Below are 56,432 nucleotides of genomic sequence, written 5' to 3'. Positions count from 1 at the left end.
ACGTCACGCTCGCGTCCGGGCCCTACTCGCAAAAATCCTTCGGAGCGGTAAAGGAGCTGCGGGAGAAACTCGGCAAGATAAACGGGGTCGAGGCCTACGTCGGCGGCACGACCGCCCAGCAACTCGATACCCGGCAGGCAGCCGCGCGGGACAGCGAGGTGATCGTGCCGCTCGTCCTGCTCGTCGTGCTCGTAATACTCGGCCTCCTGCTGCGCTCGGTCGTCGCCCCCGTAATCCTCATAGCCACGGTGATCCTCTCGTTCGCCGCGGCGCTCGGGGTGAGCGTGGTCGTCTTCGAGTCCCTCTTCGGCTTTCCGGGGATAGACCCCTCGCTGCCGCTCCTGGCGTTCGTCTTCCTCGTCGCGCTCGGGGTGGACTACAACATCTTCCTCGTCGCCCGGGCGCGTGAGGAGGCCGGGCGACACGGCACCCGGGAGGGCATGCTCCGGGCGCTCGCCGTCACCGGCGGGGTCATCACCTCCGCCGGGATCGTGCTCGCCGCGACCTTCTCGGTGCTCGGGGTGCTCCCGCTCGTCGTGCTCACCGAGATCGGGTTCATCGTCGCCTTCGGGGTGCTGCTGGACACCCTGGTGGTACGCTCGGTCCTGGTACCGGCGATCGTGATGGACGCCGGGAAGAGGTTCTGGTGGCCCTCCAAACCTGAAAAGAGCGGGTAGGAGATTGGAACCTTCGTTGACAGCTTCCGGGGGGGATGTAACATGGGCGCCGGAAGAAAAGAGAGGGAAAGGGATACCATGCCAGAAGCGGACGGGGCGTACGAGATCCGGGGCGTAGCTGAGGCCAGGCTCTACCCGCCGAACGAAACCCTGAAGGCTCAGAGCCCCTTCAGGGACGCCGGGGAGGCCGGAGAGTTCATCGAGTGGGCGCGCAGGGACCCGGACGCGTACTGGGCTCGCATCGCCTCGGAGCTCGAGTGGTTCACGAGCTGGGACACCGTCAGGCAGGGTGAGCTCCCGGAGTTCCGCTACTTCGTCGGTGCGACCTCCAACGTGAGCCACAACTGCCTCGACCGTCACCTGAAGCTCGGCCGCAAGAACAAGGCGGCGCTCCTGTGGGAATCGGAGGACGGCCGGCGGGAGGTCTGGACCTACCAGCAGCTCCACGACGAGGTCAACCGGCTCGCGAACGCCCTGAAGGACCTCGGGGTCGGGCGGGGGGACGTCGTCGCGATCTACATGGGCAACATCCCGGAGGTCTTCGCGAGCGTCCACGCCTGCTACCGCATCGGGGCGCTCTACAACATCATCTTCGCCGGATTCTCCACCGACGCCGTGCGCCAGCGTCTGGAGGACTCGCGCCCGAAGGCCGTCATCGTCGCGGACGCCACCTCCCGGCGCGGGCGCGAGGTGCCGCTCAAGCGGACGCTGGACGAGGCGGCGGAGGGCGTCGACTCTATCGAGGCCGTCGTCGTCGTGCCGCGCGCGGGCGCGGAGGTGGCGCTCGTCTCCGGACGGGACCACCTCTACCCCGATCTTTTGCGCACCGCATCCCGCTGGTGCCCGCCGGAGCCCATCGAGGCGAACGAGCCCGGCTTCATCATCTACACCAGCGGCACCGAGTCCAGGCCCAAGGGTGTCGTACACTCCGGGCTCGGGTTCCTGGTAGGGACCTACGCCGACGTCAAGTGGTCCATGAACCCGCAGGAAGACGACGTCTACTGGTGTACGGCGGACGTCGGGTGGCTGACCTTCCCGATCTGGTCGCTCGTCGGCGGGCTCGCGCACGGGGTGACGATGGTCGTCTACGAGGGGGCGCTCAACCACCCGGACCCCGGCCGCATCTACGAGGTCGCCGAGCGCTACCGGGTGAGCAAGATCTTCACCGCCCCGACCGCCCTGCGCATGCTGCGCGGCGCCGGGGAGCGGTGGCTCGAGGGCCGCGACCTCTCAGCCCTCGACCTCGTCTCGCTCGTCGGCGAGCCGATAGACCCCGAGACCTGGCACTGGGTCCACCAGGTCGTCGGGCGGGGACACGTCTTCGTCAACAACACCTACGGGCAGACCGAGACAGGCACGGGCTGGACCTCGGCGCTCGTCGGGACAAGCGGTGCGAAGCCCGGCTCCTGCGGCCCGGCGCTCCCCGGCTATACCGCCGAGATCGTCGACGAGCGCGGGGAGCCGGTCCCGCCCGGCACCCAGGGCTACCTGACGATCACCAGACCATTCCCGTGCCTGGCCCGTACGGTGTGGGGTGACCACCAGCGCTACCTCAACACCTACTTCAAACGCTTCCCGGGACGCTACTTTTCGGCGGACGCCTGCGTGGTGGACGAGGACGGCCACTACTGGGTCACCGGGAGGGTCGACGACGTCATAAACGTCAGCGGTCACCGGCTCGGGACGATGGAGATAGAGGCCGCCCTGCTGAACCACCCCGACGTGGCCGAAGCCGCGGTCATCGGCGTCCCGGACCCGACGAAGGGGACGGTGCCGGTCGCCTTCGTGCTGCTGCGCGCGGGAGCCGAACCGAAGGAAGGCATCGAGGAGGAGCTCGAGCGACAGGTCGTCGATCACGTGGGGCCGATCGCGCGCCCGGCGGCCATCCACGTCGTGAGCGCGCTCCCGAAGACGAGGAGCGGCAAGATCATGCGCCGGCTCCTGCGCGAGCTCATCGTCGACGGCCGGGTACGCGGCGATACTACCGCACTCGAGGACCAGGAATCGGTGAGCGTCCTGGAGAAGGAACTCTCGCCGGGAGGTTCCTAGCGGTCGCGCCGGGCCGCATCCGTTCCCGGAGGCACGAGGACGTTGAGCGCGTTGCGCTCCACCCGGAAGATCTCGGGGGTTGAGGGACCTATCTCACCGTCGATGTTTATCCGCTGGACGGGGTAGGTCTCGAGGTGAACCTCCGTAGTCTTGAAGTGGCTGACCCCCTCCTCGCGGATGAAGTCCCCGCTCCTGAGGTACCTGGCTATTCCGATCAGGTTCCGGTGCCGCGTCATCTCGATGGCGTAGACGTCCAGGGTCTCGTCGTCTATTTCGGAGTCGGGGGCGACGACGAGCCCACCACCATAGAACCTCCCGTTGCCCACCGCCACCTGAAGGAGCCGCTCCAGCTCGACGGGTTCGTGGTCCCCGCCGGGGAAGGTGAGCCGGGCGGAGAACGGCTCGTGGCGCAGGAACGCCCGTATCGCGGCGATCGGGTAGGCCAGGGCCCCGGTCCGCTTCTTGAGCTGCGGAGAGAGCGCCCTCGTCACCTCGACTCCCATCCCGACCGAGGCGACGTTGACGAAGTAGTCGTCACCGGCGACCCCGAGGTCCACATCGACCACCTCCCCGTGCACAATGACCCTGCAGGCATCCTCCATGTCGGCAGGAATCTCAAGGGTGCGGGCGAAGTCGTTCGCGGTCCCGAGAGGCAGCAGCCCGAGCACGGTCTCCCTGCCGGCCAGAAAGTCCACGACCGAGCTGACCGTACCGTCGCCGCCGCCCAGGATGAGCAGCTCGCACCCCTCCTCGACCAGCTCGCGCACCGTCTCGGGCAGACGAGCGGGGTCTTGCAGTGGGTGGGTCTTCTCCACCCTGAGGCCCATCTCCTCCAACACCTCCAGCGCCCTGAAGAAAGCCCGCTCGCCATCTCGCGAGCGGGTGTTCACGACCAGAGCAACCCTCTCCGGGTCGAATTCGTTACCCACCGGCTCCTCCAATGCAGGCCCCAGGTACGTCCGGCACCACGTGCCGGACGCCCTCCGGCGCCTCTCGCCCTTACTCTTCCTCGCGGGAGATCAGTTCGACCAGAGCGTCCACGGCCGCCTGCTCGTCCGCGCCTTCGGCTCGTATGGTGATCTGATGTCCTTTCTTCGCGGCGAGCGTCATGAGCGAGAGCGGGCTCTTGGCGTTGGCCTCCTTGCCGTCCTTTATGACTTTTATGTCGGAGACGAACTGCCGGGCGGTCCTGACGAACCGGGCCGCGGGTCTGGCGTGCAACCCCTCGGCCGGCCCCACGGTGGTCTGTCTCTCTACCACTCCGAAAGCTCCTCTCGCACGAAACTACCCTCCATCTATGCGAACGCGTGCGGATGAAGTCTAGCAGAGCGGCGGATCGGCGGTGTCCAGGCCGGGCGAGGGTCCCCCACCGATCCTGGGGGCCGCGGTGATCCTCCTCGCCGCCTCCAGGATCTCATCCTGCCCGAGGATCTCTGGCTCCCCAGCGAGCATGGCGCGATAGTACAGCCTGGAGGCTTCTTCCAGCAGGAAGAGGTTCGAGAGGGCATCCTCTGGATGCTCCCCCAGGACGACCGCCCCGCTGCTCCGCACCAGGCACGCCCGCCGCCCTTCAGAGAGCTCCCCCTCCACGCTGAGGGCGAACTGCTCCGTTCCGTAGGGAGCGCGCCGCGTGACCGGCACGTGACCGTCCTCCGAGAGGATCGTGAGCATGGGATGCAGCGGGGGGATCTCCCACCCGAGGCACGCCAGCACCGTGGCATACGGTGGCTGAGCGCAGACCACGGCTTCGACGGCGGGCAGCGCGAGATAGACGCGGGCGTGCACGAGTACCTCGGCGGGAGGTGCCAGGTCTCCCTCCAACACCTCGCCCCGGTAATCTGCGAGCAGGAGGCTCTCCTCCCGCCCGTCCCCATCCGGGGTGATCAGCATGGAGCTCGCCGAGACTCTGGCGCTGACGCTTCCGAAGGTGCCCGCCGTGAACCCCAACCCGTCCATCCTGTGGACGATCTCGAGCACCTCCCTCCTCAACTCCGCCTGCGACAAAGCGCTCCTTCCTATCCGAACTCCCGGCCCGGGATGCGGCCGCGCCGACTCTGGGCCGAAGTTGCAGCGTCTTTGCACGATAACATGTTGTGCTGTAGCTGGCAAATGGATCAGAGGTGGCGAGTCATCCCTTCAGACTGGGGCCGTCCGGTCTGCCGCTTCGTGCCTGATAGAGTCGAGCGGAGGCTGTGCTTCTGGTCTGGGGAGCTGGCAGTGGCTGGAGATCGGAGACGACCGAGTGATCGAGGGAGGAGGAGTCTGGGTGGTTCACCTCGACCAGATTGCCCGCAGGGTCGCGCAGGTAGAGCTGAACGGCGCCATCCGGCAGTTCGTAGACCTTCGAGTAGTAGCCTTCTTCCACCCGTACACCCAGCTCGCGCGACCTCTCGTAGACCTTCTCGAAGTCGTCCACGTCTATCCCGAAGTGATAGGCGCGAGGGGGCGGATCGTCGGTCTGGAAGAGGTGCAGCTGGAGATCGCCCAGCCGTAGCCAGCGCACCGGTAATGGGAAGTTGGGGGAGGGGATCTCCTCCATACCGAAGAGCTCCCGGTAGAACCGCGATGAAGCATCCAGGTCGCACGCTCCGACGCTCACGTGTGTAAGACCTCTCGCTCCCATCGTCCTCCTTTCCACACGTCCGGAGTTCCCTGATGCGCAGGGCAAAGAACGCGCAGCGATATCTCCTTCCATATCCATATAAGGCTACACTAACGCCGTGGAAAGACACCAAGAAGGGAAAGAAGAGACAGGGGCGGAGAGTGGCTTCGTCAGGAACCGGTTGACGTGGGTCGTCTACGCCCTCGTGGGATACTTTGCCTACCTCGAAACCTCCCTCGGCCCCATCATGCCGTTCCTGAAAACCGAGCGCGGTTTCAGCTACACGGTGGCCAGCCTGCACTTCAGCGCCTTCGCCTCTGGTGGGGTGCTGATCGGTCTGCTCGGTGAGCGTGCGATCGGGTGGTGGGGGCGCCGGGCAAGCCTCTGGGGCGGCGGAGCGGGGATGGCGGTCGGTGCCATCCTTCTGGCGTCGAGCCCCGCCACCGCGGGAACGATACTCGGGGCCCTCCTGATGGGGACTTCAGGGTCTCTGCTCCTGATCACGACCCAGGCCATACTTTCCGACAGTCACGGTCCCGTCAACGGGGCGGTCGCGCTTACCGAGTCGAACGCCGCGGCCAGTGCCTGCGCGATAGCCGCCTCGCTCTCGGTCGGGGTGTTCTCAGCCGCGGGACTCGGCTGGCGGGCGGCGTTCCTGCCCCCGCTCCTCGCCCTGGTCCTGCTCTCACCCGGCGTCCGGCTGAGGGCGCCGCGGGAACGGGGTGCGGTCCACCGCCGATCGGGGGAGCGCAGATCCCGCCTACCAATCCGTTTCTGGGCCTGTTGGGGGGTACTCTCCCTGGGCGTGGCCATCGAGTGGTGCATAACCTACTGGGGAGCAACGTTCCTGAAAGCCGGGCTCGGACTCTCCAGCGCGGGGGCGGCGGAGGCTCTGAGTGTATTCCCCGCGGCTATGCTAGCCGGAAGGCTCCTCGGAAGTGCTCTGGCGCGCTTCCTGCCGGTGGTGGCCCTGCTCATGATCACCCTGACGGTGGCGCTCGCGGGCTTTCCACTCTTCTGGCTCTCGGGGAGCAGGCCCGCCACACTAGCCGGTCTGGCCATAACCGGACTCGGAATGGGCAGCGTATATCCACTTTCGGTCTCGGCGGGCGTCTCCTCCGTCCCCGGTGAATCCGATCGGACGACCGCGCGTCTATCCCTGGGAGCCAGCGGAGCGATCCTGCTCGCCCCTTTCGCCCTCGGCGCCATCTCCGATCACACCGGCATATCAGCCGCCTACGGCATCGTACTCCCGATGCTGGTGACAGCCCTCTTCCTTATGTTGGCCTCCCTGAGGCTCAGTCGCGGAGGTTAGAGGGGGATTACGACATCACCCTGCCGGATCACGCCGCCCTCCAGGATGCGGGCACCGATGCCACCGCGGCTGCGCAAGGCGCGGGTCATGCCTGGTTCGGTGAGCTCCTGCACGTGGCGGCACGGTGGCCGTGTGCGGTCGTACTCGAGCAGCACCTCCCCCACCCGGAAGCGTCGACGACGGAGATCCAGGAGCCTGATACCGCGGGTCACGATGTTACGACGATGCTCGCCCCCCATGACGGAGATCTCAAACTCACGCTCTATCTCTTCCAGGGCCTCAGCCTCGATCAGGGTGACCTCGCAAACGCCGCCCGGGAAACGGCTCCAGTAGCCGTTTCCCTCGCAATAGCGGTCCCCGGCTAGCCCCCGGCCAGCCATCGCCCGGACCTCCGCCAGACGCCGCATCGGGGCGCTGCCGCGCGGGGCCACGTAGACAGCCTCTACGAACCCACCCATCACCCTACCCTACCGGCTCCACGCAGGCGGGGTCGTCGTTCGTCGGGCTGTTAACCAGCCGGCTCACCGGGTAGGCCTCGAGATTCGCACCCTCATACGGTGCCAGCAGCGGCAGAAGCACTTCGGGGTCGCGCACGGAAATATCGAGCCACAGGTCGTAGTCTTGCGGGTCCAGTATCACCGGCATGCGGTTATGGATCGGAGCGAGGAGATCGTTCGGGTCGGTGGTTATGATGGTGCAGGAACGGATCTCGCCCTCTCTGCCGCTCCAAGACTCCCACAGCCCGGCGAAGGCAAACGGGGAGCCGTCGCGCATCCTTATGTGGTAGGGCTGCCTGCCGTTGTTCTCTCTCTTCCACTCGTAGAAGCCATCCGCGAGGATGAGGCAACGGCGGCTCCTGAAAGCGCCGCGATAGGAGGGCTTCTCCGCAACGCTCTCCGCGCGGGCGTTGATCATACGGTTTCCTATCCCTGGATCATCGGCCCAGGAAGGAACGAGCCCCCACCGCAGCATCTCGAGCCGTCTCTGACCCTCCTGCAGCACCACTGCAGCCACCTTGCGGGACGGCGCTATGTTGTAGCTCGGTGATAGACCGGGCAGTGGACCGGAGAGGTCGAATCTTCTGACCAACGTCTCGACCGGCGTCTTGAGCGTGTATCTCCCACACATCCAAACATCACCTCGCCTGCGCCTCCATCTGCGCAGAGCTTACCAGAAGGCTGCGGGAAGACCGCGGTTGATCTCCCTTTCACCCCTTGAATGACTATCTCAACCCCACAGTCCTCCCTGGGAAACCAGCCACATCGAAGTAGCGGACGCGCCCCAGCCTCTGGTAACGGAGCACCGTCCTCTCGCCGTTCACAGCCGGGGAGGACCTCAGAACCCTCCTCACGACCCGGTACGGGGCGTGGGTCACACGCTCCCGGAAGGCCTCCTGCATCACCCGGCCGGTGAGGGATCCGTCCCCGCTCGGGAGATCGAGGCCGAGAATCCGGGCTGCGGTGGGGACGACATCAGCATTGGAGACGGGCAGGCGGTCCACATACCCCCGCCGAAAATCGGGCCCTATGGCTTCCATGTTGTTGTAGGTATCGGCTCGCCCGAAAGAGCCGTGCATACCCTGCCCCTGCTGCAGGGTGGTGTCCGCGATCTCCACCTGTCCCAGATAATCTGGCCGGCCGCCGGCGAGGAAGCTCCTGAAGTTGACCACGATCGAAGGCGTCGGGGTGAGTGCCGCCCCCTGGAGCCCTATCGCTCCGAGCGGCAGCGCACCGGGCACCCGCCCGAAGACCCGCTCGTTGACGAAGAGGCCGCTCACGTAGTCCTGCCGGCTCAGGAAGTCGACCATCCTGCGCAAAAGCAACCGGTCCCTGTACTGAACGTAGATCAGGTCAGAACCACCGTTCGCTGCGACCATGAACCGGGCGTCGACCCTACCTCCGACGGCGCGTCCGGTCCCCCCGATGAGCCCGTTCCCAAACTCGGGATGATCGCCGAGTGCGGGACGCACCCGACCGTAGGTTATGATCTTTCCTCCGAGGGCAGAGCTGGCCTGGTCCGGGTCGTAGAGAGGCATCCTGAACCTGTGCGCGAGGTCTATGGCGAGAAAGCCCGGAGGGAGAAAGCCTTTCCTCACGTCGGGATAGAGTAGCGAAGAAGCATAATCCTTCACCCGTCCGCCCCCGCGACCGACAACCGAGCGGCTTATCGTGGAGAAACCGTGGTCCGAGGTGACCATGACGTCCGTGCTCCGGGCGAGCCCCTGCTTACGGAGTGCGTCGAGGATCCGCTGCAAGTTATGGTCTGCGTCTCTGACGGCAGCCCTGGATGTCGGGCCGTTTATCCCGGGGCTGATCCGGTTGAGGCTGTCGCCTTGATTGTGCTGGGTACCATCGGGATCACGCGACCAGTAGACGATCACGAACGGCCTACCCCGCCGCTTGAAGAGAGGCAGGATCGCCCGGGTCGTCGCAGCCACGAAGTAGCGTTGCTGGGCGGTGTTGGGCACCTTCGTGCCGGGCGTGTCGTAGTCGCCCGGATCGCCGTTGGCCCCGCGTCCCGGAGCAGAGAGCGGAAGGCCCGCCCGCCTGAGTGCACGTCGGGCTGGGGAGGAAAGGGGCACGCCACCTTCATGCCCCGTGCTGTCGTCTACGACGATGGTCCGTGGAGGAGGCACCCTGCCATCCCTGCGATTGCCCTGGGTTACGTCCTGTATCAGCGTTGGTCCCAGCTTGCCGACCGCCGCCGTGCTGTAGCCGGCCCTCCGGGCAGCAGCGAGCAGTGTCTCTTCGTTCAGATAATTCCCCGAGTACCGCTGGTCCATGTCAGCGAGCACAGGGTCGCTCTCCAGGAAAGGAAACACGCTGTATCCGGCGCCCGGAACCGGAAAACCGGCGTAGATGGTGTTGCTGAAGTCCCCGGTGTCCCCCAGATAGTGTCCGGTGGCTATGACCGAGGCGTTGGCGGTGGTGAAGGTTGGAAAGAGAGAGTGGCTGTTCTCGAAATTGACGCCCTCATGACGTATCCTGTAGAGTATTGGGGCGTCTTTGGGATTGACAGACCCGTGGCGCAGGCCGTCGGCGACGAAGATCAAGACGTTTTTGGCCCTGTAGCCAGTGCCAGCCGGGCGCGCCCCGGCAAGCCCCCCGACGACGCATCCCCCCGCGACAACAGCGAAGATCACGCATAAAAGGCGCAGAGGAGCCCTGCGCCGGACCAGACCCATCATCCCGTGACACCCCCTGCCTGATCAGCCACCGGTCGTTCATTCTGCAACAAACCAGCGGGAGACGCAAGCAGGACTGCGCGGCCTGTCTACCGGATACGACGGGAGCCGACGAGGGCTTCCACGGTGCGACTCAGACGCCCGGCCTCGAGGTGTTCCTCCACTCTGATCCAGAGAAGATCGGGCTTACCGGCCCATCTAAGGGGGGTGTTCTCCCTTGAACGTGCGGCCGAAGTACTGCCCGAGCTTCCGACGAGCCTGTGTACGGCCAACCCGGCGGCGAGAGCAGCACCTGCAACGAGCATCCTCCCGGCCGGACCCGCACCCACACCCTTGATCGCCGGGAGGAAGCGTCTTTCGGACGCTGGGACGCTCCTCTGCTCCACGTCTCCACCCACCTGCAGCCTCTCCTGATTCGAGATCCCATTCATTACGTCGGGATTGTCGCACCCGGTGCGGTCATACGCTACCCGCGGGGCTTCGCCCGCTCGTACTGGGGAGGCCACGGGACGTCGGCGCCGAGTGCGCGGGCCGCGTGCAGGGGCCAGTAGGGGTCACGCAGAAGCTGACGGGCGAGCAGCACCGCGTCGGCCCTGCCGCCCGCGACGATCTCCTCGGCCTGCTCTGGCTCGGTTATCAGACCGACAGCCCCGGTCATCACGCCCGTCTCCCGACGCACCACCTCGGCAAATGGCACCTGGTAACCGGGCCGAACCTCGATCTTCGCGTTCGGCACGACACCCCCGGAGGAACAGTCCACGAGGTCAACCCCAATCTCCTTGAGCCTGCGGGAGAGTTTGACGGAATCCTCCAGGCTCCAGCCACCCTCGACCCAGTCTGTAGCCGAGATGCGCACGAAGAGCGGCAACTCATCCGGCCAGACCTCTCGCACTGCCTCAGCCACCTCGAGCGGCAGCCGGACCCTGTTCTCGAAAGACCCTCCGTACCCGTCCTCGCGACGGTTGGTGAGCGGGGAGAGGAACTGGTGCAGCAGGTAGCCGTGCGCCATGTGTAGCTCCACGACCCTGAAACCCGCCTGCAGGCTCCACCTGGCCGCGAGTGCGAATGACTCCACGATGCGCTCGATGTCCTCCCGCGTCATCTCCCGCGGCACCGGATAACCCTCCGCGAAGGGCAGAGGGCTCGGCGCCACGGGCTGCCATCCACCCTCCTCCTGTGGGATGGGGCATCCACCCCGCCATGGAGTCTCGGTTGAGGCCTTGCGCCCGGCGTGTCCGAGCTGTATCCCGGGAACAGCACCTTGCTCGGAGATGAAGCGGGTTATGCGGGAGAAGGAGCGCGCGTGCTCGTCGGACCACATCCCCGTATCCCACGGGCTTATACGACCCTCCGGGCTCACGGCCGTGGCCTCTGCGATCACCAGCGCCGCGCCCCCCACGGCCCGCGACCCCAGGTGCACGAGATGCCACTCTCCCGGCATCCCGTCCTCCGCCGAATACTGGCACATCGGGGAGACGAATATCCTGTTTACGAAGCGGACCCCTCTTATCTCGAGTGGTGAAAACAGACTGCTCAAAGCCTCGCTCCTTCTGTACGCCAAGTCCAACAAATATCCGGTGAAAATCCACCAGCGCGGAACGCCACGGCCCGCGCCGGAGGACATTTTATGCCGCAGGCAGGCACCCGGATGTGATCTTCTTTCCGAACCTGATCCCCGGGAGCCGGCTTGCAGTCGCTTCGCCGGTCGGGATAGAATTTTTTGCATGCATGGTAGAAGGAGAGAGCGTCGCATCTTTACCGGGAGAAGGCGACACCGCAGGACAGCCCTCGGCCTGTTGTTGGTTCTGATCATCATCGCGGCCGCCGGGGTCGTCGCCTTCGGTCTGAACGCACCGGATCGCGGCGGGGCAGGATCTTCCCTGCAGGTGGCCCGCGGTAGTGGCGCAGACGCCAAAACCACCGGTAAGGACGCGAGCCGGTCTCACTCCAGCACCGTGCGGGAGGAGGGCGCCAGAGCCAACCCACCCGCCAAGACCTCTGGAACCCGGTTAAAAAAGACCGGAGAAAAAGTCGGAACAAACAAACAGGGAGCAAGCAAGAGATCCGGCAAAAACCACTCCCAGCATACCGACAGGAAAGAGGCCCGGACGCCACGGCGTTCCGCCTGTGGTCCCACGCCGCCCAAGCCCCCGAACGACGCCCTCTACCTGACAGTCCCGAAGCTGGGGATCTACGGGGACACCGTGACGAACAGCAACTCCGCGGCGGCACTGAACCAGGGAGCCATAAAGCTGCCCCCCACGGGGTTCCCCTGGCAACCGTGCGCCAACACCTACATAATCGGACACAGGCTCGGTTATGCCGGGACCCAGAGCTACTACCAGTTCTACAACCTTCCCTCCATGCAGCCGGGGGATGAGATCATCCTCACCGATTCCAACGGCACCCGCTACATCTACCGGGTGACGCGCGTCTTCGCCGTCGGCCCCTACGACACCCGCTATACCTACCCTGTCTCCGGAAAGAACCTGGTAACGCTGCAGACCTGCATCACCTCGCTCAACGACTGGTGGTCGATAGGCCCGGAGATGTACAATGACTCGCCGAACCTGGACCGCCTGCTGGTGCAGGGTGAGCGGGTGGCGATAGAACCGGGCTCCTCATGATCGAGTGACGCCATCAGGCGGCGCTGTCTTCCGCGTGGGTATCCTGGGACCTTACCGTCCGGATAAGCTGCGCCCGAACGATCAGACGCTCAGTATAGTTGGGGAGAGTACAGCTCTGCAGGGTGAGTATGCTCTTTCCCCTGACGGGCCGGGTGACCCAGGTCTCGGTGGGATAGACGGCGAACTTCCTGTAGACCCTGTAGATGTACCTGTTGCCGTTGGCATCGGTCACGTAGACTATGTCGCCCTTCTTCAGGTTGTTCAGGTCGTAGAAGGCGAGCAGGCTCCTTGTGCCCACGTAGCCGAGGCGGTGGCCAGCGATGTAGACGTTGGCCCCCTTCTGCCAGGGGAAGCCCGTCCCCTTTATGTGGATGGCCACGTGGTTGTTCAGGGCCTGTCCATTGGTGCTGCGCGCCGTGGGCACCACTGCGTCCCTCACCCGGCTCATCGCTGGGATCGTCAGGTGCAAGGTCTTGTCTTCAGGCACCCTGATGCCGGGAAGCGTGCCGCCGGATGGTCTGTCCTTCGGGCGCACCAGCGGTATGCTGAAGTGGCCCCCGCGGTGCTGTTCGACCACCCCTCCGGCGGTGACCTGCGTCCCGAAGAAATTGAAACCGAGCAATCCCACGCCGGCCAGGATCAGCACCACGCTCAAGGCCTGCAGTACTATTCTCTTGATGCTCATCGGGTACACCTCCATCTGTCCAGGTGCCAGGAAACCCTCCCTTCGAGGGTTGGGAGTTACAGCCTGAACACCTGGAGAGATGGCAGCGACGGCCCGCAGGCGGGGGAAGCTCTGAGGGTCGGGGGGCAAGCACGGACCGGCGCTCGCGCGGGGCAGGCGCACCTGATCACCCTCCCCAGCAGTAGGCTCAGCGCGGTGCAGAAGGAGAGCGAGAGCAGCGTCGCGAGCAACCCAAGGTTCTGCAGCAGCCCCTGTTCGCCAGGCTCCTCCCCCCGAACCACACCGAGCCTGGCGTGGTCCTGAACGTGCGCCGAGGCCTGCTGGCCTGAGGCCTGGTAGATCCCGTCCCCGGGGCGAACCACCTGTGGGAAGACACCAAACAGGCAGCTCAGTCCGGCGATCAGGATAAACAGCAGCCCGGCCCCGGTGAGCCTCGGCGAGGGCATCTTAAGACTCACCGCCTCCCGGAAATGTCACGAGAGCCGCCATCACATCAAAAGTTTACCTCACCAGCCGCTCACGCCGGCGCCTTTTTACAGAGCGGACGGGTTCACGACCCCGAAAGCCCACAGCAAAGCTATGAGTATTGGCTGGTGGATCAGGTAGATAAAAAGGGTGTGCCGCCCGACAAAGGCGAGCGGGCGCATCGGACGCGGCGCCTGCCCGAGAGGCTTCACGTCTCGCCGCCGCAGGTAGAACGTGTTGCCGACGAAAAGCCCGAGCAACACCACCCCGAACCACGGCAGCAGCGCCCTGTAATCTGCCATGTACACCCCGGCGGGGAAGACCCCGAAGGGGGCGAGCAGAAACCCCCAGACCCCCGGCAGTACGAAAGAGTTCTGGTCGGCCTGTATGAAGGCTCCAGCCGCGACCACCGAGAGCCCGAAGAACAGGTTCGTCCAGCGCCGCCGCAGAAAGGGATAGGCCAAGATGATAGAGACCCCGAGCATGTGCAGGATGCCGAAGATGACGACCCCTGCTTTCAGCACCCAGAAGACCACCGTTATGCCCATGCCGTAGCCGAAGATCCTCAGGCCCCGCCGCAGATACTTCGGGAAGAGGTTCGCCTCCGGTCCCACCTTCATGCGCGCCCTCTGGTGGCTCAAGGCGAGCGAGAGCCCGGCCAGAAACACGAACATGAAGGCGCTCGTATCTGCGAAGTTGCCCCAGAACATGCCCACCGCGTTCACGGGATAGCCGGCGAGGAAGTCCAGATCGTAGACGAAATGGTAGGTGGCGACCAGGACCATGGCGATCCCCCGCACCACGTCGACATCCCAGAACCTACCCCCTACCTTCCCGGCGAAGGCCGCGCTCTCGGACCCCGGTCTGCTCTCCTCCAATCCCATCACCGAGATATTGCCACAACCAGGCCGACGGGACAGGCGTCTCACGGGGAAGATTACGATGCCTCCCGGAAACGTTCCCGAAGCACGGCGTACCGGACCATCCCCCCGAACTCCTCGCGCAGCTCCATCCCGAGCCGCTCCATCATCCCCCTCCAGGCACGCCGGCGCGCACCGGTGTGGCTCCAGATCTCCTCGAGCCCGAGCTCTTCGAAGCCGTATCGCAGCACCTCCCGGCAGGCCTCGGGGGCGAGGCCCATGCACCAGTACTCCTTCGAGAGCGCGTAAGAGAGCAGGATACGCCCGCCGTCCGCCGGTTCGAGCCCGCAGTGCCCGATGAGCGCGCCGTCCTCGCGGTGGACCATCGCGAGCTGCCCGAGACCGCGAGGATAGAGACCCAGCCACCTCTCGAGGGCCGCCGCCACGCCGTCGCGATCAACGCCCCCCGCCCAACCGAAACCGCGGGTCGTCTCCTCGGCATCGAGGCGCGCGAGCGTATCCAGCTCCTGCGGCGAGAACTCCCTGAGAACGAGCCTCGGCGTAACGAGCTCCACGAGCACCTCACCTCCTCCGCGCGGGCGCGATCTCGACGACCAGCCGCCCGAGCTTCGGCATCGCCTCCCGGACGGCCTCCCGCAACCGCCGCTCCACCTCGCGCGCCTCTTCCAGCGTCATCGCCGGCGGCAGCAACACGCACACCTCCGAATGGACCCGATGCCCGACCCAGCGGGCCCGGACACTCTCCACACCCTCGACGCCGGGCACCCTCCCGCAGACCCGGCCTATCGTCTCGGGGATCTCCGGCTCTATGGCGTCCATCATCCGGCGCCACATCGAGAGCGCCGAATCCCTGACGATGAACAGGATGGCGATGGTGATGAGGATGCCCACGATGGGATCCACGACCGGGTACCCGAGCCAGACTCCCCCGGCCCCGACGAGCACCGCGAGCGAGGTGAACCCGTCCACGCGGGCGTGCTGCCCGTCGGCGACCATCGCGGCGCTCCCGATCTTCTTCCCCACCCCGATGCGAAACTGCGCCACTAACTCGTTGCCGAGAAAGCCGATCACGGCGGCGAGCGCGACCCACCCGACGTTCGAGACCTCGGAGCCGTGGATCAGACGCTCAATAGACTCGTAGGCGGCTACGCACGCGCTGAAGAAGATCACCGCGACGATCGCCACCCCCGCAAGATCCTCGGCCCTCCCGTAGCCGTAGGTGTGTGCACGGTCAGCCGCTTTCTTACCGAGCGCGAACGCGAGCCACAGCGGCAGCGAGGTGAGCGAATCCCCGAAGTTGTGGATGGTGTCGGCGAGCAGCGCGACCGAGCCCGAGAAGACGACCACCAAAAGCTGCAAGAGCGCGGTGAGCATGAGCCCCACCAGCGATATCTTGAGCGCCCTTATGCCCTCCTCACTCGCCTCGAGCGCCTCGTCCACGCCTTCGTGGCTCTCGTGCGCGTGCCCGAACGGAAGAAGATGCGAGAGCAGGTGCACGATGCCTCCGTGCTCGCGGCCGCTCAACGGCGCCTCCCCGGCTCGAACAGCCGCGCGTGGTCCACGTGATAGAGCGCCTCCCGGAGCAGTACCCCGAGGTGGTCGTCGGCGAGCGCGTAGAAGGCCCTCTTGCCCTCCCTGCGCCGCCGCACCAGCCCGAGGTCCCTGAGCACCCTGAGCTGATGGCTCGTCGCGGACCCGCTCATCCCGACCACCTTCGCCAGCTCTCCCGCCGTGAGCTCGCCGTGCTCCAGCAACGCGAAGAGCGCCCTCACCCGCGTCGGGCCGGAGAGCGCCCCCATCAGGCCCGCGATCCTCTCGTCCACCCGACCCATCTCCCCGCTCAAGACGTCCCGCGGCTCAAGCAGCCGCTCCCCCGGCGAAGCTTCCCTGAAGTGCGTCATGAGAATGATTCTCTCACATCTGAAGAATTCTTCAAATATGATACGGAGGCAGGGTTTCGACCCTGCCTCCACCCTGGACTAGTCGCCGGGCGGGAACTCGTAAGACGCGGGAGGCTTGCCCTTCATCTTGCCGATTACCAGCGCTATCTCCTCGTGTTCTTTGATCGGGACCTTGCGAGGATCCCCCTTGTAAAGTTTGCCGTCGACGTAGACGCGGAGCGGCTCTGAGCGGCTAACATCGAACGAGAGAACTTTGTTCCTGGAGAGCGGAGCACCCCAGATATCGAAGAAGTCGCCCAGGGTGTAGGTGCGCTGGACCGGGGATTCGACGTGGATTATGCCGCTGGAGTCGTGGGTGTGCAGCCAGTAGATGCACTTTCCGGGGATGCCTATCTGGGAGGGCACCCTGACCTTCCTGCCGTTGGCGAAGATGTCGAGGTGGGCGTGGATGTGGAAGAGGAGCTGCTCGCTGGTTGCGCACTTTATCCCGTCTATGGGCTGGCCTGTGCCCCCGTTGCTATTGAAGTTAGCCTGAGGCTCGTAGGGGTTGGGGCGTGAGAGCCAGGCCAGAGCGCCGACCATCGCCGCGACGACGATAACCACGACCACCGCTACCGTTCCGAGCCCGATCGATCTGGTTCCGTTCGGGTTCCTGCGTTTTACCGAAGCACGCTCACCCGTACCGCGGTTCCGGCCCCGGCTGTCGTTCCTGCTCAAGTTTTTCTCCTCTTGGGATCGTGGAACCACCTCGCACTCGCAGGCGACGCTCGCCTGCGGGTGTATTGCAATCGTCTCTCTTAGACAGTTGTGAGGAGGTTCCAGGGAGGGAGCGGATCTGGGGCGAGGTAAAACTCTGCGGGTGGCCTCTGATCTGCTGGCCGCCTCCCGCAGAATGCGGCGAAGGCGAAAGCCACGACGGAGGCGGCGAGGATCGCCGCAGCGCAGGAAGCCGGACAGGCGGCGGAAGACGCGTGTGGTGGCTGCTGGCATCCGTCCGGACCGCATCCTCCACCCGCCGACTGCGGGTGGAACGACACGAAGACGACCAGCAGGGCCGCCAGCACGACGGCGTATGTGCGGCGCAAAGTCAAACCTTATGGATTATCCCACGAACCACCTTGCTTCGCCGCCGCGCGCTTCTTCAAAAATTCTTCGAAAACAACAAAGCGCCGGTCGCACGAAACCACCCGAGACGTAACCCCTTGTGCACCAGATTTCGGTCATCGCGCTCGACGAGTGCGGCCATCCTCGCGGCGATCAGGCTCTTCCCCGGCGTAGCAGCCGCACTGCTCCCCACGCCAGGACTCCAGCCCCTCCCTCACCGCAACCCCCGCGATCACGAGCGCCGCCAGAGGATCGGCCCACCACCACCCAAACAGGGCGTTGGCTCCGAGCCCGATCAACAACGCGGCGGAGAGGTAGGCACAGAGCATGTTCTGGGTGCCCTCGCCCTTGACCGCCGCCGATCCGAGTTCCTCACCGACTCGAGCCTTCGCCCGGGCAAGCGGCGGCATGGTGAGCAGCGTAACGACGGACAACCCCATCCCTACCCAGCTCGTCGCCGGATGCTCCTGCAGCAAGAGCGTCCTTCCGGACTCGATCCCGACGTAAGCCGCGAGCAGGAAGTAGCTGAGCCCGATCATCCTCTGCGCCCGCCTCTCGGCACCCTCCGACGAGATCCTCCCGGAAGCGAACCTCCAGAGGATGACGATCCCGGCGGCCGCCTCGATCAGCGAATCGGCTCCAAAGCCGATCAGGGCTATGGATCCCGCCACGATCCCCGCCCCTATGGCCACGCCGGCCTCTATCCCGTGCCAGACGAGCCCCAGCCGGGCCAAAAGCCTGGCTCTCTTCACCAGACGCATCCGCTCCTCTACCCCCTGCAGGGGCCCTCGCCCCACCCGGACCGGCCGCCCGCTCACACCCCGATCTCCTCACCAAGCACAGCCGAGAGCAGCGAAGCCCCGCGCTCCGTGAGCGAGTACATGACCATCTTCCCCTCACGCCTGGAGCGTACCAACCCCAGCGAACGCAGCACCCGAAGGTGGTGCGAGACCAACCCCTGCCCGCGCCCCGCTATCCAGGACAGATCGCACACGCAGAGCTCCCCGGCCTCCCCGAGCGCCGCAGCCAGCGTGAGCCGCGTCGGGTCCGAGAGAGCCCTGGCCCTCCCGGCGGCCTCCTGCGCCCTCTTCTCCGTCAGTAGCTTCTCGCGAATCGCCTCCGCCCTCGGAGCATCCACGCAAAGCAGTTCGCACCTGTCATCATTCATATCTACATTCTAACAAATGTAGATATATCCGGGCAAGCGCCACGGGAGGCGGGCTCGAGGGATTCTTACACCCTGACCACCCGCATCATGCCGGCCTCCATGTGGTAGAGGTGGTGGCAGTGGAAGGCCCAGTCTCCGGGGTTGTCCGCGTACCAGTCGACGGCGAACCTCTGCATCGGGTCGACGATGGCGGTGTCCTTCAACGGTCCCCTTCCTGTACCGTTGTCCACCTGGAAGGAGTGTCCGTGCAGGTGCATCGGGTGGGGCATCATGGACATGTTCATGAACTCGAAGCGGATATGCTTGTTCCTTCCGGCCGTGATCGGGTCCGGTGTGGCGTTGGGTCCCGGATGGAAGGACTTCCCGTTGATCCTCCAGACGTAGCGCCGCTCGTTCCCGGAGAGGGTGACGGGTGTCACCTGATCCGGGCTCCCGGAAGGCAGGTCGACCCCAGAGGCTGCCCTGAGCATACCGTACAGGAGGAGCTTCTTTCCCAACTCGGGCGGCTTCTGGCCTGCCGGTGGAGCGGAGCCCGAGCTTCCCCGGTAGCGCAGGATCGCACGTCCCATCTTCTCCGTCCCCTCGGCCTGTGCCGCGAGCTGCCAGACACCCGGGTTGTTCGCCTCGACGATCACATCGTAACGCTCACCCGGTCCGATCCGCAGAGCGTCGACGTCTACCGGCTCGACCGGCTGCCCATCGGTGTGTGTCACGGTCATGCGATGACCGGCAAGGGCCACCCTGAAGATCGTCGCGCTCGCCGGGTTGATGAAGCGCAGCCGGAGTCGCTCCCCGCGCTTCACCATGAGCTCCTCGGGAGAATCCGGGGGTTTGCCGTTGATCAGGTAGTAGGGGTAGACGATATCCGGCGTCCACTGGCGGGGTTCGCTCCCGCCCCCCATCCCGGACATACCGCGCATGCCCCCACCCATGCCTCCCATACCTCCCATACCTCCCATGCCTCCCATACTGCCCATCCCGATCATCGCGCTCCCTCCGGACTTGAGGCGCTTCATCGCGTCCTCGGGAGTACCCCGCACCCCGTCGAGCCAGTCGTCGAGCATGAGCGTGTACTCGCGGTCGTAGGAGAGCGATTCCTTTTTGGGCTCGATGACGAGCGGACCGTAGAGGGCGCGGTCGAGCTGGAGCCCGACGTGGCTGTGGTAGAAGTAGGTGCCGGAGACGGGGACCGTGAACTCGTAGACGAACTCCCCCCCCGGCTTTATCGGCTTCTGGGTGACGTACGGGACACCGTCCATCCCGTTGGGGATGGGGAGCCCGTGCCAGTGTACCGTCGTACCCTCCGGCAGAGCGTTCTTCACCTTCACCCGAAGCCGCTCTCCCTCTTTTACCCGGATCTCGGGCCCCGGCAGGTTTCCCCCGTAGGTCCAGGTCTTCACCCGGCGCCCGCCGATCCTGACCTGTGCCGGCGAGACATCGAGCGCGTACTCTCTGGTGCCGGACGGAGCAGGGGTAGTGCGGGAGGTGCCGGCGCCCGCTCCGGAACCCGAAGATCTCCCGCAGGCACCCAGGACGAGGGCCCCCGTCCCCAACCCCGCAAGCCCGAAGAACTCCCGGCGGCTCAGCTTAGCCATCTTCACACACCACTCTTTCCTTCCAGTCCCCGTTCGTCATCAGACCCTCTTCCCGGACTTCTCCCTCAGCACCCTCAGCGAATCCCTGTACTCTTCAGTAGTGATCTCGCCGCGGGCGAAGCGCTCCTCCAGGATCTCTTCCGCTCTGTCCCTCCGCGGGTAATCCCCGTCACGCGAGACCGGGAAGGCCCTGGCCAAGGCCCATACTACGAGAGCTATGACGCCTATCAGGAGCAACGCCGGGACGATCATCCACACGAATCCGAACCCGCCCATCATGATTGTCGTACCTCCGTTTGTCGTTTTCGTCTCACGAAGAGAATGTAGTACGCGCAGATCAAGCACCGCTCGAGAAAAGATCAAGCCTGGATCAAGATTCTCTCCGGGGAGCCACGGGCAGGGTGAACTCGAAAGCCGCCCCCCTGCCAGGACCGGCGCTCTCGGCGTGTATCCTGCCGCCCATCGCTTCGACGAGCGTCCGGCAGATGGTGAGCCCCACCCCGACCCCGCCATTCTCGCGCGATCGGGAACCCTCCACCCGGTAGAACCGCTCGAAGAGGTGCGGCAGATGTTCGGGTGCTATGCCCTCCCCGGAATCGGTGACCCGGAAAGACACCTCGTCCTTCGCCCGACGCGCCGACAGGGAGACCTCGCCTCCGGACGGCGTGTACTTCAGCGCGTTGGAGAGCAGGTTGTCCAGGACCTGCACGACCCGGTCCCGGTCGGCGAGCACCGGCGGTAGATCCTCAGGGACGGAGACCTCCATCCTCACGCCCTTCTCCGCGAAGAGCGGCCCGAGGAGACCGGCGGCCTGCTCCACGACCTCCCTTGGCGAGACTTCCCGCAGGTGCAGGGGGATTCCGCCGGCCTCCGCCCGGGAGAGCTCCTGCATCTCGTCCACCAGACGGTGCAGACGGCCGGCCTCGGCGCGCACTAGAGACCAGGTCTCCTCCGAGGGTTCGACCACACCGTCGATCAGCCCGTCCATGTACCCCTCGATCACCGTCAGAGGAGTCCTCAGCTCGTGGGAAACGTCGGAGATGAGGTCGAGCCGGCGCTGTTCGGTGGCCTGGAGGGTCCGGGCCATCGCGTTGAGGCTCTCGGCGAGCTCACCGAGCTCGTCGTCGCCGCGCACGGGTACGCGTTCGTCGTAACGTCCGGCCGCTATGCGGCGTGTCGCCCGGCTCATCGCCCGCAGGGGACCGACGATCCTGCGCGCAACGAACATCCCCGTCACTGCGGCGACCGCTATCGCGGCGACCGCCGCGACGGCGAGCGAGTAGAGGAGCGTACGCGCGAAGGCCCTAAAGACGGAGTCCATCATCTGGCCCATGCTCATCATGTGTGAGGGACCCATCGGACCCTGCATGAGGTTGCCGAAGAGCAACGGCGCCACGACAGAGACCGCGACCAGGAAGGTCAGCGTCCCCACCAGGGCCACGACCAGGTGCGAGGCGAAGAGCCTGGGCAGCAGACCCCGGAACCCCATCCGGGAGGGACATCTCATCTCCTCATCCTGTAACCCACGCCGCGCACCGTCTCTATGTAACGCGGATGCGCAGCGTCCTCCCCCAGCTTCTTGCGCACGTTGGCGATGTGCACGTCCACCACGTGATCATCCCCGAAATACCCCTCGCCCCACACCCGTTCCAGAAGCTGCGCGCGGGAGAAGACCAGCCCGGGACGGGAGGCGAGCGCCGCCAAGAGATCGAACTCTATCGCGGTGAGTGCGATCTCCCTACCCCCAAGACGCACCTCGCGCCTGGAAGGGTCGATGCTGAGCTCACCGACGCGCAGAGGCTCCTCCTCCGGTCCCGTCCCGGAACGCGGCCTGCGCAGCATGGCCCTCACGCGGGCGACCAGCTCACCCGGAGAGAAAGGTTTGGGCAGGTAGTCGTCCGCTCCGGCCGAGAGACCGACGATACGGTCCGTCTCCTCGACGCGCGCAGTGAGCAGGATCACGTAGGCATCCGAGAAACGCCGCAGCCTGCGCAGCACCTCCAGGCCGTCCAGCTCCGGCAACATCCAGTCGAGGACGACGACATCGGGCCGGACTTCACCCGCGATATCCAGCCCGGCCCTGCCGTCGAAAGCCTCGTACACCTCGAAGCCTTCCCGCTCCAGGTAGGCCCGCAGGAGCCTCACCAGGCTCCTCTCGTCCTCCACCACCAGCACCCTGACGCCCATGGGCGGAGCCTCGCTCTACCCCCTGCCGACCGGACAGGCACGCTCGCCCTCGAGCCGGCGATAGAGGGCATAGAGCAACATCCCCACGGAGAAGAAACCGAGCAGCGGCTGGATCGGAGCGAAGTAGGTGAGCGCCCCGCTCGCCCCGAGGGCCAGCACGACGAGCTTGTTGCACACAGGACATCCTATGGCGAACACCGAGAAGATACCGCCGAGCAGTCCCCCTTCGGTGCCGGACCGTCCGGAGACGGGCGCGGGGTTCACGTAGGTCGCCAGCAGCAACCCCCCCAGCACCGCCCCGGCCACCCAGAACGTGTAGTCCCACCACGTGGCCGGTATCATCCGGTGGTAGATCGGGGTGCTTATCAGGCCGGTGGGAACACCGGAGACCACCAGCCAGACGAGACCCGCGAGCGCGGCGACGGCGTAGCGCCGCGCCTGCCAGTTCCTCAGATCCGAGAAGACCTCCATCCGACTCATCTCAACGACCCCGCTCGCTCACCCGTCGAGACCTCTGGTTCCACTGTCTTTGGTTTCCGCCTCCACGCAGCGATCATGAGGCTAACCACCAGGGCGAAGATGCTGGTTAGTTGAGCATTGTTCATCCCAAAAGCCACCTCTGGTACGTCGCGCACCACCGAAAAGATGACTACGCGGCTCAAAGCAAACGTCCCCAGCACAAAGGCGAACAGCAACCCAGGCCTCTTTGTCAAGAGGTCTTTCAAAAACCAGGCGGCGGCAAAGATCAAGAGGTCTATCCCCACCTCGTAAAGTGCTCCCGACTGCACCGCGATACCTGGAGTTGGTCTCTCCAAGCCTCCCACGGAGTAAACGACACCCCACGGTAGAGAAGTTGGTGGGCCATAATGTTCGCCGATTATTACGTCACCGATCCTGCCTATAGCCATCCCCAAAGCCCCGACCAGCGCCATCAAATCAGCAAACGACCAGAACGGCACCCTGTAACGGCGGGTGAGCCACAGGAATGCCAATGGGACGAGAGCAACCGTGCCGTAAAAGGCGAGCCCTCCCCGCCACACCTCCAGGATCCTCACCGGGTTGCGGAGGTATTCCATGGGGTTGCTCTGAGCCACGTAATAAAGCCTAGCCCCGACGATCCCGACCAGGAGTGCCACGATCGGAGCCCACTCCAGAAACGCCTCTGGATATCCTCTCCTTCTGGCTAGCCGCTCGAAGAGGAACCACCCGACAAGGAACCCGATGAGGATGGCTATGCTATGCCAGCTGATGCTGAGCGGCCCGAGCCGGAGTTCTGGAGGGAAAGGTATCTCTATCATCTACGGGCCTCCTGGCCTAAACCTTGCTGCGTGTTCACTACTACTCCCTGAGTCTATACCACCCGTCCCAGCAGGACCTGCGCCGCGATCCCGATGGCTGCGGTGGCGAAGAAGGCCACCCCCCAGACCGCGACGACCAGCGGCGGAGAAGCGGGGGCCTTCTTGGGCTCCCGGAACATGGGGACGACGACCCGCAGGTAGACCCCCAAAGAGAGCACGCTGTTGAGGATCGCCACCACCGCGAGCCACGTATACCCGGCGTCTATCGCCGCCCCGAACAGGAGGAACTTTCCGACGAACCCCGCGAGCGGCGGCACCCCGACGAGAGAGAACAAAAACACCACCATCGCCCCGGCCGCCCACGGCGAGGTCCTCCACAACCCGGTGAAGTCTCCGATGCGCCTCCCCGCCTGCAGGACCACGGCGAAGGCCCCGAGGTTCATCGCGGCGTAGGCGGCGGCGAATACGACGAGGGAGCGCGGGGCCAGTGCTCCCTGCCCCACGTCCACGATGCCGAGCAGGAAGTACCCGGCCTGCGCTATCGAGGAGTAGGCGAGAAGTCGCACGATCCTCTCCTGCACGAGCGCCGCCAGGTTGCCGTAGGTCATCGAGAAGGCGGCGAGGACCGCCACCACCAACTGCCAGGCGACGAGCCCCTCCGGCAGGTCGTGCACGACCTGGGCGAGAGCGAAGATCGCTCCGACCTTCGGCACTATCGACAGGAACGCCGCGATCGAGACCGGAGCGCCCTCGTAGGCATCGGGTGCCCAGAAGTGAAACGGGACGTAGGACGCCTTGTACCCGAGCCCCACCAGGACAGCGACCAGCCCGAACGCCGCCGCGAGCGGGTATCCCTTGAGTGAAGGGAGCTCGGAGAGCAAAGTCGAGCCTACAGCTCCATACCAGTAGGTGAGGCCGAAGATCATGACCGCCTCGGAGACCGATCCGAAGACGAAGTATTTCATCGCCGCCTCGGTCGCCCGGTCGTCCCTGGGGTAGGCCACCAGGGCGAAGGACCCCAGGCTGGAGAGCAGCACGCCCAGCACCAGGAACATCACATCCCCCGCTCCGGCGAGCATGATCGCCCCCAGCAACGTGAAGGCGAGCAGTGCGTAGACCGTACCCTCGCGGTCGGTGCCCCTGACCTCGCGGCGGGCGAGCACCGCGACGAAAGCCGTCGCGCTCGAGAGCACGATCACGGCCCACAGGCTCAGGGAGTCCACCCGGTAGGTCCCGGTAAAGACGCTCGTCTGCGTCCCCAGGAACGCCACGGCCAGACCCGCCGCCGAGAAGAGCCCGACCACCGTGTAGACGAGCGCCACCTTCGGCAGACGTAGCATCTCGAAGGCGAGCGCGCCCACCGCCGCCCAAAGCACCGCGAGCTGAGGCGCGAGCAGCGTGAGATCGTGCGCCATCCGGGCGAGCGACATCACAACCCCATCGCCTTCGTCGTATGGTGTACGACGCCGAGGATCAGGGCCGGGTAGACCCCGACCACGATGGTCAGAGCAAGGAGCGGCGCCGTCGCCAGGACCTCTCGCACCCCGAGATCCCTCATCCCCTGCAGCCACCCGTCGGGCCTGCCGAAGAAGGAGACCCGTATCGCGCGCAGGTACAGCCCGGCGGTCACGGCGATCCCCACCAGCGCGACCGCCGCCGCGACCGGGTACACCCGGAACGAGCCGAGAAAGATCTGGAACTCCGCCGGGAAGTGGGCGAGCCCCGGCAGCCCGAGCGAGGCGAAGGAGAAGAGGACGAAGAACCACCCCAGCGCCGGCGTGACCCGCAACAGCCCGCCGAAGGCGCCCATCTCGCGCGTGTGTGCCCGTTCTTGCAACGCACCGACCACTAAAAACAACGCGCCGGTCACGAGCCCGTGGCTCACCATCTGCAGCACGGCCCCGTCGAGCGCGAGCGTCCTCACCTGCGCGCTCGTTGCCGCAGCGGCCGCCGCGACGGCCAGGAAGACGTAGCCCATGTGGTTGACGCTCGTGTAGGCGACGAGCCGTTTGAGGTCCTTCTGGGCCAGGGCGGCGAAAGCCCCCCAGAGAGCGCTGACAACCGCGATCCCCGCCACGTAGGGGGCCGCGACCCGGAAGGCGTCGGGGGTCATCTGCAGGGCGAACCGGATCAGACCGTATGTCCCGATCTTCAGCAGGACACCCGCCAGTATGACGCTGCCCGCGGTCGGGGCCTCGGTGTGCGCCAGCGGCAGCCAGGTGTGCACCGGGAAGATGGGGCTTTTGATCGCGAACGTGACCAGCATGGCGAGAAAGGCGAACGCGGCCGCAAGCCCCGTCAGGGGCGGTGAGGCCACGAGCTTCTGCACGTCGAAGGTGTGCGGGCTGCTCCCGGCGTAGAGGACGAGGATCGCGAGCAGCAAGGGCAGGCTCCCGAGCAGGGTGTAGAGGAAGAACGTGATCGCGGCGCGCCGGCGCTCCTCGTAACCCCAGCCGTAGATGATGAAGTACATCGCGACCAGCGTGACCTCGAAGAAGACGTAGAAGAGGATCGTATCCAGAGCGACGAAGACCCCGATGCACGCCGTCTCCAGCAGCAAAAACAGCGCCACGTAGGAGCGGGCGTCCCTCTCGACCCCGACGGAGAAGACCAGGGCCAGGAAGAACAGCACCGCTGTCAACAGCACGAGCGGCAGGCTTATCCCGTCCACACCCACACGGTAGGCCACCCCTATCGAGGGCATCCAGGAGGCCTCCTCGACCTGGGAGAACCCCGCCCCCGAGACGCCGCGCACCCACATCAACCCCGACCCGGCCAGCGCAAGCCCGGAAGAGACGAGACCGATGGCGTGCGCGCCGCGCGGCGGGATCTTGCGCAGCACGACCAAGAGCGCCGCTCCCAGAAGCGGGACGAACAGGGTCACGGAGACGACCGGGAACACCAAAACCTCCTCCTACAGGCCTCTCATGGCTTCGACCGCGAGGAACACCAGCAACAGCGCCATCCCGCCCGCCGCGAGCGCGAGCTCCCTGTGCACCAGCCCGCTCTGCAGCGCGCGGACACGCTCACCGAGACCGCGGGCGCCACGTACGAGCGCGAAGATCACACCGTCGATCCCACGCTCGTCGGCGACCCGCACCGCTTCGGCGAGCGCGAGCGCCGGTTTCGCCACCAGCGCGTCCACTCCGCCCGCGAGGCGGAACCCGTTCTCTGCGGCCGCGCGCAGCGGGCCGAGCAAACGATCTGCGGTGAAGGTCCATCCCAGAAACAACCCGAGGAAGGCGGCGGCGGTACCGACGACCGTGGTCACCAGCTCGTCCGGTATCTCCTCCCCGATCAGCCCGGAGAGAGCTCCTTTCAGGAACCCCACGAAGACGGCCAGCACGGTGAGAGAGGCGAGCCCAGCCCACATCCACCGCATACCGGCGACGGGCTCCTCTCTCTTCTCGCCCCGCCACAGGAGCCTCAGAGCGCGTGCGACGTACGCTCCGGTCAGAAGAGCCCCGGCGAGCGCGAGCGGGAGGAGAACGAAGCCGTAGCCGGACTCGTAGGCGGCGGCGACGATAGCGTCCTTGGAGAAGTACCCGGCGAGCGGCGGGACGGCGGCGAGCGCGAGCCCGGCGACCGTGAAGGCGGTGAAGACGAGGGGTCGCTCGCGCCCGCTTCCTCCGAGATCGGAGAAGGATGTCGAGCCCCGGGCGCGCTGGAAGATGCCCGAGCCGGCGAACAGGGCGCTCTTCATCGCAGCATGGGCGGCGAGGTGAAAGAGCGCGGCCGCCGGGAAGCCCGCCCCGAGAGCGAGCAGCATGAACCCGTACTGGCTGGAGGTCGAGGCCGCCAAAAGGCGCTTGAGGTCGCGCTCGGCCACCGCGGTCACGCCGGTCGCCACGGCGGTCACGCCGCCGAGGAGCCCGACGACGAGGAGCACCCCGGGCGAAAGCAGCGGGAAGGTCCGGATCAGGAGTATCGCCCCCGCCGCCACCAGGGTGGCCGAGTGGAGGAAGGCGGTGACGGGGGTGGGCGCGACCATCGCGTCCTGCAGCCAGCCCTGGAGCGGGACCTGCGCCGACTTGCCCGCCGCGGCGAGCAGGAGCAAGATCCCCGCGGCGAAGGCGGCCGGACCACCGACACCGAAAGTCCCGGAGATCTCGCTCGTGCCGGAGCGCGAGATCAGGACGAAGACCGCCACGTAGAGCCCCAGGTCTGCGGTGCGGGTGTAGAGGAAGGCACGGGTGGCCGCAGACCCCGTCCTCCCTTTCTCGTGGGAGAATCCGATCAGGAGGTAGGAGGCCAGACCGATGAGCTCCCACGCCGCCAAAAGCAGGACCCAGTCGCCGGCCACGACGAGCGTCTGCATCATGGCGGCGAAGAAGGACATCTTGGCGAAGAAGCGCACCCTGCCGCGCGCTCCCTCCATGTAACCCACCGCGTAGACCATCACCAGCACGCTCACTACCGCGACGAGCACGGCGAGCACCGCCGTGAGCGGCTCGACCACGATCCTGAGCGGGAAACCCGGAAGCCCGGGCAGCGCCGCGGAGAAATTCGCTCCACCAGCCACCCGGACCAGCGTGACCGCGGCGGAGACCACCTCCACCCCGGCCCCGAGCAGGGCCAGTGCGGCCGGGGCACGTCGGAAGAGAAGGATCGCGACGAGCGCGGCGAGGGGGCCCAGGATGGTGAGGGCGGCTACCGTCATCCCTTGAGATCCTCCGCCTCCTCCATCTCCACCGACCCTCTGGAGCGGAAGCGGGCCGTGCCCACGCCGAAGCCCACCGCCATCTCGAGCGCCATCACGGTCATCACGATGAGGACGAACATCTGCCCGGAGTAGGCTGCGGGGTGCAAAAAGCGCCAGAAAGCCACCAGGTTGACCATCGCCGCCCCAAGCATCAGCTCGACGCCCATCATGATCATGACCAGGTTCGTCTGGGAGAGGGCGCCGTAGAGCCCGATCCCGAAGAGCACCGCCCCGGCGACCAGAGCGACCAGCAGCGTAGCCATCATCGCCTCCTCTCTATGGCTACCGCCGTCGCGGCGATCATCGCCGTCAGGATGGTGATCCCCGCGGTCTCGAAGACGAGCATCGAGCGTCCCAGGAGTTCCTCCCCGAGCGCGGCGACCTGAGCCTCCGGCATGGTGGACGGGCCGACCGTCCCCCACCCGCCGAGCAACGAGACGGCGACCGCGGCGGCCCCACCAAAGATGCCCGCGGCTATCGAGAGGCGCTTCTGGTGCGTCATGTCCATCCCGCCGAGTCCACCCGGGTCCATCATGTACATGACCATGAAGATCGCCATGATCGCCATCTCGGTCGCCATCATCATGATCTGCAGCACCCCCAAAAATTCGGTCTGCATCGCGAGGAACATCGCGCCGATGGCGGCCTGCGAGAACAGTAGCGCGAGCGCCGAGCGGACCATCGAGGAGGTGCGGAAGACCACCACGCCGAACCAGATCGCCGCGAGCCCGAAGAAACCGGTGAAGAAAGCCTGCGCCATCACATGCTCCTCAGGACCAGGGTTATGCCGACCCAGAATATGTTGACCAGCGCGAGCGGTATGCCGAGCTTCCAGCCCCACTCCATGACGTGCTCGCCGCGCAGCCTCGGGACGTACCGCCCGGCCGTGAGCATGGTTGCCGCCACCACGAGCGTCTTCAAGGAGGTCCACGCCCAGCCAGGCAGGAAAGGCCCGAGCCACCCGCCGAGGAAGAAGACCGTGACGGCGAGCGAGAGACTCACCACGAGCACCATGCGCGCCAGACGCACCACCGCGAGCCGCGGTCCTGCGTACTCGGCCTCGATCCCACCCGCCAGCTCGCCCGGCGCGGTGGGCAGGTCGAACGGCGGCAAGAAGCAGACCGCCATCGCCGCCAGGAAGAAAAGCACGAACCCGAGCGGCTGGGTGAGCGCGTTCCAGATCCCGGCCTGCGACTCGACGATGGTGGTCGTGACGAGTGAGCCGGCACGCATCGCCACCGCGGTTATGGGCATGACGATGAGCATGGAGTAGGCGACCAGCTGCCCGAGGAAGCGCCAGCCGGCGACCATCGCGTACGCCCCGTCCGGCCCCCAGCCGGCCATGACGAGCGCCACCATGACGTAAGCGAGCGCGGCGTTGACGGCCAGAGCGCCGGTGGCGAGGTCGGCGATGACGAGGTGCGGCCCGAGCGGGAGCACCGCCGCCGCCAGCACCGCCGAGACGAGGAGCAGAACGGGGGCGGTCTCGTAGAGGACGCGGTCCGGCTTGCGGGGTACGATCGACTCGCGTCCCAGGAGTGCAACGGCGGCCCAGAACGGGCCGGCGAACCTGAGGCGTCCGGTCGAAGTCCATCCCTCGAGCACGGCGACGAGGTACGCCCCGGCGAAGAGCATCACCAGCACGAGGAACACCGTCATCGCGTCATCCCCCACGGCGAGAGGTCGAGCGAGGCAACCCCGGCCAACGCGTCCGCGACCTCGTGCTCGAGGGCCACATCCTCTACGAGCTGCGCGTGCCGCCCGGAGGGAGTCTCGAGCTCCGCGGAGCGTACCATCCCGTCCTCGATCCGCACGCGGAGCCTCGCCGGACCGCGTGGGGTCTCCACCGTGGCGTCACCTTCTCCCGAGATGCCATCCTGCACCCCCAGATCGTCCGGCGCCGAGACGGAACCCACGGCCTGGACGATCTCCTGGCTCCGCTCCATCTCGTCGAGGTGCAACATCAGACGAGAGTATGCGTCGTTCCCCTCCTGCACGGCCGGCTCGAAGCCCAGATCCTGGTAAGCTTTCTCTTCCGAGCGGACATCGTAGGGAAGCCCTGCGGCGCGGGAGACCGGCCCCGGGTACTCTGCGGCCCGCGCCGTACGCAGACGTCCGACGCCCTCCAGCCTGCGCCGCAAGAGCGTGGCACCCCGCAGCCTCTGCAGGAGATCCGACAGGTCACCCCACAGCGTCTCTCCCTCACCGGTATCGTCGCGCAGCAGGGCGAGCTGCAGACCAGCGGCCCGCCGATGCAACCACTCGTACCCTATCAGGTACCCGAAGCTTGAGAGCCATCCCAGGTGGCTCACCACCCGCTCGTGCTCCAGCGCCCCGAGGTACGCGGTAGCCCGCGCGGGTTCCACCCCGGCCGCGTTCTCGACGGCCCTGAGGGCGAGCACCCGGTAGGCGACCGGGGAGAGCGGGTCGATCCGGCCCAGATGCTCCAACAGATCGTCCACCGGAACTCCCTGCAGACATCCCCCCCCTCTCCCTACCGCCGACCCGCTCTGAACGCAGGCCACCGTATCGCCGTCGAGCGTGAAGGTGAGTGCGAGCCCGCCGGGAAGCCCGGGGAAGAGCGGACCGAAAGGAACCTCCACCCACTCCATCCTGAGGCCGTCGCCGCTGGGCTGCAGGTCTCTGGTCATCTCGACCATCGACATGAACCCCATGTCTGTGTGGTCCATGTGCTCGTGGCCTCCGGAGCCGTGCTCTCCATGGTCCATCGAACCGTGGTGCAGTTCGCCGGCCTCTTCTTCCTCCTCCTCTCCGTCACTCTCTCCGGAGGAGACTTCGCGCGGCACCAGGTCCATACCACACTTGGGACAAGCGCCGGGCTCCTTCTGCACGACTTCGGGGTGCATGGGGCAGGTGTAGCGGGTCTCGGTCGCCGCCGCCTCCGGTGCGTAATCCTCCACCCCCGGGTCCCAGGCCCCCTCGGCGAACGCCCGGCGCAGCCTCGCCACCGCGGCCGAGAGCGATTCCTGATCCATGGGGGCCGAAACGTCCGGCCCGGGTAGCGGGGAGGCAGTATCGGAACCCAGGACGAGAACGGCCCTGGGCCGCATCATCTGGGCATAGATCACCGAGGCTGCGTCCCGCAGTCCTTCTGGCAGCCCGCCTACGACCACGAGCACGCTGGCGTGACGGGGGGATGGAACCACCCGAAGCCCAGCCGCCCCGAGATCGAGGCCGAAGGCACGCGCGACCTCGGGGCCGGGCACGACGAACGCCGCGAGCTCCTTCGACGAGGCGCGGGCGGCCAGCCGCCTGAGCCAGGACGTCTCCCCCTTGCGCGCCCCGGTGATCACCTGCGCTTCAGCGCCCCCTGGCTCCAGCCGTAGAGCAGCCCCAGGAACAGGATCGCGAGGAACACCCCCATGTCCAGCAGGGCCTCCAGCCCCACCTTCCTGTAGACGACGGCCCAGGGGTACATGAAGGCCATCTCCATGTCGAAGGCCAGGAAAAGCAGGGCGAGACCGTAATACCGGACGTGGTAGCGTACCCAGACCGGCTCGGAGGAGAGCCTTCCGGAAGAGGCGGGGACATCCTTGCCCTCCTCCCGCCGGGGCTTCCCGAAGGAGCGCCCGATCAGGTACACACACCCCACGAGCCCGGCCGTACCCGCGATCATCCCCAGGAGCAACGCGTACTGTTCGAGAGGGCTCATCATGAAGTCTCTTCAGGCTTCAGATCGTCCACGGCTCTCGTCTCCTTCCCGGTTTCGGATCGAAGGGTTCCGTACACTTACCCCCTACCCCTATCCACGAAACATCTCCCAGGCACTGAGCGGGGAGATCCGGAGCGTACAACCGAATCTCCCCGCCATTTTTGGGGATCAGGCGACCAGGGTGTAGCCGGCCTCCTCGATAGCGGCCCTCAGGTCGTCATCGGTCACCCGGCTTTCGTCGTAGCGCACCTCGACGGTGCCCTTCTCGAAGTCCGCGTCGGAGTGCTCGACGCCATCGAGCTTGTTCAGCTCGCCCTCGACGGCGGCCTTGCAGTGAGCGCAGCTCATTCCCTCCACGTTCAGGGTTCGCTCGACCATAGCGTCTTCTCCTTTCCCGTCGATCTCCTACACTCTCATGAACCGCTCTACGGCTTCGAGCAGCTCATCGACCTTCTCGTCCGCTTCCCGGCCTCCGCTCTCGATCGCCCTGCGCACGCAGTGGTCGGTGTGGTCCCTGAGCAACAACAGGGCCACCTTCTCCGAGGCGGAGATGAAGCTCGAGATCTGGGTGAGGACGTCGACGCAGTACTCGTCGTTCTCGACCATGCGCTGCACGCCCCGCACCTGTCCCTCGATCCTCTTCAGGCGGGCCAGGATCTTCTCCTTGTCCTGAGCCTTGATGTAGCCGTGGGCCTCCTGGCTCTTCGCGCTCTCCATCCGTCAGCCGATCTCCTCTCTGCGCAAGCGAAGCGCGTTGCTCACCACCGTCACAGAGGATAGCGCCATCGCCAGAGCCGCGAGGGCCGGGTTCAGGAACCCGTACTGACCGAGGAACGGGTGCAGCACCCCGGGCGTTCCTCCGCCGCTGAAGACCGGGTAGAGTACGCCGGCCGCCACCGGTATCAGGACGACGTTGTAGGCGAAGGCCCAGAAGAGGTTCTGTTTTATGTTGCGCACGGTGGCCCTGGAGAGACGGATCGCCCGCGCGACCCCGCGAACGTCGCCCGAGATCAGGGTGATGTCCCCGGCCTCCATCGCCACGTCGGTCCCCGTGCCGATGGCGATACCGAGGTCTGCCCGGGCGAGCGCCGGGGCGTCGTTTATGCCGTCCCCGACCATCGCGACGCGTCTGCCCTCCTTCTGGAGCTTCCGGATCTCCTCTTCCTTGCCCTCCGGCAGGACCTCGGCGAGGACGCGGTCCAAGCCGAGCTCCCGGCCGACGGCCTCTGCCGTGCAGCGGTTGTCGCCGGTGATCATGGCAACCTCGAGCCCCATCCGGTGCAGCTCTTCGATCGCCTCTTTGGATTCCTCGCGCACCACGTCGGCGACGGCGAGGATCCCTGCGGGGTTCCCGTCCACCGCGACGAGAACGGGCGTCTTCCCGTCGGCGGAGAGGTCGTCCAGCCGCGGCGCGAGCCCGTCCACGGGGACACCGGCCTCCTGCATGAGCCTGAGGTTGCCCACGAGCACCTCGTGACCGTCGACCCCGGCCCTGACACCGCGACCGGTCGGGGCCTCGAACGAGGTGGGGGACTCCGGCGAGATCCCTCTCTCCTCGGCCCCCCTCACTATCGCTTCTCCGAGCGGATGCTCGCTGTCGCGCTCCGCGGCGGCGGCGAGACGCAAAAGCTCTTCTTCCGTGAAGCCGTCGCCCGCGATCACGTCCGTCAGAACGGGCTCCCCCCGGGTGAGCGTGCCGGTCTTGTCGAAGACGACCGTGTCCACCCGGCGGGCGTTCTCCAGCACCTCGCCGCCTTTGATCAGTATCCCTCGCTCGGCCCCCCGGCCGGTGCCGACCATGATGGAGGTCGGGGTCGCAAGCCCCATCGCGCACGGGCAGGCGATGATCAGGACGGCGACCGCGTTGAGCAGCGCGTGGGTGAAGGCGGGCTGCGGACCGACGATGAGCCAGACGAAGAAGGTGAAGACCGCGACCAGTATCACGGCCGGCACGAACACGGCGCTGATCCTGTCGGCCAACCGCTGGATCGGGGCTTTGGAACCCTGCGCCTCCTCGACCATCCTCATGATCCTGGCGAGAGCGGTATCGCGCCCAACTTTCGTGGCCCGCATCCTGAAGGACCCGCTCTTGTTGATGGTCGCCCCGATCACCTCGTCCCCCTCCCGCTTGGTGACGGGCAGGGACTCACCGGTGATCATGGCCTCGTCCACCGCGGACTCCCCGGAGATCACGACGCCGTCGACCGGGATCTTCTCTCCGGGCCTCACCACCACGACGTCCCCGACAGCGACTTCTTCGACGGGCACGTCGACCTCTTCACCGTCGCGCACGAGGCGCGCCGTCTTCGCCTGCAGCCCGGCGAGCTTCTTTATCGCGTCGCTGGCCCGCCCCCTGGCCCGGGCTTCGAGCAACCTGCCGAGCAGGATGAGGGTGATGATCAGGGTGGAGGTGTCGAAATATACGTCCGCCCTGCCGGCGAAGAGCCCCGGTGCGAAGGTCGCCACCGCGCTGTAGAGGTAGGCGACGCTCGTCCCGAGCGCGACCAGCGTGTTCATGTCGGCCTGCAGGTGCCTGAGGGCCCCCCAGGCTCCCCGATAGAAGCGCCGCCCGAACCAGAACTGGACCGGCGTCGCCAGGATCAGCAGCCCAACGTTCCACAGCTGCCCGGGAACCGGCGGTCTGAAACCGAACATGTGTGGGATGCTCCCGAGCACTACGAGGAGCGTGAGTGCGGCCGCCCCGAGGAAATCCTTCTTCAATATGGACTGCTCTTTACGATCTTCCGGCTCGGCAGAGCCGCCATCCTCCGCATCGAAGACCACCTCGTAGCCGGCTCCCGTGACGGCCCGCTCGAAGTCTTCTCTCCCGGTTTCTCCGGGCAGATACTCCACCGTAGCCCTGCCGGTCGCCAGGTTGACGTTGGCCCCCAAAACCCCGGAAACTCCCTCCAACGCCCGCTCGACCCTGCGGACGCAGCTGGCACACGTCATCCCCCGGACCTCGAAGTCGACCCGCTCGACCGGCACCTCGTAGCCCGCCCCCTGCACGGCCTCGACCAGCGCCCGGGGATCAGGGGCCCCCTCCCCATACTCGACCCGGGCCGTGCCCGTTGCCAGGTTGACGCTCGTAGAATCAACCCCGGAGACCCCGGAGAGCGTCTTCTCGACCCTCCGGACACACGAGGCACAACTCATCCCCCTCACCGGAAGAACCAACATCTTCCGCTCTTTGGTCTCGCTCATAGAACTCCTTTCAGATCGGAGCCTCTACTCATATACTATACCCCCCCACCCTATATGTCGAACAAAAATCTCTAGGGTCGGGGGCAACGGAAGACGAAGTGGTAGGGGAAGCCCGCATCGAGGGTCTGGCAGGAGAATCCGGCCGAGGCGAGGAAGGCGCGGCCCTGCTCCGGCGAGAGGGCCTCGTCGGCGGGGGGGCCGGCGTCGCGCTCGACGTCGGCGTTCCAGTCGACGACGAGGAGGAAGCCGCTGGGGGTGAGCAGGCGTCGCATCTCGCGCAGAGCCTTCTCTTCGAGCTCGTGCAGGAGGTTGACGGCGAGGATGCGGTCGGCGGAGCCGTCAGGGAGGGGGACGGCATCGTCTGAGATGTGGTGCACCGAGACGTTGGGGAGGTGTTCGGCGGCGAGCCGCTCGCGGAGGCGTTCGATCATCTGGGGGTTCTCGTCTATGGCGTGGACGGTGCCGCGGGGGAGCCTGTGGGCCAGGGGGATGGTGAGCGTCCCCGTCCCGGCGCCGTAGTCCACGACGGTCTCGTCTCCGGCGAGGTCGAGCAGGTCGAGCACCCGGTCGTTGGGCAGGAAGCGCTGGCGCTCGGGCCGGTCGAGGTTGCCCGCCCGGGAGGGATCGAACTTGCGTGGGTGCCTGCGCTCCACGAGGGGAATATAGCAGAAAAGCGCTCCGGGCGTGCTAACATCACGGGATCGCACCACGAAGCAGGAGAGGAGAGGATGGATCCGGCGGAGGGTGCCGAAGAGATCATACTGGTCGACGAGAACGACGAGCCGCTCGGCCCGGAGAGCAAGCTGCGGGCGCACGAGGGCAGGGGGAGGCTGCACCGGGCCTTCTCGATCTTCATCTTCGACCGCGAAGGGAGGATGCTGCTGCAGCGCCGGGCGGCGGGGAAGTACCACTTCGCCGGGCTGTGGACCAACGCCTGCTGCGGACATCCCCGCTGGGGCGAGGGACTGGAGGAGGCCGCCCACAGGAGGCTGAAGGAAGAGTTCGGCTTCGACACCGGGCTCGAGGAGGCCTTCAGCTTCGTCTACCGGGCCTCAGACGAGGAGAGCGGGCTCACCGAGCACGAGTTCGACCACGTCTTCTACGGACGCTTCGACGGCGAGCCCGATCCGAACCCCGAGGAGATCGGCGCGTGGCGGTGGGAAGAGCCGCAGGCGGTGCTCGAGGACCTGAAGAAGAACCCCGCCTCTTACACGCCGTGGTTCAGGATCGTCGCCGGAAGGGTAGTAGAAGAGGGGCCGGCGGTCGGCCAGCCCCTCCGGGACGGGGATGCCTCCGTCCGCTAGCCCTTGTAGGTGAGGACGCGTCCCCAGGTGCTCTTCGTGCCCCACAGGCCACGCCTCAAGACCTCGAGCTGGACTATCTGGGAGTGGTCCACGAAGAGGTTGACCTCCGGGCCGTAGTTCTTGATGTACCACTCGAAGACCTCGGGGTCGGCCGCCTCGAACATCACCTTCTCGAGCCCCAAAGTGTTTATGACCTCGGCGGGGACGTCGGTGCGCCAGGTCTTCACGCTCTCGGTGATGCCCTCGGACTCTATCATGATCAGGTAAGCCCCCGCGTCGATGAAGCGCTTCGCCTGGGCGATCATCCAGCCCGGGTCCTGGGTACCCTCGGCCTCGAGCTCCTCGGCGGTCGTGGTACCGCCGGCGCCGAACTGGATTCCGACCTCCGGCTTGGCCTTCAGGCCCGCCTTCTGTACCTTGTCCACCACCCGCAGCCAGTCGTCGGTCGGGATGGTGATGAAGCCCCCCGAAATCTCGATGATGTCGAAGCCGACGTCCTTGCAGGTCTGGATGTACTTCTCGACCGCATCGTATCCCTGGGTGAGGACGGTCTCCATGAACCCGCCGGTCGAGACCATCACGTCGTGCTCGTGGGCGGTCTCTATGATCTCCCGGAGAGCCTGCTCGGGCATCAGGGTGAACGCCCCACCGGCGAACTTCACCGAGTCTATGTACTGGCCCATCGTCTCGAAGACGTCGGAGAGGTAGCGCTTGCCCATCGCCGCGTAGTAGGGCCCCCGAATCTCGGTGATCCCGCGGGTGCGAGGCTTCTCCTCGCGCTCGTTCATCCGCAGGAAGCCAAAAGCGCTCCCCTTGGCCGAAGCAACGGTCTCGCTCATCGTTTCGTCCTCCTTCCTTACAGTTTTCCCGTGCGGGCGAGGAGCCTCGCGAGCTCCCCGACCTCGATATCCTCCAGGCGCCGTACGACCTCGGAGATCTCCTCCCTGAGCCTCGAGTCCGCGTGCGGCTCCGCGAGGCGCTCGAATTTCTCCTGCGCCCGCTCCCAGGAGATCGGCCGGGTGAAGAACCCCTCGTAGTCGGACTTCTCCTTCTCGAGGACCTTCCCACCCCGGAGGCGCACCCTGAGCCGTGCGGGCATCTCCCCGGGGAAGCGGGCGCTCAGGTCGTCCGCCGGCCGCACCTCGACCCTCTTAAGGAGATCCTGTACGTCCTTCGCGACGATGCGCTCGGGCCGGTACTGGGCCGGGTAGACCTCGCCGTCGAGGAGGGCGACCGCGAGGAGGTAGGGCAGGCTGTGGTCGGCCTCCTCCTTGGTGCGGACGGTCTTCTTCTCTCCCTCCTCCCCCCCACCGATGATGTTGTAGGCGACGTCGAAGGTCTCGAGCTCGACCGACTCGACGTCCCCGGCGTCTATGCCGTGCTCCTCCCTGAGCTCCAGGATGCCCTCCAGGGCGGACTGGGAGTGGATCTCGGCGTTGTACTTCTTGACGATCGTGCGGCGTACGAGCTCGAGGTCCTGATCCGCCCACCCGGCGTCGAAGCGACCGGCGATCGCGTCCATGAACCCCTTGTTGCCCTCGAAGACCTCCGGCGGCCCGGTGATCCCGCGCGCGGCGAGGAAGGCCGCGTGCGCGGCCATGAACCCGGTGTTCGGGTAGGCGAGGCCCTTCCAGTTGGAGAGCGCCCCGGTGCGGGTCACGCGCAGGGCGTTGTTCGCGGTGCCGCTTATGGCTACGGCGTTGGCTATCCTCTTTGCGTCGAGGCCGAGCGCCTTCGCCACGCCCGCCGCGGCGGCGTAGGCCCCCTGGGTGGTGTGGTCGAAGCCCCTGGCCCGCACGGGCGCGACCTCCGAGAGGCGGCACTGCACCTGGTAGGCGACCGCGAGCGCGACCAGGAGGTCCCTCCCCGTCCTCCCGGCGTACTCGGCGGCGGAGAGCACCGCGCCGAGGTTGTCAGACGGGTGGCAGGTCTCGCCGGGGGCGAGAAACGAGTCGTTGTAGTCCAGGTAGCGGACGAGCGCCCCGTTGTAGAAGGCGGCCCGGTCGGGGGCGGTCCTGCCACCCCCTATCATGGTCGCGAGCGGGTTGCCGCCGAACTCCTCTATCTCCGCGCGGATCTTCCTCACCGGCTCGCCGTCGAGGGCGCCTATCGCGCACCCCAGAGCATCAAGGATGCGTACCTTGAGCTCCCTTACCGCCTCCTGCGAGAGATCCTCGTAGGAGGCCCCCTCGACGAACCGGGCGAGCTCCTCCACCTGGGTCATGCCCGGACCTCCACAGGACGCGGCTGGTAGCTCCCGGGAACGGCCCGCATGCTGATCGCGAGCCGGTTCCAGCCGTTTATCGCGACGACGGCCATCGTGAGAGCGACGAGCTCCTCCTCGTCGAAGTGCTCCCGCACCCGCCGGTAGACTTCATCCGGGACGTGTCCCTCGGAGACCTTCGTCACCGCCTCGGTCCACTCGAGCGCCGCCCGCTCCCTCCCGGTGTAGAAGGGCGTCTCGCGCCAGGCATCCAGGGCGTAGAGCCGCTGCTCGCTCTCTCCGGCGGCCCGGGCGTCCTTGTTATGCATGTCTATGCAGTAGGCGCAGCCGTTGATCTGCGAGGCTCTCAGCCTCACCAGCTCGAGCAGAGAGTCCTCGATTCCGCTCCCGCGCACGCAGCTCTCCAGACCACCCATGGCCTCCACGGCCCCCGGTGCAACCCTGGTGTAGTCTATCCTCATCTGCACACACCACCTCCTTCTTCACTCTACCGCCGCCGCGGCTTCCTCGAAGAGCTTTCTGGTCTCTTCAAGACATCTCTCGACGCAGCAGGGAAGAGGCCACACCCCCACCACCCGGTGGTCCTCCAGCGGGAAGGCCTCTCCAACTCCTTCATCCGTCCTTCATACTCGGACACCAGCTCCCGTGCAGGCGCACGGCCGCGATGTAGCACCACGGGCAGTAGTACTCCGCCCATTCCCAGAGCTCTACGCTGGCTTCTGTTTTCATCATCGAGGCCACCTCCTGCCTCCTGGCGAACCGCGGTTGCTGCTGCGGGAAAAACTTCTAGACAATTAATTACCCTCCCCCGGAGGGCTGAAAACTACGTGATCGTGAAACATTCGGAGACGAACAGGCCGACCTCGACAGCGAGCACCGCGATAACGGCACTGGCCGATAGAGACTATTGTGTGGTACACATCACGCAGAAAGGGGCCTGGGAGCAGGGAGGCCTGAAGATACACGGTAAAGGTGTGTAGAGGGGAGACGTGATACGAAAGGACGCACTCCCTCCACCCGATGCCGGAGACCCTCCTCGCCACCCGCAGAACTTCGACCAACAAGAACACGGCCAGAACCCAGACCCGCACGAGCACCGTAAAGTCCAGCGGCACGGAGGGTTTGAGCACCGCCGCGACCCGGTTACAGACATCGCCTCGTGCAGGATGCAGTTGGAGTTGTTCCAGCAGCCGATGCGACCCCACCCGCCGCCAGTTCCCGGCGTGGTATAGCGCCACGCCCACCACGCAGAGGAGAACCCCGAGCCAGCCGAGACCAGCGAGCAGCACACGTGGGCCTCCGTGGGGATCCGGCCTGTAAAAAGACGATCACGACGGATTGTGCCGCCACGGTGGAGAGCAGGATCGTCCAGTTCACGCGGGGTCTCGCTCTCATGCGGTCGCCGGGAAACCCGCAAATCTGGTTCATCACAGAGGTTCCTGCGCCCCGGCTCCCCACCAGAAAGCTCCCGTTAGCATCCGCAGCGCGTGGGGCATCACGCCGTCCCGGACGTAACCCGCCGCCATCAGGAAGATCACGAGCGCCATGGTCGAAGCCGGCGCCGCCGTCGGCAGCCGGGGGAGCAAGAGACCGCCAGGCTCCTTCAACCGTACTCCGCGCCTTGATGCGTTGGCACGCGCTACATCTCACTTACCACGCCGGAGACACCCCCGCAGGCAAAACCCGCAGCATAGAAGAGCCTCAGAGCGCGTTGACCGAGAGGATTACCACGATCACGCTGACCAGTATGTCGGCCACAGAGACGGCGAACGAGAGCCTCTGCAGCGAGCGCCGCCTCCCCGAGATCTCCGCGGCCTCCCGCCGGTCATCCGCCTTCTCCTCGGCCTCGGCCAGCTCGCGCAGACGCCGACCGAAATACGCCCCGTGGGAGACAACCAGGAAGAACAGGATGACGAGGAGCGCATACTCCGCGTACAGAAACCCTCCAAAGCCGCCGAAAATCCCATCCAGGACCGCGAAGAACAGCAAAAGCAGCAGATTCAACGTCCCGACCCTCGCGTAATACCCCCCGATTACCGAGCGCACGCCGATGCGCTCGGCATCAGGCCACTTCATCGCCTTGAGCGCCGGCGAGACGACCGTCGTGGTAAACACCACCCCACCGAGCCACACCCCGGCCAGCAGCACATGCACCGTGTGAGTCACCGCATCCAACATCAGCGCGACCTACCTCCCGAAATCTCGACACGTCCACCCATCACATACAATATTACCAAAAATGTAATAATAAACAAAGGGTTATGTGGTCGGGATCACTGTGGCTTGGTCGGGCTGTCGGAGGTCTGCAGGTTGGTGGGGTCGGAGATAAAGTCTGCGAGGGTCTGGGAGGCGAGGTAGCCCAGGATCGCCTCCTGTCCCTCCTCCCAGGCATCGTGCAGGGCGCAGGGCCTGCCTTCGCCGCAGGCCCGCTCCTCCATGATACAGCGGGTCATCTCGAAAGGGCCCTCGATGGCGTTCACGGCATCGGCCAGCGTGATCTCTTCCGGGGGGCGAGCCAGACGCGAGCCCCCCCGCCTCCCTTCCCTGCTGGTGACGATACCGCCGTGGGAGAGCTTCGCCAGGATTCTGGCGAGCAGGCGGCGGGGGATCCTCGCCTCCCTCGAGATGGTGTCCGCCGTGATCAGAGTACCCTCGTCGTGCCATGCGAGATATACGAGCGCCCGGAGTCCGTAGCGTCCCTCGCTCGATAGCTCGAGCCTCAAGAAACCTCCCTCCTGGCTTTTCCGGTGCGGAGCCTTTCCCACTCCACCGCCGGGGTCACCCTCTCACACTACTCTGACACACAGTGTAATGTTTGTCTGGCCTTCTGTCTCCCGATCAGCACTCCTACCTGGCGGGGCGTACCGCGGCGGTCTCCTCGTCCACCGGTAGCCGGGCCGGGGTCCCGCCGTGGGAGCTGGCGTGGAGGGTTCCCTTCTGGGCGATGGAGGCTCCGACTGGAACCAGGCGTTTGTACCCTACGGTGTACTGTGGGTAGATGGGATCGTAGCGCACGACGGTGCCGGGATAGGGAGCGTCGATCATACGCCCGTCGCCCGTGGCTATCCCGACATGGCCTATAGTGCCGTTGCCGTTGAAGTCACCGAAGACGAGATCCCCGGGGCCGGGGCTCGAGACCGCGGTTCCGTAGGAGTACTGCGCGGCGGCGGAGTGGGGCAGGTAGATGCCGAAGTGGGCGTAGACCTCCATCGTCAGCCCCGAGCAATCGACGCCCTGCCGCGAGGCCCCACCGTAGAGGTACGGCACTCCCAGCCAGGTCTTCGCCTCGGCCAGCACGTCCTGCCCGGTGACGGAGCCCCCGTCGGCGCCTGATCCATCGTCGGAGACGACCTTCACGGCGTCCGCGACGATGTATCCAGGAGATCCGGTCCAGCGCGAGAACAGGATGCTGTAGCGATCCCCCGCGTTCATCCTGAAGGTGCCGAGCAACACCCAGCGCCCGCCGTTTCTGGTCTCGTCCACCCGCACCCACTCCATACCCGAGGCGGTCTTTATCCCCACGGGGGCAGAAGGATTGTAGCCCGGGCTCGCGGGCCATCGAGCGTAGACCCTGTAGCTGCCGGAAGCCGGTATCCTGACCCTGAAGGCAGCGGCGTCGGAGACCGCCTTCGGGGTGGCGAACCGGTAGTTCGTCCCGTACTTCTGCGGGCTGTAGGAGCTCGTTCCCCATGAGCCTGACGCCTGGAACCGGTCAGGAGTCGCGTTGTCCACGACCTGAGAGTAAGAGGCGGCGAGGGCCACGCCCGAAAGGAGACAGAAAAAGAAGGCCGGGGTGACGGCGGCAGCCCAAAAACGTGCGAGACGTCCCATGTACTCCCCCCTCCAGGAAGATCACGCTTCTCTTCTTCAAGAAACCACGCCCATATTATCGGGTGGCGGACGGGGAAACTTAAACCCGCGGGCACACCCGCTCAGGGCTTCGTGTCCGCGATGAAATCCTCGCAGGTGAGCGGCTGGGGCATGGCGGCTTCCCCGCGGCACATCCCAACCTCGGCCATCGCGGCATCCTCGAGCAGACGCTCGGCGAGCCGGGCATATTCCGGACCGAAGTCCCTCACCTCGCGGGCGAGGGCTTCGAGCTCCTCCTGCACCGCCCCGAGGGCGACGATCCGCCTCAAGCTACGCGCCGGGATCTCTATCTCGCACCTCCGCCGATGGTCTTGGGCCGCCCCTCTCCGACTCTACATCCTCCGCTGGGGAAAGGTATCGCCCATCCAGAGGATGTTCGACGGACCCGAACCCCTTCACAACCCCTCTCGGCCTACCTGGGGGCCATCCTGATCGCGCCGTCGAGCCGGATGACCTCGCCGTTGAGCATCTGGTTCTCGATTATGTGCTTCGCCAGAGCCGCGTACTCCTCCGGTCTGCCGAGGCGCGCGGGGAACGGCACCTGCCGGCCGAGCGACTCGCGGGCATCTTCGGGGAGCGCCGCGAGCATCGGAGTGTCGAAGATGCCCGGCGCGATCGAGACGACGCGGATGCCGTAGCGGGCGAACTCGCGGGCTATGGGGAGCGTCATCGAGACCACCCCTCCCTTGGAGGCCGAGTAGGCGGCCTGCCCGATCTGTCCCTCGAAAGCTGCGACGGAGGCGGTGTTGACGATGACCCCGCGTTCCCCGTCCCGGGTGGGCTCGTTCTCGGCCATCACCGCCCCTGCGAGTCGGATGGCGTTGAAGGTGCCGATCAGGTTGACCTGTATCGTGCGGGTGAACAACCCCAGGCCGTGCACGCCCTTGCGGCTCACCACCCGTGCTGCGGGGCCTATCCCCGCACAGTTGATGAGCCCGCGCAGCGTCCCCATCCGCCGTGCCGCCTCGACGGCCGCCTTCACGCTCTTCTCGTCGGTGACGTCGGTGCGGACGAAGGTTGCCCGCCCACCGAACTCCGAGGCCATCTTTTCCCCGGCCTCCTCGTTTATCTCGGCGATCACCACGCCCGCCCCCTCACCGACCAGCATGCGCGCCGTGGCAGCCCCGAGCCCGGATCCCCCACCGGTAACGATGAACACACCATCTCTTGTCTGCATCTCTCCCCTCCGTAAGGGCAGCGCCACACATCTCCCGCACCCGCACGGCGACCCGCGCGGACCGCCGATATCATAGCGGTAAAGCCCGCGAGAATCCGGATGCGCCGCCGGGCCTGCTACAGGCTGCGCTGCCGGTCGAGCTGCTGCTCGATCGCGTCCGTCGCGATACCGTCGGGCTCGAGAGAGGCGAGCTCCGAGTAGGTCTTCTGGTCGGGGGCCGTCCAGAGGAACACCCCCACCCCGGCACCGCGCAGAACCCTCACGGTCTCCTCCGAAGCACCCCTGTACTCCAGCATCGCCGCATCCGCCCTGCTCTCCCGCACCACCCGGCTCACCTCACGGGCGACCTCCGCCGCAGACGTCCCTCTCTGCGCGAGCGAGATACCGGTCGCGACCCCCGGCGCCTCCTGCTTGAAACGGGTGATCACCCGGCGGTCCGTGGAGCTGACGAGCGTCCTCTCCAGAAGCCCGTACCGGCGCAGCATTTCGCAGGCCCGGTCCTCCCCCCCGCGCCTCTTCCAGTCGAGGTTGAGGATCATGTCCGAGCCGGCGACCACCCTGAGGAACTGCTCCATGTCCGGCAGGCTTTCGGCTCTCTCTCCTGTAGGCTCATCGTGCGAGACGACGAGCCTTCCGTCCCGGAGGGCCACGACGTCGAACTCCACCGCCCGCGCGCCTATCTCCGCGGTGCGCTCCACTGCCGAGAGAGAGTTCTCCGGTCGCCCTTCCCCGTGCGCCCCCCTGTGGGCAACAGCAACCGTCGAACCGAAGGGAAACTCCATCCGCACGGTACGTTCCTGCCCCCCACCAGGTCTCTGTTTAAACCTCTCCACAAGGCGGAGAGGATAGCACCAAAATCCCGTTTCAAAGCAGAAGATCGTTCGAAGTCTCACACCGAGACGTCCCCTTGGTCATTCCCCCAGGGCAACCTCCGCTACAGTCCGGCATCGCAAGGTGAGCTCCCTGATTTATGCACAATTACACACAAAATTTTCCGCTTCGAGCGAACACTTGAGCGTTGCTGAGGTTTGTGATAACGTTGACGACAACAATGTCGGGGAGAGGGGTCCGGGAATGGAAGGTTAAGGTTGTCGACCGTCTATCTACTTGCACGGTGGAGTGCGTGATCACGAACCATTTCGGCACTGGTCTCTGGCATCCGGAGCGGAGCATATAAAGCCAGCCGGGCAAGCAGGGAAAGGAGGATGGTCATTGGGTAAACGCGATCACCGTTTGACAGGTTTGGGATTGATGTTGTGCGTCGTGGCGGTGGTTGCCATCTCGGTGCTTATACCGGGCAGGACCTTGGCGAGGAACCAGGAGGGAGGGAAGACCCCCGACCTCGCGCGCTATGTCAACCCTTTCGTGGGAACCGCACCGGGAGCGACGGATTATGGCACTGGTGGAGGCGCCGGCAACAACTTCCCGGGGGCTGATGTTCCCTTCGGAATGGTGCAGTGGAGTCCGGACACCGTACAGGCCCAGCCCGGAGGGTACTACTACCCGGACGACAGGATCAAAGGCTTCAGCCTCACCCATCTCTCCGGCGCAGGCTGCTATACGTACGAGGACATACCGTTCATGCCCTATGTTGGCAAAGTGACCGAGTCCCCCGCCACGAACCCGGACCGCTACGTCGCCAGGTTCTCGCACGACCGGGAGGCTGCTTCCCCCGGCTACTACCGGGTCAGGCTGGACAACGGGGTGAAGACCGAGCTCACGGTCACCAAGCGTACGGGTATGGGGCGGTTCACCTATCCGAAGGGCAAGCCGGCCACCATGCTCATCAACGTCTCGGGGTCCGCAACGGGGGTCCGAGATGCGAGCGTCACCGTGGGCCGCGACACCGTCTCAGGGTGGGCGACGAGCGGCAACTTCTGCGGCGCCGGGGACACCTATCGGGTCCACTTCTGGGCCAAGTTCAGCGAGCCCTTCCGGAGCTTCGGCACCTGGCACAACGGTTCCGTAAAGCCGGGCGAGAGGACCGCCCGCGGCGGAAGCCCCGAGCAGCTCGCCATAAAGGCCTTCAACGCCCGTGCGACCAAGATGGGAACAAGAGGAGCGCGAAAAACACCTGCGAAAGGACACCCGAAGACCACCGTCTCCGGTCCAGGCTCGGGTGCGTACGTGACGTTCAGGAACGACGGCAGGCCGATCACCGTGAGGATCGGAGTCTCCTTTGTCAGCGTGAAGAATGCGAAAGGCAACGTAGCAGTGGAGAGCCACGGGAGCTTCGCGAAGATCCGGGACCACGCCCGAGAGGAGTGGAACAGCAGGCTCGCGGAGATAAGGATAAAGGGCGGCACCCCGGACGAGCGTACGAACTTCTACACCGCGCTCTACCACGCGTTTCTGCAGCCCAACGTCTTCTCCGACGCGAACGGCCAGTACGTCGGCTTCGACGGCCGGGTGCACAGTGTCAGGAAAGGTCACGCAGCCTACACTAACTTCTCCGGCTGGGACATCTACCGCTCGGAGACGCAGCTCCTCGCGCTGCTCGCCCCCAAGGAGGCTTCAGACATAGCCCAGACGATGGTCGACTTCGCCAGACAGGGGGGATCCTGGGACCGCTGGACGGTTGCCAACGACTACACCGGCGTGATGGTCGGAGACCCGTACCATTCTATAGTGGCGAGCACCTACGCCTTCGGCGCACGCGGCTTCGATGCCAGAGAGGCGCTCAGGTTCATGGTCAAGGGAGCGACGAAGCCGACGCAGGGCTACGTGGAGCGACCGGGCCTCGAGGACTATAAGAAGCTCGGCTACGTCCCTGTCGGGGCCCAGGACGTCTGGGGGCCGGCGGCGACCACGCTCGAATACACAACCGCCGACTTCGGTATCGCCCAGCTTGCGAAGTCCCTGGGCGACGAGGGCATCTACCACACCTTCATGCAACGGGCGCAGTACTGGGAGAACCTCTTCAACCCAGATAGCGGATACATCCAGCCTAGAAACCGCGACGGTTCTTTCGTTTCCCCCTTCGACCCGTCGAGCATGGACAACTACGTCGAGGGCAACGGGGCCCAGTACACCTGGATGGTCCCGTACAACCTGCACGGGCTGTTCAACGCGATGGGCGGCGACGAGAAGGTCGTCTCGCGGCTGGACGAGTTCTTCACCAAGCTCAACGCCGGCCCGCAGGAACCATACGCGTTTTTGGGCAACGAGCCCACCCTCGAGACCCCGTGGGAGTACGACTACGCAGGCGCGCCGTACAAGACGCAGCAGGTGGTCCGCGAGGCGGTGAACACCCTCTACAGACCCACCGCGGGCGGGTACGTCGGCAACGACGACCTGGGAGAGATGTCCTCGTGGTACGTGTGGGCGGCGATGGGGATGTACCCGGAGGTGCCGGGGCGCGCGGAACTGGTGCTCGCGAGCCCGCTGTTCCCCAGAATCGTCATCCACAGCCCAGGAGGACAGACGATCCGGATAAACGCCCCGCAGGCCTCCACTGACACCTACTACGTGAAGAGCCTGAAGGTCGACGGCAGGCCGAGCACGAAGCCATGGCTTCCCGCGTCGTTCGTCAGGAAGGGCGGGACGCTCGACTACACGCTCTCGACGACCCCCGACGAGTCCTGGGGCAGCGCCAGGGAGGACGCTCCGCCCTCCTTCAGGCAGGGTGAGGTTCCCTACCAGACCTACGCCAGCCCCTCACGGGTGGTCGTGGAGCCCGGCGGATCGACAACGGCGACGATAGGCGCGCAGAGCATAAGCGGGGGCTCGACCACAGTGAGCTGGAGCGCGAACCCTCCGTCCGGGCTCAGCACAGACCCTTCCTCGGGCAGCTTCATGGTTCCGGCCGGCAGCAAAGGCACGGTCCAGGTGAAAGTATCCGCCGCTTCTGACACCCCGGAGGGTTACTATCGGATACCGGTGACGCTCCAGAGGCAGGATGGCTCGAGGTTGCAGGATGTGGCCATCACGGTCGTGGTCGCGAAGCCGGGAAGCCTGCTCGCCCTCTTCAACAATACCGGTATCTCGAGCGACGACGACCCCTCGTCAGCCAACTACGACGGCGTCGGCTACAGCTACTCCGAGCAGGCGCTCGCCACGGCGGGCGTGAAGCCTGGGGGGACGGTGAGCGCAGGAGGTATGGAGTTCGTCTGGCCCAACGTCCCGGCCGGCGAGCCGGACAACATCGCCGCAGATGGCCAGACCATCAACCTCTCCGATGTCCCAGCGGGGGCCAGCGAACTGGCCTTCCTCGGCAGCGCGACCAATGGTCCTTCGCAGGGAGAGGTCAAGATCACATACACGGATGGCTCGACCCAGACGGCGACGCTGGGTTTCAGCGACTGGACGCTCAACGCCGGGAGCAGCAGCCCCTCGTTCGGAAACGTGGTGGCGGCGAAGATGCCCTACCGCAACTCCACCTCGGGAAACAGGGACCAGGTGACGACCTACGTCTTCGCCTCCCGGCCGATACCTCTCGAGCAGGGCAAGCAGCCGAAGAGCGTCACGCTTCCCTCCTCAGTGGATCAAGGGACACTGCATGTCTTCGCCGTCTCGGTGAAGTAGCGAGAGACAACCTATCCTCCGTCCGGGTCCGGTGGCGGTCGACAATGCGACCGCCACCGGACCCGGTCCGAGACGGGATCGCGAGCCTTGCTCTTGCGCTGATGATAAGCTTGTCGGCAGCCATGGAGAGAGAACCCTTCAGGAACCCGGGACGGGTGACGCTGCGCGACGTGGCGCAGGAGGCTGGGGTTTCGATCAAGACGGTCTCCCGCGTGATCAACGGCGAGCGCGAGGTCAATCCGGAGACGGCGGCGAGGGTGTCTGAGGTGGCGGCCAAGCTAGGTTATCGTCCAAACGAGCTTGCCCGCAGCCTCAAGGGTCGCCGCACACGTACGATTGGGCTCATGATCGCCGACATCTCCAACCCCTTCTACGCAGCGCTGGCGCGAGCGGTCGAGGAGGTAGCCCGTTCTCGCGGGTACACGATGATCCTGTGCGCCTCCTCAGAGGATCCGGAGATAGAGCGTGAGTACGTCGAGGTGCTCTCCGGGCGACGGGTTGACGGGCTTCTTTTCGTCCCGGCACCCGGCGACGGCAGCCACCTGCGCAGGGAGCAGGAGGCAGGCCTACCCATGGTCGCGATCGATCGCCCGGCAGAGGGCATCCGCACCGACACGGTGATGGTCCAGAACGCAGCCGGCACCAGGAAAGCCGTGGAGCACCTGATCTCCCACGGCCACCGGCATATAGCCTTCATTGGAGACGACAAACGCCTCCACACGACCCGCAAGCGGCTGCAAGGCTACCTTGAAGCCACGAGAGCCACAGGATTGCGGGAATGTTTTCGGCTAGGCTGCAGCACCACTTCTGCAGCAGAGGAAGCAATGCTCGAGCTGCTCGAAGCTCCCGACCATCCCACCGCCATCTTCGCGGGGAACAACCTGATCTCGACCGGTGTCCTCGAAGCCATCGCCCGTGCCGGACTACGCATCCCCTACGATATCGCCTTCGCCGGCTTCGATGATTTTCCCCTCGCCTCTGCCCTCCGGCCCCGCCTCACCCTGGTGCGACAGCCAGTCGACGAACTGGGACGTAAAGCCGCTGAGCTTCTCTTCGATCGGCTCGAGGGAGAGAAATCCTCTTCTCCAAGCCGGATCATCCTTCCCACCCGCCTCATCGTGCGTGAGTCCTGTGGCTGCGCACCTTCCTGATCCGAGCTTGACACGTACGTCAGGTTGGGATACCGTGTCCTTCGACAAGGTTGTCAGCATGGTGGAGAAAGGGAACGTGCGACGAGCGACGGAGGTGGGCCGTGACGGGTGGCAACCCAGAAAAAGATCCTGCAGGAATTGCTAAGGAACCAGTTCTCCAGGTTCGCAGGGTAAGCAAGTCTTTCGGTGCCGTACAGGCATTGAGGGATGTAGATTTCGAGGTCTATCCAGACGAAGTCGTAGCCCTATGCGGCGACAACGGGGCGGGAAAGTCCACGCTCATAAACATCATCACGGGGGTCTTTCCACCGGATTCTGGGGAGATCTTCTTCCAAGGCGAGCGAGTTGAGTTTTCCACGCCGCAGGACGCACGCGAGCGGGGCATAGAAACAGTTTATCAGGATCTTGCCGCCGCCCCGCATCTCGATGCGGTCGCAAATATGTTTCTAGGGCGTGAGAAGTACAGGAAAGGGATTTTGGGACGGCTCGGGTTCCTAGATCACAAGGCGATGAGAAAGGAAGCCGAGGAGCAACTGGAACGCCTCAAAATTCGGGTACAGGACATGCGAAAGCCGGTGAGCACCTTCTCCGGGGGGATGCGCAAGGGCGTGGTGGTGGCCCGGGCAGCGATGTGGGCGAGCAAGCTCATCGTGATGGACGAGCCCACGGCCGCACTAGGTGTCAACCAGGTGAGGGTGGTTCTGGACATAATCCGCAAAGTGAGGGACTCCGGGATACCGGTCATCTTCATCAGCCACAGCCTACCCGAGGTTTTCGAGGTAGCCGACCGCATTGTCGTATTGCGACTCGGGCAGGTGGCGGCCGAGCTAGACCCTGCCTCGTGCTCCATGGACGATGTGGTTGCGGCCATGACCGGTTCGGCTGGCGGTGGAAAGGTGGCCTGAGATGGTGAAGCTGAAAGCCAGGTTGACAAGTAAGGAGGTTGGAGAGCAGAGTCTGCGGCGTTTTGGCATCTCATCGGCGTTCATATTCCTGATTCTGCTCGCACTGATCGTCATCTTCTCCATCCTGGAGGGCGGAGCGTTCCTGAGCGGCAAGAACTTCATGAACATAGCCGTTGACGCCTCGGAGCTCCTGCTCATGGCCGTCGGGATGACGTTCGTCATCATAACCGCCGGCATAGATCTCTCGGTCGGTGCAACCCTCGTGCTCTCTAGCGTGGTCGCCGCCAACACCATGGTTGCGCTCTCCGGCACTCCGCAGCAGGTGCACCACCACATCTACCCGCACCAAAATGTCGCTATACCGGTGGGCATACTCGTCGGGCTCGCTGTCGGCGTGGTCTGTGGGCTCATAAACGGGCTCGTGATCACGCGCCTCAAGCTGACGCCGTTCATAGCAACGCTCGGCACGCTGGGACTCTTCCTGGGCACGGCCCAGATACTCTCTGGTGGGGTGAACGTTCCCTACGTACCACCGGCGATCCAGTCCCAGATCGGCACGCGCGATCTGTTCGGGGTGCTGCCGGTCCCGATCGCGGTCGCCATCGTCGTCGTCGTGATAGCCGCTCTCGCTCTGCGGCAGACCCGCTTCGGGCGCTACACGTACACCATCGGCTCCAGCACGGAGGCGGCACGCAAGGTGGGGATAAACGTCGAGCGTCACCTACTCAAGGTATACGTACTCTCCGGCTTCCTCTCCGGGCTCGCCGGGATAATAGACCTCGCCCGGTTCAATACCGCATCTCCGGGGACGCATACCCTTGACAATCTAAATGTAATCTCTGCCGTGGTTATAGGAGGAGCAAGCCTCTTCGGCGGGATCGGGAGCATCCTGGGCTCGGTGGTCGGCACCTTCATACCCGCGGTCCTGCAGAACGGATTCATCATAGAAGGTGTCCAGGCTTTCTGGCAGCAGGCCACCATTGGGGTGATCCTCATCCTCGCGGTCTACATAGACCAGAGACGTAAGAGTGCAGAAGAACGTTCATAAAGAGGGAGAAAGGAAAGCGATGGAACGCCAGAGCGGTAGGAGAGCCTTCAGTCGGCGGGAATTCCTCGGCGTGGCGGCCGCGGGCGGCTTCGGAGCGATGCTGCTCGGCGGTTGCGGAGGAGGGTCAAGCAGCGGAGCAACGAGCAGTACAGGTAGTGGACAGTCCAAAGCCAAAAAGAACTACAGGATCGTCCTCATCGTGGGCGTCCTCGGGGACGAGTTCTATACCACGATGGGCTGCGGAGCTTCAGCGGAGGCGAACAAACTTGGGGTGGATCTCAAGATACAGGGACCTAAGGACTTCGACCCCAGCGAGCAGACCCCTATCCTGAACGCCGCCATCCAGTCGAGTCCGGATGCCATACTCATCGCGCCGACGGACAAAACCGCCATGATCGCTCCGATACAGAGCGCGGTGAACCAGGGCATCCCCGTCATAGCCGTGGACACGACGATAAACAAGACGGACATTCTTCTGGCCCACATAGGTTCGGACAACTTCAAAGGTGGGCAGGTCGCAGGAGACGCTCTCGCGAAGGCAGTAAACAAGAAGGGTAAGGTCTTCGTGGTCAACGTCAAGCCGGGTATATCCACGACCGACGCTCGCCAGAAGGGTTTCGAAGCCGCCATAAAGAAGTACCCGAACATCCAATACCTCGGGGCCCAGTACGACAACGACGATCCCACCAAGGCAGCCTCCATAACCTCGGCCGTACTGCAGAAGAACCCCGATCTCGCGGGAATCTTCGGCACCAACATCTACGCCGGGGAGGGAGCAGCCACCGGCGTGCGTCAGGCAGGCAAGAAGGGGCAGGTGAAGGTCATAGAGTTTGACGCCTCCCCCACAGAGGTCAAGGACCTCAAGAAGGGAAGCGTGGATGGTCTGATCGCCCAGCATCCCGGGGATATAGGAAGGCTGGGCGTCAAGATGGCCGTAGAGTATCTCGACACCAAGAAGAAGCCGCAGAAAAAGAACGTCACGACCGGCTTCACCGTCGTCACCAGAGGCAACATGAACGACCCCAACGTGTCGAAATACCTCTACAAGGCCCAGTGCTAGAAGCGCTCCTGCAGGAGCACGAAGGCACTCCCTGTCAGCGAGGCCCAGAATCCGGCTAGCAGGTAGCCGCCGAGCACGTCAGAGGGGTAGTGAACCCCCAGGTAGATCCTGCTGAAGCCGATGATGAGGACCAGCAACAACCCGGCCGCCAGCACGAGCCACCTCCAGCCGCCGGAGAGTAGTCGGGCGAGCAGGAGCGCGAGCACCCCGTAGAAGGCCACGGCCATGTCGGCGTGCCCGCTGGGGAAGGAGAAGGAGTGCGGGATCGGATATCCGGGGAAGTGGAAGAGGTGCGGTCTGATCCTCTCCACGGTGTCCTTGACGATGGTGGTGAGAACCATGTCCCCGACGGTGCACACCGGCATGTAGAGGGCATGCCACCGCAGACCCCGCAGATAGAAGAGGACGACGCAGACCGCGAGCAACACCGTGACCACCGAGTAATACCCGAGCGTGGTCGCTGCGACCATGAGCCCCTCGATGGAGGGAGAGAATACCCCGTGCACCTCCATCATGACGGCGACGTCGAGAGAACGGGTCACACCGCGGGAGACGGCGTAGGCGAGTGCGGCGAACGCGGCGAGTAGAAGGAGGGCCGAGACCCCCAGGCAGGAGGCACCCCGCGCATCACGCCCTCCGCGGCTGGTATGCCGCGACCCACCTCTGCCGCCCGCTCCCTTCGGGTTCATCCTCTCAGGCTATCAGAGAGGAGTAAGAGGTGGATGAGAGTACGCTCAAGAAGACGGAACGAAGGGCGAGAAAGCGCTTCCATCGCCGGGAGTGCTCCCGACTTCTATGCTCCACCGTGGACCTCGGCCCGAACCCGGCCGCTCTCACGTGCCTCTCACACCTCCCGGATATCCTATTATTCCTTGCGGACACGTGTAAACGCCCGGCAAGAGCGCTGCGCGAGAGGAACCCGGACCCGCCCGATGACCCAAGGACACCACATACTTATACTCACCGCCGGGGCGGGAGGAGGGCACAAGGCCGCCGGCGAGGCCCTCTCCGGCGAGCTCGCCTCAGCTGGGCACCACGTCCTCGTCGAGGACGGCCTGAACCTCATGTCCGGGTGGATCGAACGGCTCGCCGTAAGCTCCTACCGGAAGGGCCTCACGAGCCGGGGCTCGACCGGTTGGCTCCCGACCTCGTGGGGGATGGCCTTCAAGGTCACCTCCAACCGGTACGGGTCGCGCATGATCCACCGTCTGACGAGCAGCCCGGCTTTCACGAAAGAGCTGCGGGCCCTTCTGCGCTCGTCCGCCCCCGACCTCGTGGTCTCGACCTACCCGCTCGTGAGCGCGGCCGTGGGGCGTCTGCGCCGCAGTGGGGAGCTTTCCTGCCCCGTCGCGGCGCTCATCACGGATTACGGGGCGCACCCTCTGTGGGTCGCCTCGGGCGTGGACCTCAACCTCGTCCCCTCGCTCATCTCGGCCGGTCTGGTCGAGCGGGCGGGAGGCAAGGCCCTGGCGGTACGCATCCCCACACGCGCGTCGCACGCCAGAGTGGACCGGCGAAAGGCGAGAAAAGACCTGGGCGTCCCGCAGGAAGGGGCGTCCGTCGCCCTGATCTCGGGTGGAGCCTGGGGAGCCGGGAACCTGGGGGAGACGACCCGCACAGTGCTTGGGTGCGGCTGGCATGCGATCGTGGCGACCGGCGGAAACGAGTCACTGATGAGACGCCTGCGGGATCTGCTGGGGGGCGAGGAACGCGTGCTCATCCTTGGCTGGCGCAAAGACATGGCGCGGGTGATGGCGGCCGCGGACTGTCTGATCCAGAACGCCGGCGGGATGACGGCCCTGGAGGCGATAGACCTCGGCGTGCCGCTCGTCTCCTTCGACCCCATAGCCGGCCACGGCGAGTACAACGCCAGGATCATGGAGGAGGCTGGGGTGGCGCTCTGGGCGCGCGACGCGAGGGCTCTCGAAGAGATACTCACCGCCGGACGTCCCCCCGCCCCGCGGCGCGAAGAGGGCCTGCCCTCCGCTGTCGAAGCCCTCGAAAACCTCCTGGTCCGCAGCCGATGATAGCCGGCATCGTGCTCATCGTCGCCTCGACGCTCGCCTACAACGCCTCCGTGATCCTGCTCGCCCTCGCCGCCCGCAGGAGCCGCGGGGGCGGTGCCTCGCTCGCGGTCTCCGCGGGCAAACGCTCCTCGGGCATCGCCGGGATAGCGCTGGACGTCGCGGGCTGGGTGTTCGAAGCCGCCTCTCTGACCTTCATCCCGCTGACGCTCGCCCGCATCGTGAGTGCGGCCGGGCTGGGATTCCTGCTGCTTCTCTCCAGCCTCGCCCTGAAAGAACCGCTCGGGAAGGCCAAGCTCGCAGGGGCGGTGCTCCTGGTCGCCGGGCTCTCGGCAGCCGGCGTCTTCCCTCCATCCTACGGTAGCGCCTCTCCCACACCCTGGGAGTGGGCCGCGCTCGTCGCGTCCGCCGGCGCCGTGACCGCAGTTCCTTACGCGCTGCGCGGCAGACGGGCTCCGGCGCGCCCGCTCCTGTTCGCGATATCCTCCGGCGTCTGTTACGCCCTCACCGGAATCCTCACCAAGGGCCTGATCGACCTCCTGCCCCAGAACGCAGGCCTGGGAGACCTCCTGCCCCCACATCTGATCGGCTCAGCCCTCCTCCTCGCCGGGCTCATAGCGGCGAGCGCCGCGGCGTTCGACGCCCAGCTCAGAACCCTGCGCGAGATGGAGGCTTCGATCGCCGCCCCGGTGATACTCGCCCTGCACACGGTGCTCCCCGTGGCCGTGGCTCCTGCGTTCTTCGGGGAGGCCTGGCCCTCGGGGACCATCCCTCAAACCATACTCGGAGCCGGGATCGTCCTCACCGTCGCCGGGGCGCTCACCATCTCCGCCGGTTCGCGCGGAGTGCGCTGAGAACGTCCGGTGCCGCCGTGAGCCACTCCACGGAAGGAGGATGCACGGCCCTCTCGAAGGTGCGCCCACGGATGATCGCCTCCAGCTCACCGGCCGACCGCGCCCAGAGGGCGACGCCGGCCCGCTCCATGGCGCGGGCGTTTATGGCGCCGTGGCCGGGTATGGGCCGGTAGAGGAGTACGGGGAGCCCAAGGGCGGCCGCCTCCAAACAGGTGACGCCCCCAGCGTTCTGGACGAGGAAGTCGGCCGCGGACATGAGTAGCGGCATCTCCTCCGTCCACCCGACGATCCGTACGTCGTCCCTCCCCGCGTACTCGTGCTGCAGGCGTCTCCTCAGCACCTCGTTGCGCCCGGTCACCGCCACGACGTGGCACGCCCGTGTCCCCGCGACGGTGCGCACGCAACCCGCGAGATCCCCTATCCCCCACGCTCCACCGACGACGAGCGCGACCGGAACCCGCAGCGGCAGGCCGAGCGTCCGCCGGGCCTCCTCCCGCGAGAGAGGTCGCCGGAAACCCTCCCGGAGCGGCATCCTCACCACGGTCGCCTTCCCCCCCGCCCGCTCGACCATCCCGGCCGAGACCTCCGAGGCTACGAGGTGGACGTCCAGCGCGGGCGAGACCCACATCGGGTGCACCCCGTAGTCGGTCACGAGTGCTGCGACCGGCACCGTGATCCTGCCACGCCGCCGCAGGTGCCCGAGCGCCGCCGTGACGAGCGGGTAGGTAGAGACGATGAGGTCGGGAGACGTAGTACGGACCACCTCGAGCAATCTACCCCCGAAGAGTGCCCCGACCGAGACCCTGACCAGGTCCGCGGTCCCCCGGAAGGAGATCGTCCACAGGAGCAGCGCCAGAGGACGCGGCAGGTGTCGCACCTGCCCCACGTACATCCCGCCGAGCCGTTCCGCCGGCACCGGGCTCATGATCTCGAGCCCGTCGCGCAGCTCCACCTCCCAGCCCGCCCGCCCGAGC

At 65.7% G+C, this 56,432-nt stretch carries 60 protein-coding genes (1 of these 60 running past the window's edge); 12 read left to right on the top strand and 48 right to left on the bottom strand.

The window, feature by feature from the left end:
* Both PJB24_RS11440 and acs read left to right on the top strand, forming a co-directional pair.
* Positions 1-677: the 3' portion of an MMPL family transporter gene (locus PJB24_RS11440; protein WP_273846088.1), read on the top strand. 1,426 nt of this gene lie to the left of the window's left edge; 677 of the gene's 2,103 nt are visible here — the last part of the coding sequence; the start codon falls outside the window, past its left edge; the stop codon is at positions 675-677.
* A gap of 78 nt (positions 678-755) precedes the next feature.
* Positions 756-2,726, top strand: a complete 1,971-nt coding sequence (acs, locus tag PJB24_RS11435; RefSeq protein ID WP_273845994.1) for an acetate--CoA ligase — start codon at positions 756-758, stop codon at positions 2,724-2,726.
* On the opposite strand, the gene PJB24_RS11430 is transcribed toward acs, so the two are convergent.
* From PJB24_RS11430 to PJB24_RS11415, 4 genes are all read right to left on the bottom strand, one after another.
* The gene (locus tag PJB24_RS11430; protein ID WP_273845992.1) at positions 2,723-3,655 is read right to left on the bottom strand and encodes a lipid kinase; all 933 of its coding nucleotides are present in this window, start codon (positions 3,653-3,655) and stop codon (positions 2,723-2,725) included. The two genes, acs and PJB24_RS11430, sit on opposite strands and share 4 nt — an antisense overlap.
* A gap of 70 nt (positions 3,656-3,725) precedes the next feature.
* Complete coding sequence (locus PJB24_RS11425; RefSeq protein WP_273845991.1) at positions 3,726-3,986, bottom strand: HPr family phosphocarrier protein; 261 nt, start codon at positions 3,984-3,986, stop codon at positions 3,726-3,728.
* Between the two features lie 60 nt (positions 3,987-4,046).
* Positions 4,047-4,730, bottom strand: coding sequence for a class II aldolase/adducin family protein (locus PJB24_RS11420; protein ID WP_273845988.1), 684 nt, complete (start codon positions 4,728-4,730; stop codon positions 4,047-4,049).
* Positions 4,731-4,854: 124 nt separating this feature from the next.
* Positions 4,855-5,325, bottom strand: coding sequence for a VOC family protein (locus PJB24_RS11415; RefSeq protein WP_273845986.1), 471 nt, complete (start codon positions 5,323-5,325; stop codon positions 4,855-4,857).
* 184 nt (positions 5,326-5,509) lie between these two features.
* On the opposite strand from PJB24_RS11415, the gene PJB24_RS11410 reads away from it, so the two are divergent.
* Positions 5,510-6,643 carry an MFS transporter gene (locus PJB24_RS11410; RefSeq protein ID WP_273845984.1) on the top strand — a complete coding sequence of 378 codons (1,134 nt, stop codon included), beginning with the start codon at positions 5,510-5,512 and terminating at the stop codon, positions 6,641-6,643.
* On the opposite strand, the gene PJB24_RS11405 is transcribed toward PJB24_RS11410, so the two are convergent.
* The 5 genes from PJB24_RS11405 to PJB24_RS11385 all read right to left on the bottom strand — a co-directional run bounded on the left by PJB24_RS11405 (position 6,640) and on the right by PJB24_RS11385 (position 11,364).
* Entirely contained in the window at positions 6,640-7,101 is a 462-nt protein-coding gene (locus tag PJB24_RS11405; RefSeq protein WP_273845982.1) for an MOSC domain-containing protein, read from the bottom strand. The genes PJB24_RS11410 and PJB24_RS11405 overlap by 4 nt on opposite strands.
* A 4-nt stretch (positions 7,102-7,105) precedes the next feature.
* Positions 7,106-7,771 (bottom strand): SOS response-associated peptidase, encoded by a 666-nt coding sequence (locus tag PJB24_RS11400; protein ID WP_273845980.1) that lies wholly within the window; start codon positions 7,769-7,771, stop codon positions 7,106-7,108.
* A 94-nt stretch (positions 7,772-7,865) separates the two neighbouring features.
* On the bottom strand, positions 7,866-9,830 hold the full coding sequence (locus PJB24_RS11395; protein WP_273845978.1) for an alkaline phosphatase family protein: 1,965 nt from the start codon (positions 9,828-9,830) through the stop codon (positions 7,866-7,868).
* 86 nt (positions 9,831-9,916) lie between these two features.
* Complete coding sequence (locus tag PJB24_RS11390; protein WP_273845976.1) at positions 9,917-10,225, bottom strand: hypothetical protein; 309 nt, start codon at positions 10,223-10,225, stop codon at positions 9,917-9,919.
* Between the two features lie 68 nt (positions 10,226-10,293).
* Positions 10,294-11,364 carry an NADH:flavin oxidoreductase/NADH oxidase gene (locus PJB24_RS11385; protein WP_273845974.1) on the bottom strand — a complete coding sequence of 357 codons (1,071 nt, stop codon included), beginning with the start codon at positions 11,362-11,364 and terminating at the stop codon, positions 10,294-10,296.
* Positions 11,365-11,551: 187 nt separating this feature from the next.
* On the opposite strand from PJB24_RS11385, the gene PJB24_RS11380 reads away from it, so the two are divergent.
* Positions 11,552-12,454 (top strand): class E sortase, encoded by a 903-nt coding sequence (locus PJB24_RS11380; protein WP_273845971.1) that lies wholly within the window; start codon positions 11,552-11,554, stop codon positions 12,452-12,454.
* A gap of 13 nt (positions 12,455-12,467) precedes the next feature.
* Here the strand turns inward: PJB24_RS11380 and PJB24_RS11375 are convergent, their stop codons facing one another.
* The 27 genes from PJB24_RS11375 to PJB24_RS11245 all read right to left on the bottom strand — a co-directional run bounded on the left by PJB24_RS11375 (position 12,468) and on the right by PJB24_RS11245 (position 35,970).
* Positions 12,468-13,139 (bottom strand): sortase, encoded by a 672-nt coding sequence (locus PJB24_RS11375; protein ID WP_273845968.1) that lies wholly within the window; start codon positions 13,137-13,139, stop codon positions 12,468-12,470.
* A 56-nt stretch (positions 13,140-13,195) separates the two neighbouring features.
* Positions 13,196-13,597 (bottom strand): hypothetical protein, encoded by a 402-nt coding sequence (locus tag PJB24_RS11370; RefSeq protein ID WP_273845965.1) that lies wholly within the window; start codon positions 13,595-13,597, stop codon positions 13,196-13,198.
* A 75-nt stretch (positions 13,598-13,672) separates the two neighbouring features.
* A complete protein-coding gene (locus PJB24_RS11365) occupies positions 13,673-14,482 on the bottom strand; it encodes a heparan-alpha-glucosaminide N-acetyltransferase (protein ID WP_273845964.1) in 810 nt (269 codons plus the stop codon).
* A 59-nt stretch (positions 14,483-14,541) separates the two neighbouring features.
* Positions 14,542-15,039, bottom strand: coding sequence for a GNAT family N-acetyltransferase (locus tag PJB24_RS11360; RefSeq protein WP_273845963.1), 498 nt, complete (start codon positions 15,037-15,039; stop codon positions 14,542-14,544).
* A gap of 7 nt (positions 15,040-15,046) precedes the next feature.
* The gene (locus PJB24_RS11355; RefSeq protein WP_273845960.1) at positions 15,047-16,009 is read right to left on the bottom strand and encodes a cation diffusion facilitator family transporter; all 963 of its coding nucleotides are present in this window, start codon (positions 16,007-16,009) and stop codon (positions 15,047-15,049) included.
* Positions 16,006-16,386 (bottom strand): ArsR/SmtB family transcription factor, encoded by a 381-nt coding sequence (locus PJB24_RS11350; protein ID WP_273845958.1) that lies wholly within the window; start codon positions 16,384-16,386, stop codon positions 16,006-16,008. The genes PJB24_RS11355 and PJB24_RS11350 overlap by 4 nt, the downstream gene beginning before the upstream one ends.
* A gap of 78 nt (positions 16,387-16,464) precedes the next feature.
* The gene (locus PJB24_RS11345; protein ID WP_273845955.1) at positions 16,465-17,103 is read right to left on the bottom strand and encodes a hypothetical protein; all 639 of its coding nucleotides are present in this window, start codon (positions 17,101-17,103) and stop codon (positions 16,465-16,467) included.
* 503 nt (positions 17,104-17,606) lie between these two features.
* Positions 17,607-18,308, bottom strand: a complete 702-nt coding sequence (locus tag PJB24_RS11340) for a cation diffusion facilitator family transporter (RefSeq protein WP_273845951.1) — start codon at positions 18,306-18,308, stop codon at positions 17,607-17,609.
* Positions 18,305-18,658 carry an ArsR/SmtB family transcription factor gene (locus PJB24_RS11335; protein WP_273845948.1) on the bottom strand — a complete coding sequence of 118 codons (354 nt, stop codon included), beginning with the start codon at positions 18,656-18,658 and terminating at the stop codon, positions 18,305-18,307. Before PJB24_RS11335 ends, PJB24_RS11340 begins: the two co-directional genes overlap by 4 nt.
* Before the next feature lie 65 nt (positions 18,659-18,723).
* Positions 18,724-20,253 (bottom strand): multicopper oxidase family protein, encoded by a 1,530-nt coding sequence (locus tag PJB24_RS11330; RefSeq protein ID WP_273845946.1) that lies wholly within the window; start codon positions 20,251-20,253, stop codon positions 18,724-18,726.
* A gap of 39 nt (positions 20,254-20,292) precedes the next feature.
* Positions 20,293-20,532 (bottom strand): SHOCT domain-containing protein, encoded by a 240-nt coding sequence (locus tag PJB24_RS11325; protein ID WP_273845943.1) that lies wholly within the window; start codon positions 20,530-20,532, stop codon positions 20,293-20,295.
* A gap of 91 nt (positions 20,533-20,623) precedes the next feature.
* A complete protein-coding gene (locus PJB24_RS11320; protein WP_273845940.1) occupies positions 20,624-21,760 on the bottom strand; it encodes a sensor histidine kinase in 1,137 nt (378 codons plus the stop codon).
* Positions 21,757-22,440 (bottom strand): response regulator transcription factor, encoded by a 684-nt coding sequence (locus PJB24_RS11315; protein WP_273845938.1) that lies wholly within the window; start codon positions 22,438-22,440, stop codon positions 21,757-21,759. The genes PJB24_RS11320 and PJB24_RS11315 overlap by 4 nt, the downstream gene beginning before the upstream one ends.
* Before the next feature lie 15 nt (positions 22,441-22,455).
* On the bottom strand, positions 22,456-22,911 hold the full coding sequence (locus PJB24_RS11310) for a hypothetical protein (RefSeq protein WP_273845936.1): 456 nt from the start codon (positions 22,909-22,911) through the stop codon (positions 22,456-22,458).
* A gap of 5 nt (positions 22,912-22,916) precedes the next feature.
* Positions 22,917-23,738 (bottom strand): prolipoprotein diacylglyceryl transferase, encoded by an 822-nt coding sequence (locus PJB24_RS11305; protein WP_273845934.1) that lies wholly within the window; start codon positions 23,736-23,738, stop codon positions 22,917-22,919.
* Between the two features lie 53 nt (positions 23,739-23,791).
* Entirely contained in the window at positions 23,792-25,168 is a 1,377-nt protein-coding gene (locus PJB24_RS11300) for an NADH-quinone oxidoreductase subunit N (RefSeq protein ID WP_273845932.1), read from the bottom strand.
* A complete protein-coding gene (locus PJB24_RS11295; RefSeq protein WP_273845930.1) occupies positions 25,168-26,640 on the bottom strand; it encodes a complex I subunit 4 family protein in 1,473 nt (490 codons plus the stop codon). Before PJB24_RS11295 ends, PJB24_RS11300 begins: the two co-directional genes overlap by 1 nt.
* A gap of 12 nt (positions 26,641-26,652) precedes the next feature.
* Positions 26,653-28,398: an NADH-quinone oxidoreductase subunit 5 family protein gene (locus tag PJB24_RS11290; RefSeq protein ID WP_273845928.1), complete on the bottom strand. Its 1,746-nt coding sequence runs from the start codon at positions 28,396-28,398 to the stop codon at positions 26,653-26,655.
* Positions 28,395-28,703 (bottom strand): NADH-quinone oxidoreductase subunit NuoK, encoded by a 309-nt coding sequence (nuoK, locus tag PJB24_RS11285; protein ID WP_273845926.1) that lies wholly within the window; start codon positions 28,701-28,703, stop codon positions 28,395-28,397. Before nuoK ends, PJB24_RS11290 begins: the two co-directional genes overlap by 4 nt.
* Positions 28,703-29,203, bottom strand: coding sequence for an NADH-quinone oxidoreductase subunit J family protein (locus PJB24_RS11280; protein ID WP_420541932.1), 501 nt, complete (start codon positions 29,201-29,203; stop codon positions 28,703-28,705). The genes nuoK and PJB24_RS11280 overlap by 1 nt, the downstream gene beginning before the upstream one ends.
* Positions 29,200-30,099, bottom strand: a complete 900-nt coding sequence (locus tag PJB24_RS11275; RefSeq protein ID WP_273845922.1) for a complex I subunit 1/NuoH family protein — start codon at positions 30,097-30,099, stop codon at positions 29,200-29,202. Before PJB24_RS11275 ends, PJB24_RS11280 begins: the two co-directional genes overlap by 4 nt.
* Positions 30,096-31,754, bottom strand: a complete 1,659-nt coding sequence (locus PJB24_RS11270; RefSeq protein ID WP_273845920.1) for an NADH-quinone oxidoreductase subunit D-related protein — start codon at positions 31,752-31,754, stop codon at positions 30,096-30,098. Before PJB24_RS11270 ends, PJB24_RS11275 begins: the two co-directional genes overlap by 4 nt.
* The gene (locus PJB24_RS11265) at positions 31,751-32,113 is read right to left on the bottom strand and encodes an NADH-quinone oxidoreductase subunit A (RefSeq protein ID WP_273845918.1); all 363 of its coding nucleotides are present in this window, start codon (positions 32,111-32,113) and stop codon (positions 31,751-31,753) included. Before PJB24_RS11265 ends, PJB24_RS11270 begins: the two co-directional genes overlap by 4 nt.
* A 168-nt stretch (positions 32,114-32,281) precedes the next feature.
* Positions 32,282-32,491: a copper ion binding protein gene (locus tag PJB24_RS11260; RefSeq protein ID WP_273845917.1), complete on the bottom strand. Its 210-nt coding sequence runs from the start codon at positions 32,489-32,491 to the stop codon at positions 32,282-32,284.
* Positions 32,492-32,518: 27 nt separating this feature from the next.
* Positions 32,519-32,830 carry a metal-sensitive transcriptional regulator gene (locus PJB24_RS11255; protein WP_273845916.1) on the bottom strand — a complete coding sequence of 104 codons (312 nt, stop codon included), beginning with the start codon at positions 32,828-32,830 and terminating at the stop codon, positions 32,519-32,521.
* A 3-nt stretch (positions 32,831-32,833) separates the two neighbouring features.
* Positions 32,834-35,317 (bottom strand): heavy metal translocating P-type ATPase, encoded by a 2,484-nt coding sequence (locus tag PJB24_RS11250; protein WP_273845915.1) that lies wholly within the window; start codon positions 35,315-35,317, stop codon positions 32,834-32,836.
* A 71-nt stretch (positions 35,318-35,388) separates the two neighbouring features.
* Entirely contained in the window at positions 35,389-35,970 is a 582-nt protein-coding gene (locus PJB24_RS11245; protein WP_273845913.1) for a class I SAM-dependent methyltransferase, read from the bottom strand.
* 75 nt (positions 35,971-36,045) lie between these two features.
* On the opposite strand from PJB24_RS11245, the gene idi reads away from it, so the two are divergent.
* Positions 36,046-36,621: an isopentenyl-diphosphate Delta-isomerase gene (gene idi, locus PJB24_RS11240; protein ID WP_273845912.1), complete on the top strand. Its 576-nt coding sequence runs from the start codon at positions 36,046-36,048 to the stop codon at positions 36,619-36,621.
* Here the strand turns inward: idi and PJB24_RS11235 are convergent.
* The 10 genes from PJB24_RS11235 to PJB24_RS11190 all read right to left on the bottom strand — a co-directional run bounded on the left by PJB24_RS11235 (position 36,618) and on the right by PJB24_RS11190 (position 44,674).
* On the bottom strand, positions 36,618-37,460 hold the full coding sequence (locus PJB24_RS11235; RefSeq protein WP_273845911.1) for a phosphosulfolactate synthase: 843 nt from the start codon (positions 37,458-37,460) through the stop codon (positions 36,618-36,620). The two genes, idi and PJB24_RS11235, sit on opposite strands and share 4 nt — an antisense overlap.
* A gap of 17 nt (positions 37,461-37,477) precedes the next feature.
* Complete coding sequence (locus PJB24_RS11230) at positions 37,478-38,845, bottom strand: MmgE/PrpD family protein (protein ID WP_273845910.1); 1,368 nt, start codon at positions 38,843-38,845, stop codon at positions 37,478-37,480.
* Positions 38,842-39,312 (bottom strand): carboxymuconolactone decarboxylase family protein, encoded by a 471-nt coding sequence (locus PJB24_RS11225; protein ID WP_420541931.1) that lies wholly within the window; start codon positions 39,310-39,312, stop codon positions 38,842-38,844. The genes PJB24_RS11230 and PJB24_RS11225 overlap by 4 nt, the downstream gene beginning before the upstream one ends.
* A gap of 960 nt (positions 39,313-40,272) precedes the next feature.
* Positions 40,273-40,452 carry a hypothetical protein gene (locus tag PJB24_RS11220; RefSeq protein ID WP_273845909.1) on the bottom strand — a complete coding sequence of 60 codons (180 nt, stop codon included), beginning with the start codon at positions 40,450-40,452 and terminating at the stop codon, positions 40,273-40,275.
* A 94-nt stretch (positions 40,453-40,546) separates the two neighbouring features.
* Positions 40,547-41,023, bottom strand: coding sequence for a DUF4149 domain-containing protein (locus tag PJB24_RS11215; RefSeq protein ID WP_273845905.1), 477 nt, complete (start codon positions 41,021-41,023; stop codon positions 40,547-40,549).
* A 95-nt stretch (positions 41,024-41,118) separates the two neighbouring features.
* On the bottom strand, positions 41,119-41,568 hold the full coding sequence (locus PJB24_RS11210; RefSeq protein ID WP_273845902.1) for an RrF2 family transcriptional regulator: 450 nt from the start codon (positions 41,566-41,568) through the stop codon (positions 41,119-41,121).
* 124 nt (positions 41,569-41,692) lie between these two features.
* Entirely contained in the window at positions 41,693-42,676 is a 984-nt protein-coding gene (locus PJB24_RS11205; RefSeq protein WP_273845899.1) for a golvesin C-terminal-like domain-containing protein, read from the bottom strand.
* Between the two features lie 101 nt (positions 42,677-42,777).
* Positions 42,778-42,984, bottom strand: coding sequence for a hypothetical protein (locus PJB24_RS11200; RefSeq protein ID WP_273845897.1), 207 nt, complete (start codon positions 42,982-42,984; stop codon positions 42,778-42,780).
* Between the two features lie 143 nt (positions 42,985-43,127).
* Entirely contained in the window at positions 43,128-43,892 is a 765-nt protein-coding gene (locus PJB24_RS11195) for a 3-hydroxyacyl-CoA dehydrogenase (RefSeq protein ID WP_273845893.1), read from the bottom strand.
* A 116-nt stretch (positions 43,893-44,008) separates the two neighbouring features.
* Positions 44,009-44,674 (bottom strand): glycerophosphodiester phosphodiesterase, encoded by a 666-nt coding sequence (locus PJB24_RS11190; protein WP_273845891.1) that lies wholly within the window; start codon positions 44,672-44,674, stop codon positions 44,009-44,011.
* Between the two features lie 523 nt (positions 44,675-45,197).
* On the opposite strand from PJB24_RS11190, the gene PJB24_RS11185 reads away from it, so the two are divergent.
* The 5 genes from PJB24_RS11185 to PJB24_RS11165 all read left to right on the top strand — a co-directional run bounded on the left by PJB24_RS11185 (position 45,198) and on the right by PJB24_RS11165 (position 52,580).
* Entirely contained in the window at positions 45,198-48,416 is a 3,219-nt protein-coding gene (locus PJB24_RS11185; protein WP_273845890.1) for a GH92 family glycosyl hydrolase, read from the top strand.
* 122 nt (positions 48,417-48,538) lie between these two features.
* Complete coding sequence (locus tag PJB24_RS11180; RefSeq protein ID WP_273845888.1) at positions 48,539-49,567, top strand: LacI family DNA-binding transcriptional regulator; 1,029 nt, start codon at positions 48,539-48,541, stop codon at positions 49,565-49,567.
* 101 nt (positions 49,568-49,668) lie between these two features.
* Positions 49,669-50,472: an ATP-binding cassette domain-containing protein gene (locus PJB24_RS11175; RefSeq protein WP_273845887.1), complete on the top strand. Its 804-nt coding sequence runs from the start codon at positions 49,669-49,671 to the stop codon at positions 50,470-50,472.
* Position 50,473: 1 nt separating this feature from the next.
* Positions 50,474-51,520, top strand: coding sequence for an ABC transporter permease (locus PJB24_RS11170; RefSeq protein WP_273845885.1), 1,047 nt, complete (start codon positions 50,474-50,476; stop codon positions 51,518-51,520).
* A gap of 19 nt (positions 51,521-51,539) precedes the next feature.
* Positions 51,540-52,580 carry an ABC transporter substrate-binding protein gene (locus PJB24_RS11165; protein WP_273845884.1) on the top strand — a complete coding sequence of 347 codons (1,041 nt, stop codon included), beginning with the start codon at positions 51,540-51,542 and terminating at the stop codon, positions 52,578-52,580.
* On the opposite strand, the gene PJB24_RS11160 is transcribed toward PJB24_RS11165, so the two are convergent.
* A complete protein-coding gene (locus PJB24_RS11160) occupies positions 52,577-53,269 on the bottom strand; it encodes a phosphatase PAP2 family protein (protein WP_273845883.1) in 693 nt (230 codons plus the stop codon). The two genes, PJB24_RS11165 and PJB24_RS11160, sit on opposite strands and share 4 nt — an antisense overlap.
* A 243-nt stretch (positions 53,270-53,512) precedes the next feature.
* Between PJB24_RS11160 and PJB24_RS11155 the strand changes: the two genes are divergently transcribed.
* Together PJB24_RS11155 and PJB24_RS11150 are read left to right on the top strand one after the other, a co-directional pair.
* Entirely contained in the window at positions 53,513-54,607 is a 1,095-nt protein-coding gene (locus tag PJB24_RS11155; protein WP_273845881.1) for an MGDG synthase family glycosyltransferase, read from the top strand.
* Entirely contained in the window at positions 54,604-55,458 is an 855-nt protein-coding gene (locus PJB24_RS11150; RefSeq protein WP_273845879.1) for a hypothetical protein, read from the top strand. Before PJB24_RS11155 ends, PJB24_RS11150 begins: the two co-directional genes overlap by 4 nt.
* On the opposite strand, the gene PJB24_RS11145 is transcribed toward PJB24_RS11150, so the two are convergent.
* Positions 55,424-56,432, bottom strand: a 1,009-nt coding sequence (locus PJB24_RS11145) for an MGDG synthase family glycosyltransferase (protein ID WP_273845878.1), incomplete at its 5' end; no start/stop codon positions are given. The genes PJB24_RS11150 and PJB24_RS11145 overlap by 35 nt on opposite strands.

This window comes from Rubrobacter calidifluminis (genome assembly GCF_028617075.1).
In the GTDB taxonomy this organism is placed as follows: domain Bacteria; phylum Actinomycetota; class Rubrobacteria; order Rubrobacterales; family Rubrobacteraceae; genus Rubrobacter_E; species Rubrobacter_E calidifluminis.
This window is presented reverse-complemented; position numbering and strand designations above follow the sequence as displayed.

Excerpts from the sequence above, each read along its gene's own strand:
- PJB24_RS11255 (WP_273845916.1), bottom strand. The coding sequence starts at position 32,830 with ATGGAGAGCGCGAAGAGCCAGGAGGCCCACGGCTACATCAAGGCTCAG.
- PJB24_RS11155 (WP_273845881.1), top strand. The coding sequence starts at position 53,513 with ATGACCCAAGGACACCACATACTTATACTCACCGCCGGGGCGGGAGGA.
- idi (WP_273845912.1), top strand. The coding sequence starts at position 36,046 with ATGGATCCGGCGGAGGGTGCCGAAGAGATCATACTGGTCGACGAGAAC.
- PJB24_RS11275 (WP_273845922.1), bottom strand. The coding sequence starts at position 30,099 with ATGACGGTGTTCCTCGTGCTGGTGATGCTCTTCGCCGGGGCGTACCTC.
- PJB24_RS11305 (WP_273845934.1), bottom strand. The coding sequence starts at position 23,738 with ATGATAGAGATACCTTTCCCTCCAGAACTCCGGCTCGGGCCGCTCAGC.
- PJB24_RS11330 (WP_273845946.1), bottom strand. The coding sequence starts at position 20,253 with ATGGCTAAGCTGAGCCGCCGGGAGTTCTTCGGGCTTGCGGGGTTGGGG.
- PJB24_RS11395 (WP_273845978.1), bottom strand. The coding sequence starts at position 9,830 with ATGATGGGTCTGGTCCGGCGCAGGGCTCCTCTGCGCCTTTTATGCGTG.
- PJB24_RS11170 (WP_273845885.1), top strand. The coding sequence starts at position 50,474 with ATGGTGAAGCTGAAAGCCAGGTTGACAAGTAAGGAGGTTGGAGAGCAG.
- acs (WP_273845994.1), top strand. The coding sequence starts at position 756 with ATGCCAGAAGCGGACGGGGCGTACGAGATCCGGGGCGTAGCTGAGGCC.
- PJB24_RS11235 (WP_273845911.1), bottom strand. The coding sequence starts at position 37,460 with ATGAGCGAGACCGTTGCTTCGGCCAAGGGGAGCGCTTTTGGCTTCCTG.
- PJB24_RS11265 (WP_273845918.1), bottom strand. The coding sequence starts at position 32,113 with ATGAGCCCTCTCGAACAGTACGCGTTGCTCCTGGGGATGATCGCGGGT.
- PJB24_RS11315 (WP_273845938.1), bottom strand. The coding sequence starts at position 22,440 with ATGGGCGTCAGGGTGCTGGTGGTGGAGGACGAGAGGAGCCTGGTGAGG.
- PJB24_RS11335 (WP_273845948.1), bottom strand. The coding sequence starts at position 18,658 with ATGAATGATGACAGGTGCGAACTGCTTTGCGTGGATGCTCCGAGGGCG.
- PJB24_RS11250 (WP_273845915.1), bottom strand. The coding sequence starts at position 35,317 with ATGAGCGAGACCAAAGAGCGGAAGATGTTGGTTCTTCCGGTGAGGGGG.
- PJB24_RS11195 (WP_273845893.1), bottom strand. The coding sequence starts at position 43,892 with ATGCAGACAAGAGATGGTGTGTTCATCGTTACCGGTGGGGGATCCGGG.
- PJB24_RS11325 (WP_273845943.1), bottom strand. The coding sequence starts at position 20,532 with ATGATGGGCGGGTTCGGATTCGTGTGGATGATCGTCCCGGCGTTGCTC.
- PJB24_RS11320 (WP_273845940.1), bottom strand. The coding sequence starts at position 21,760 with ATGAGATGTCCCTCCCGGATGGGGTTCCGGGGTCTGCTGCCCAGGCTC.
- PJB24_RS11230 (WP_273845910.1), bottom strand. The coding sequence starts at position 38,845 with ATGACCCAGGTGGAGGAGCTCGCCCGGTTCGTCGAGGGGGCCTCCTAC.
- PJB24_RS11300 (WP_273845932.1), bottom strand. The coding sequence starts at position 25,168 with ATGTCGCTCGCCCGGATGGCGCACGATCTCACGCTGCTCGCGCCTCAG.
- PJB24_RS11215 (WP_273845905.1), bottom strand. The coding sequence starts at position 41,023 with ATGTTGGATGCGGTGACTCACACGGTGCATGTGCTGCTGGCCGGGGTG.
- PJB24_RS11350 (WP_273845958.1), bottom strand. The coding sequence starts at position 16,386 with ATGACGCACTTCAGGGAAGCTTCGCCGGGGGAGCGGCTGCTTGAGCCG.
- PJB24_RS11405 (WP_273845982.1), bottom strand. The coding sequence starts at position 7,101 with ATGGGTGGGTTCGTAGAGGCTGTCTACGTGGCCCCGCGCGGCAGCGCC.
- PJB24_RS11310 (WP_273845936.1), bottom strand. The coding sequence starts at position 22,911 with ATGGAGGTCTTCTCGGATCTGAGGAACTGGCAGGCGCGGCGCTACGCC.
- PJB24_RS11400 (WP_273845980.1), bottom strand. The coding sequence starts at position 7,771 with ATGTGTGGGAGATACACGCTCAAGACGCCGGTCGAGACGTTGGTCAGA.
- PJB24_RS11375 (WP_273845968.1), bottom strand. The coding sequence starts at position 13,139 with ATGAGCATCAAGAGAATAGTACTGCAGGCCTTGAGCGTGGTGCTGATC.
- PJB24_RS11380 (WP_273845971.1), top strand. The coding sequence starts at position 11,552 with ATGCATGGTAGAAGGAGAGAGCGTCGCATCTTTACCGGGAGAAGGCGA.
- PJB24_RS11150 (WP_273845879.1), top strand. The coding sequence starts at position 54,604 with ATGATAGCCGGCATCGTGCTCATCGTCGCCTCGACGCTCGCCTACAAC.
- PJB24_RS11190 (WP_273845891.1), bottom strand. The coding sequence starts at position 44,674 with ATGGAGTTTCCCTTCGGTTCGACGGTTGCTGTTGCCCACAGGGGGGCG.
- PJB24_RS11160 (WP_273845883.1), bottom strand. The coding sequence starts at position 53,269 with ATGAACCCGAAGGGAGCGGGCGGCAGAGGTGGGTCGCGGCATACCAGC.
- nuoK (WP_273845926.1), bottom strand. The coding sequence starts at position 28,703 with ATGGCTACGCTGCTGGTCGCTCTGGTCGCCGGGGCGGTGCTCTTCGGG.
- PJB24_RS11180 (WP_273845888.1), top strand. The coding sequence starts at position 48,539 with ATGGAGAGAGAACCCTTCAGGAACCCGGGACGGGTGACGCTGCGCGAC.
- PJB24_RS11205 (WP_273845899.1), bottom strand. The coding sequence starts at position 42,676 with ATGGGACGTCTCGCACGTTTTTGGGCTGCCGCCGTCACCCCGGCCTTC.
- PJB24_RS11165 (WP_273845884.1), top strand. The coding sequence starts at position 51,540 with ATGGAACGCCAGAGCGGTAGGAGAGCCTTCAGTCGGCGGGAATTCCTC.
- PJB24_RS11290 (WP_273845928.1), bottom strand. The coding sequence starts at position 28,398 with ATGACGGTAGCCGCCCTCACCATCCTGGGCCCCCTCGCCGCGCTCGTC.
- PJB24_RS11260 (WP_273845917.1), bottom strand. The coding sequence starts at position 32,491 with ATGGTCGAGCGAACCCTGAACGTGGAGGGAATGAGCTGCGCTCACTGC.